Genomic DNA, 57671 nt, shown 5'->3' with positions numbered 1-57671 from the left:
ATGGCTGGTCACAGTAAATGGGCGAATATTAAACATCGCAAAGGAACTACTGATGCTCGTCGGGGCAAATTATTTACAAGACTAAGTAAGGAGATTATTGTTGCTGCACGTTTGGGTGGTGGTGACCCTTCGGGTAATCCTCGTTTGCGTATTGCTATTCAGAATGCCAAAACTGCTAATATTCCAAAAGACAATATCGAACGGGCTATTAAGAAAGGAACGGGAGCAGAGGTTGAAAACTATCAGGAAGTAACCTATGAAGGAAATTTTGGCCCTGTCGGAATTTTTATAGAAGCTACTACCGATAATACTACCCGTACAGTAGCCAACATCCGTTCGTATTATAATAAAATAGGGGGGAGCTTGGGTACTAACGGATCTCTGGCATTTATTTTTAATCGCAAAGGAGTATTCAACTTTAACCTGCCTGACACTATAAGTTTAGATGAGTTGGAATTAGAATTGATTGATGCTGGAGCCGAAGAAGTAAACATGGAAGAAAATCTGATTACAGTGATCACTTCTTTTGAAGATTACGGAACTATGCAAAAGAAGCTGGAAGATATGCATATCGAAATCTCAGAGGCTGCTTTGCAACGTATTCCCAATGTACTGGTCACACTGGACAATGAGACATTCCAGAAAGCGATGAAACTGATCGACTTGTTTGAGGATGACGACGATATCCAAAAAGTTTACCACAACATTGATATAACAGAAGAGCAAATAGAGATGATTTAAAAAAAGTAAATGCCTCAGTCTAAGACCACCTCTACTGAGGCATTTATTTTATCAGGGAGTAGGCTCGTCTTCCTCAAATTCACGGTTTACCCTGCCACTACTATAATAACAGTCTGAATAATAAGGATTGGTAAGCGAATCAATGGTTACTCCACGAGACGTTGATGCATGGGCAAATCGTCCGTTTTGCAAATAAATACCCACATGCGAGATGCCTGAGCCAAAGGTGTCAAAAAAGATGAGGTCTCCTTCATGTAATTCTTCTTTCTCGATAGGATCTACATCCTGTTCATACATCTTAAGAGCATTGCGGTTAAGGTTCAATCCATAGGCTTCCTGATATACATTGCGTACAAAGCCAGAACAATCCGTTCCGGTACGACTATCACTATTGTCTCTGTAAGGAACTCCTATCCATTCTGTAATACTCTGTGTCAATGCTTTGTTCGATTCTGGCAAGGGTGGTTGTCCTGTTAACTGAATATGTCGCTGCTGAAAATCAGAATCTGAGATCAGTACAGTAGGAATGCGTGTAACCACAATAGGCTTTTCCTGTTGCTGCTGTACATGTCGGTACATAGCCCATACAGACCATACCGTTGCCAATGCAATAATTACCCAAGGTGTAGCTCGGTGAGTAGCAATTTGTTTACGATGGGCATACAGATATTTTCCTGCGCGAGCCAGCAGAAAAGCTATTTCACAGACAATTATCCAGAAAAGTTTGGCGATTTCCTGTAATACAATCCAGAACTGATTCGCTATGCGTTGCATGTTGCAGAGTTAAAATAGTGAATCGTAAAAAGTTGTTCATAGAATAAATACAGGTTCTAAAATTTAAGGTAAAGTATTGATAGTTTATTTAAGTATGTATACGAAAAATAGACGAATAAGTTGCGTTAGTTTTATGAAGTTATATGTTCTCAACGTGTAAAAACGTAAGATACTGACTGATTCTTTCTTTTAACCGGATTGCCAGCAACTCCTCTGCGGTATGTAGTGCATCATAGATAAGCTGACCTTCCTGCTGATAGGCTTTAATCTTTTCATTATTCCAGTAATGAGGAGGGGGAGCCAGGTTAGTAATCCGGTCTGCCATCTTAACCATCCATACTTCCTTAGGCTGCTGTTGTATACGACGGAGGCTATCCTGCATTTGTTCTATTTTAGTGGGAAATTGTGTGTTTTTGGTAAGGGCCATTACTCCGTCTGCTACATCTGTACCAAATTCTTCCTTAACCTGTTCATAGGTTACAGTTGTATCTTCAATTACATCATGCAAAAGGGCACACTGGATTGCCAGATCCGCATTGTACGTTTGGGTGGTATGCTGGAGTGTCCAGAGTATTTCCATCGTAACTGCTCCAATGTGATTGATATAGTCAACACGCATACCCGGTGTACGGCCACCAAAAGTTTGGCCTGAATGGTGAAGTGTGGCAAAGTCCCATGCCTTATTATACAAATCTCTATCCCAGTTGTTCATTGGTATTTTTTAGTTTAACTAATTGGGAAGTAACTAAATATTTAGCAGGATATAAAACTAACAGTTGGTAAAATAGCAACGAACTGCCTATATTTTGGCTTCATTACAATAGTATTACTGATTTTACTATGCAGACAATTCATTGGGGCATTATTGGATGTGGAGATGTAACAGAACTTAAAAGTGGTCCTGCTTTTAATAAAGTACCTGATTCCAGACTGGTTGCCGTCATGCGGCGTGATGGGGTGAAGGCGCAGGATTATGCCAGAAGACACAACGTACCTAAGTGGTACAATGATGCCAGCAAGCTTATTCAGGACCCGGAAGTAAACGCAATTTATATTGCTACGCCGCCTGATAGCCATGAGCACTATGCGTTGGCTGCCATGGAAGCAGGTAAACCTGTCTACATAGAGAAGCCAATGACCACCACTCATGCACAAGCAGTGAATTTGGTAAAGGCTTCCCGTGATACAAATATAAAAATGGTAGTAGCCCACTATCGGAGAGCACAACCTTACTTTAAAAAAATTAAATCATTGCTGGACGAAGGAGCTATTGGTGAAGTACGTTTTGCCAGACTTTCCTTTTTTGATAAACCTTTATCCCAAGAAGCTTTACAGACAGAGAAGATTGCGTGGCGAGTTGATCCGGCTATTTCCGGTGGAGGATTATTTCATGACCTGGCTCCCCACCAACTGGATATGGCCTATTACTTCTTTGGCGATGTCTTGACTATACAGGGAATGGCTACTAATCAGTCAAAACAGTATGGTGCTGATGATATAGTGAGTGGAAGCATGCTCTTTCAATCAGGTGTACTCTTTGAGGGCTTATGGTGCTTTGCTGTAGATGAATCCGAAACAAAGGACAGCTTTGAAATAATTGGCACTGAAGGAAAGATCACTTTTTCTGTTTTTGGGAAACAGGTTATTTACCTGACTAGAAATGGAAAAGAATCAGTTTTACCTTTTGAGGCACCCATGCATGTGCAACAACCCATGATTGAAGAAGTGGTAAGCTATTTTCTGGGAAAAGGCCCGAATCCATGCACTGCTTCCGAAGGGGCAAGAATAATGGAGATGATAGATAAGATGACACAGAAATAAATAAAATAAAAAACTGCTTTTATAATTAACTGAATGAATCAACGAAATTTTGCCAAAGATATATTGTTTGGATTGGCCGTAGGTGATGCACTGGGTGTACCTGTTGAGTTCAAAGACAGAAGCTATCTGAAACAGTTTCCTGTGACGGATATGATAGGATATGGAACCCATAATCAGCCACCAGGAACCTGGTCAGATGATAGTTCGCTTACATTCTGTCTGGCAGAAAGTTTATGTAAAGGGTATGATCTCACTGACCTAAGCCGACGATTTATAACCTGGAGGGAATATAACCATTGGACACCGCATGGTCATGTATTTGATATAGGTATCGCCACATCAGATGCAATTAGTAGACTAAGAAAAGGAGTAAGTCCGGCATTAGCGGGAGGCAAAGATGAACAATCCAACGGCAATGGTTCATTGATGCGGATTCTGCCACTTGCTTTGTTTCTGATAGATAAAGACATCCAAACCCGATTTGAAAAGACTAAAGAGGTATCGACTATCACACATGCACATATTCGTTCTGTATTAGCTTGTTTTATTTATCTGGAATATGCTCTGTGCCTGATCAGGGGATTGGATAAATGGAAGGCTTTTGAACAGATGCGAGTTACCGTAAATCAGTTTCTGGATGAAAACACGGTTTGTTCAGACGATGAAAGACGGAAGTTTTACCGGGTATTGGGGCATCCATCTACAGAGTTTGGTATGGAGCCAATTCATACCTATGAAGAAGCACAGGTATATTCTTCCGGATATGTATTACATAGCCTAGAGGCAAGTTTCTGGTGTCTGCTAAACAGCAATTCATATAGGGAAACAGTATTGAAAGCAGTGAATCTGGGTAAAGACACAGACACAACAGCAGCTGTTGCAGGTGGATTAGCAGGATTAGTCTATCAGTTTGAACAGATACCTGAAAAATGGGTTAATCAACTGGCACGTGTTGGAGATATTCATGCATTGGCAGAGAAGTTTGCTCTCAAGTATGCAGATATGCTATAACGTAGATTTATGGAGTAGAATTTTTCTTTACAGAGTAAACTCTATCTTTTAAATTATCTTTCTGAAAGAGTTTTCCTGAAAGTCCTCTGATTTTATTCTTTAAGAATGCCTGTTGGTATGCCGAAGATATTTTTTATAGTTACTAGCAATCGGTTAATGGAAGAGCCTTATTCTTCAAATTATTTAACCTACCCAAAAAGTATGAGTTAATCACTAAGATTCCGGTTACAGCGGAAATTGATTACCACTATAGCCAGAACCTTAGTGATTATTTGATGTGGCTACTGGTAAGAAGTAATATTAGTCAGAATTAAATTGATTTGGAATCTGTACAAATTGTTCTCTACTTAATTGTCAGAATCTATCATATTAGATTCTTTTGAGAGACGCAATACTAACAAAAGACTCATGGTTTAAGGTACAATTGGACCATGAGTCTTTATTTATCTATGGAACAGAATAAAATTAAGTTATTGACCGCTGACAATCTGACAATAATAGAAGTAATATTTGATCCTATTTATCCATTACCTGCCTTATATACTGTAGTTGTTGCAAGAGAAGATAACGATTATGTTCTAAATGAAGCTGGGATGATAATTTTTATAGGGATTTAGACAAAACAGATAAAATGGTAAAAAGGTATTTGGGTGATATCAAAGTACGTACAGAAAGCCTGGATAACCCATCTATGTGTTTGGTCGGAGAAATGATCATCTCAATGCAACACAAACGTAAAGTAAAGAACAGTTGGTTGTTAGACACTATAAATGCAATTCTTGATTTTATTCATACGATACATGTAGATTTTCCTGAGCATCACAGAAAAAGGCTTTATAAGCTGGCAGATCATTTGACTTTCAATCTGCAGTATGAAAAAATCTTCGATGAACCTGGATATAGCAGAGAAGAATTGCTCGAAAGTCTATATTGGAGTATTGGGCTTGTATTCTCTCACTCTAAAGTAAAATGATCAAGTAAAATGAAGAATTAAATAGAAAGACTACTGACATAAGGTTGTCAGTAGGGCCCTTTTACTTTGTATCATTCAAACCAAAATGATACATTTTATGAATCTTTCTTCAGTTCGGGTTATTACCACAGATGTTAAACGCCTGGTTGATTTTTATACACAAGTCACCGGGATGACACTCACACAATATACTGACGATTTTGCTGAACTACGTACGTCTCAGGCTACACTAGCTATTGGAAGTACACGTACATTAGCCTTATTTGGAGGGAATAATATAGCAGAAGCCGCTGCTAATCGCTCAGCAATTATTGAATTCAAGGTAGATGATGTTGACGATATATATCAGCAACTAGCCGACTTTCTTGGCAACACTGTTGTACAAGTTCCAACTACAATGCCTTGGGGCAACCGTTCACTGTTGTTCAGAGATCCGGATGGCAACCTGGTGAATTTTTTTACACCTCTCACAAAAGAAGCAAAGGAAAGAGCTACTCAACAGACAACCATTGTTTGATTCTATTCTGGATAGTCTGCTTTTCATCGTAATTCGAAATAGAAACCACCTCAAAACCAAAAAAAATATGTGGATACGATCACATTCTGTCACAACACAGGAAGTAACAAAAGAACAACTCTGGCAACTCTTTGCAGATGTAGATAACTGGGCTGCATGGGATGAAGGGGTGGAATATGCAAAGCTTGAAGGTGAATTTGAGAAAGGGGCTTTTTTTACTCTCAAGCCCAAAGGAGGTCCCAAAGTAAAAATACAGCTTATTGAAACAACTAAGAACAAGTCTTTTACCGATATGACCCGATTTCCTATGGGCCGCATGTATGGTGAGCATACTTTCGAAGAAACTACGGAAGGTTTACGCATCACCACGACTATGAAGGTTTAAGGACTATTGGGATTCCTCTGGCGTAAAGTTGTAGTACAATCTATCGTGGATGCTTTACCTACTGAAATGCTTCATCAGATACAGGTAGCTAAAAAACTCTGATATGAAACAACGATATTTTATTGCAGTTGTATCAAAAGAACATACACAACGAGGTGTGAATGGAGGATTTATGCAGGTTTGTCATGGAAAGAAAGAACCTCTCAAACGTATGTCGCTCAATGATTGGCTAATTGTATATAGTCCGGCAGAAAAAATGAAAGGATCTGCAAAATGCATGGCTTTCACTGCTATCGGACAGGCTTCAGATGAACTGGTCTACACACACAAAATGAGTGAGGACTTTATCCCTTTTCGCCGTAACATAACTTTTTACAGCTGTCAGCAAACCTCTATTTTACCTCTGATTGATCAACTGGATTTTATTCAAAATAAAGTGCAATGGGGATATCCATTTCGGTTTGGTTTTCTGGAAATCCAGGAAAACGATTTTAGACTGATTGCCTCGCAAATGTTAGGAGAAAGTGATTCAAAAGAGTTTTTAAACTACTAATTCCCATTGGTATAGACTCTGCAACTATGAAAAAACATGCAAAATTGGTTCGGACATTTGTTCGAACCTAGATCTCTCCGTTGCAAAGACTGAACATGCAAATAACTATCCGTCCTCTATCTGTTGATAGAAGTTGTCTGTAAGAAAGAAATATGCTATAGCTTAATTACTCCTGCATCACATTATATACCTGTACCTTAGTTGAGATAGGTTGATACAGGGAAGGCTGCTGAGGGCGGGATACATACAAAACTGAGCTGGTGCGTGGCCATTTTTTTACTATATCCACTGGTTGTTTTGTAGAGGTACATCCTGTTTTTGAAGCAGTAGTAGATGTAATTTGGATAGTTGTTGACTGTATTTGCTTAACTGTTTTCAGCGCCTGAAACATCTCAAAGTCCATAAAGTCTTCTTGCTGCTCTTTTTCTAACTTCTTCCAGATAGCATAGGCTGTTTTAATGCGAATGCGTACCTGATCACGCTTCATTTCTTTCAACACATACTTAGCTGCATTGTCTTTGTCCTTTTTCTTTTCCAGCACAGCCAGATGATACTCATTGCGTTTGTGTTTCGCATTGACTTCTTTATACTCTTTTTCCGCTTTCTTCAACTGCTTATCACGTTCTTTGGAGGCAGGTTGGGCTTCCAGTTCTTCTTTTTGCTGTGTTGCGTATACCAGTAGTTTAGTCAGAAGAGTCTGATCCGCAAGAGATTGCGATTCATCCTTCTGAATCGCTTTAATGCGCTGTGCCATCCGGAATAGTTCATGATTCAGACGGGCTTCATAGACCATCAGTCCATAATAGTCAGATTTATATTTGCGAATAGCGGTTGTATTGGTATGATAACGAGGCATATAGAGTGTAAATATAAAGTGGTTAATTTCATAGTTTTGCTACTTTAAATATACAAAAAAAATGCATGTGTTTTTGAGTTTCAGTAAATAAAAAATATTTAATTAATATGTTGATATACAATGGATTTAGTATTTTGTTTTATATGTTTGTAGTCTGGGAGTAGATATTGGTTTTATACTAAAAATATTTGTATAGATAGAAGCCTGTTTTGTATAGTGATCGGCTACAGAACTATTTTCAGACTTCTATATTATCTATGAATCACCATCTGAGCTACGATGGGAAGTAGAGTAATGGGTAAAGTACGTTTGAAGAAGTTTTTGGGCACCCGATAGTGCTGTAATCTCTCCGGAAGATATGCTTTGCTCAATGTGGGGTATTTGTTGTTTAGTGGAAGGATTTTGATAAAAGGCTGTTTCCAGTTCTTGCCGTATAGTTTCGTGCAACCAGTTTAAGTTCTGATCCTGTCGTTTCTTATGTAAAAATCTATTTTGGTTACTAAGGTTTACATATTCCTCCAGCATTTGCCATAATTCTTTGATTCCGTCTCCTGTAAGGGCTGAACATGTATGCACAGGCGGAATCCAGCCTGACTCTGTCGGAGGCATCAGGTGTAGTGCATTCTGGTAGCTGGCACGAGCCTGACGGGCAGCCATGATATTTGATCCATCTGCTTTAGTAATCGCAATGGCATCAGCCATCTCCATGATGCCTCTTTTGATACCCTGAAGTTCATCACCCGCACCGGCCAGCATAAGCAGCAGAAAGAAGTCAACCATTCCATGAACAGTTGTTTCAGATTGCCCCACTCCAACGGTTTCAATAAAGATGACTTCATAGCCTGCGGCTTCACAAAGAAGTATCGATTGACGTGTGCTACGGGCTACACCTCCCAGTGACGAGCCGGATGGCGAAGGCCGAACATAGGCTAGGGGCTGGTTTACCAGTGTTTCCATACGGGTTTTGTCTCCCAGAATACTGCCGTATGATCGCTGACTGCTGGGGTCAATTGTCAGCACTGCCAGTTTTTTTCCTAGTGAAGTGATATGATTACCAAAGGCTTCAATAAAGGTGCTTTTGCCTACTCCTGGTACGCCTGTAATTCCTATCCGCAATGAGTTGCCTATATAGGGCAATATCCCCTGTATGACTTCTGATGCAAGAGCCTGGTCTTTTGGTAAACTGCTTTCAATCAGCGTAATGGCACGGCTCAGAATGATTCGATCTCCCTGGCGGATGCCTTGGATATATATGTCAGGAGAAAGGCGAGGAGGCATGATAAGTATAACACATGAGTTAAAAATGATGTGCCACAGGCAAAAATAGTATCTTTTTAGAATGGTGATGAATATTGTTTCAGAGAATAGCCTAACAGTTTTTAGATTTAGATCATTCTAGCAATGCTTATTGTATAGGACATTTTTGCTTACTATTCCTATCTCACTCTGCTTCCCCTGTTTGCAATGTTATCTCAGATTCCTGAATTTTGCTCTTCCACAGGTTTCTTCATTTTTTGCTTGCCCAAAAAACGAAGCAAAAAAGGGCACTTTCTGCCGAACCTCCCCCCCGCAAAGCCATGGGCTTTCCTCGCGGCAGAAAGATTGCCAACGCACAGATACGACCGTTCGCGTTTAAAGGGAACAAAACTCTCTTTGTACCAAAAAGATGATCTTGACTATTGTGCCGACTTCTATACTCAAACAGTACATGCCACAAAGAAAACAATGATCACTTCAATCGTGAGTGGTAGTGCAGGTGCGTGAGGATAAAAATTCCGCGGGCCTAGCGTTGGTCTTGCGGGGCGAAGCTTTGGAATTTTTTGCCCTTTTTTGGTTACTTTTTTGGGCAAGCAAAAAAGTGACAGGGTGATAAGAAGAAATATGTTCTGGACTACAGACCAACTTTGGATACAAGAAAGCAAAAAATGAAGAAGCCTGTAGAAGAATCGAGAACGGGACACTAAACCAAGCTAGGGAAAGACATGCAAAATGAAGAAACTGGTGAAATCGCAATCTTTAAATGGTGAACGGAAAACAATTCTATTGATAAAATAACAGTATACCCTGTTTTTCTTCATAAAAAAATGCATTTTTGAACCAACCAAACTTTGAATTTATTATTTTTTGAGATGGGCATTCGGCACGAAAAACTCTGGCAACCTTTAGAAGAATATCTGAATACATACCCACAGGCAAAGATTCTGTTGTATTTTAAGACCTCTGAAGGGGACTATAAAGGGCTGCCACTAGTATTTCGTGATGGAGAACCTCGTTTGCAGACTGAAGCAGGTGTTACTTCCGCAATGGCTTTGTCTGAACCTGCCAAAACAGAGTTTATGAAACGCTACCGCCAGGATAAACTCTTCTCTCTGGCATCTGTGTGTAAATATTATTTTGGTCCTTTGTATCGGGTAAACAGAGGAACACATATATATGATCCAATGCATGAATTGCAGGTAAGCAAGGATGAAGTACTGGATGTATTTCCCGATCTGTCTGAAAGAGCTTCCTATGGAAATTATATTCGGCTGGAGAAGTTATCTTCACTGGTAACCAGTGTTGAATTACAACGACAAACAGATAGTGTAGAAGAGAAAGAAGCTATCTATACAAAACCTGTTCAGCTATTTCCTTTAAATCAGATATTATACGGCCCTCCAGGTACTGGAAAAACTTACCAAACAATAAACTATGCTGTAGCTATTATTGAAAGCAAACCGATAGAAGTTATACAGGCAGAAGATCGTGCGGAAGTTCAGAAACGATATGAATATTATCAGGAGCAGGAACAGATTGAGTTTATCACCTTTCACCAAAGTTATTCTTATGAAGAGTTTGTGCAGGGATTACGGCCTGACACCCATCGTCATACAGATAACCTGCACTTTCGACTGACAGATGGGATATTTAAACGGATTGCTGACCGTTCAAAGGCAAACTATGAAGCTTACCGACGCACCATTAACAAGCCCAAGCTGCCTTTTGAATCTCTGCTGGATCAGATGTTGATGGAAAGTATGAACCGTGAGACCGAAGAAGTAGAGATTCCATTGCAGAATCCGGGAGGGCAGTTTCGGAGTATGATTATCTATGAGGTAGGAGATACCTATCTTTTGTATAAGCGTCGTACCACACGTAGTGACAGCGCCAAGGATGAAGTGAGGCAGTTGTATTTACACAAGTTGCGGGAGAGTTTTTATGGAAAGGAAATTCGGGAAGCCATTAACCGGCCATATTATGAAGCAGTGGTATATGCACTCCGAAAGTTTGAGAAAAGTCTCAAACATGCGAAGTCCGAAGATCGGTTAAAAAACTATGTGTTAATTATTGATGAGATAAACCGGGCAAATATTTCACGGGTATTCGGAGAGTTGATCACATTACTGGAAGAAGACAAACGTTTAGGTAAAGAACATCCCCTTATTGTAACTTTACCATCTGGTGAAAGCTTTGCTGTTTCTCCCAATTTGTATATTGTGGGTACAATGAATACAGCTGATAAGTCCATTGCCTTGCTGGATGCTGCCTTACGCCGCCGCTTCGTGTTTGTTCCTATGTACCCTCAGTATGATTTGATACCTGAGGCCGCCTCTGTATTACAATCATTGAATGAACAGATACGGGAACGTAAAGGCGTAGATTTTATGATTGGACACTCTTTCTTTATCAATAAGTCGGTAAGTGAATTTCCTGAAATCTTTAACCAGAAGATTATTCCGTTATTGTATGAGTATTTCAACACACGTCTTGAGCCTATACGGGATATACTTCAGAGAAGTGGATTGGTATTGATAGAAGAAAATTATCAGCTGAAGATAACTGGGATAGTAGGATAAAAGTCTCGTACCCATTTATATAGAAGTGCCAGGTCTCTACTGATGGATTTGGATTTTTTTAGTAGGGTATTGTTCCTGAACTGTATGTGTTTTTACTCAAAAACCTACCTGTGATATACAAATGAAATTTGGGACTTGTATCATAGAGAGAATACAGAGTAATTTTGTTAGGATGGGGTTATAGTACATTCTATACTAAGGACATGGAGTTCTTTTTGGAAGGACAATACAAGACGACACGGAAGGAGAGACGAAGACAGTTTATTAACACTGTTTCATGGGTGTGTTTTAGCATACTTCTATTTTCTGTTATTCCAGCGGTTTATGTTGGAATATGGAAAGTAGCGGTGTTGATGGCAGCCATGACTATTTGTTTTGGGGTAGGTATCTATATAAATCTGCGTGGGTATGTTACCACAGCAGGTAACTTTATTCTTTTTTCAATCAGCGTTCTGTTATTTTTATATTCACTATTACTGGGTTCACCTGCTTTTTCTTTTCTGTATTTTTTTCCGCTCATATTTGCAGTTCCCTTCTTTATTAATTACCGAAATACTTTACAGCTTGTTATCCATATTATACATCCAACAGTTTTTGTATTGATTCTTACATTCGTAGATACAGATCTTGTTACACCTATTATTCTTCCTGGAGATCAGATGGTTTTTCGGGCTATCAGTTTGGTGTTGGTTATTACTTTGTGTCAATTCTTTGTTTACGAGATAGTTGTATCAAATCTTAACAGTGAAAGGCAATTGCAAAAGTCAGAGGCACAACAACGTGTTATCAATGGCGATCTGTTACGAATCAATCAAGAGCTGGATCGGTTTGTCTATAGCATCAGCCATGATTTGAAAGCTCCGGTTGCTTCTGCGTTGGGTTTGGTTGAACTGATGAAGGATGAAGAGGATATGAATGAGATGAGAGACTACAACCAGATCATGGAGCGGAATCTGTTGCGTCTGGATGCTTTTATCGGAGATATCCTGGATTACTCGCGAAATGCTCAGTTTGAGATAAAGCAGGATATTATCATTCTGGAAGAAGAGATTAATGATGCGATTCAGCAATATCAGTTTATGGATGGTGCTACCCGGATTGATGTTTCCAATGCAATCGTTCAGCATTCAGATTTTGTAACAGACCGTTACCGATTGCGGGTTATTCTTAATAATATCATTTCCAATGCATTTCGCTACAGAAATCCACAGGAGTCTTCTCCCTGGATCAATATAACATGCAATGTCTCTTCTGATCAGGCTGTTATTAAGGTCAAGGACAATGGGATAGGTATTGCGAAAGAACATCTTCAACACATTTTTGATATGTTTTATAGGGCTAGTCATACACTACCCGGATCAGGGTTAGGTTTATATATTGCCAGAGAGTCTGCCATACGGATGGGTGGGGATATTCGTGTATCGTCTGTACCCGGACATTTTACAGAGTTTACTGTAGAGATTCCCAATGGGAAACGTGCGTAAACACAAACACCCTTGTTACTGTAGCTTTTGCTATCATACAGAAACAAGGGTGCAGGATTAGTAAGAGTAAGATAACAAACTATCTATCAGTTCAGAACATCTGCCTCAATAGAACTGGCATTGCCTTTCTGATGATATACCCGTTGAGTAGTTTTTATAAAATCTTCCTCATTGGCTTTATAGATATTTTCCACGTACTTCTGCGGGTTTCGGTCAAATACAGGGAAGCATGAACTCTGTACCTGAATCATAATACGATGTCCCTTTTTGAAGGTGTGCAATACATCCTGTAATCGGAAGTTGACTTCCGTAACCTGACCTGGAGCCAAAGGCTCTGGTTTGGAAAAGCTATTTCGGAAACGTGCCCGCATAATTTCGCTGCGTACCATTTGCTGGTAGCTGGCAAGCATTACATTTTTGTTGGGCATGTACTTATGATTGGGTTCATTGTCTGGATATACGTCAACCAGCTTTACAAAGAAGTCCGCATCTGAACCTGTTGTGCTAATCTTAAGCTTCGCCATAATTTCTCCTCCCAATGTGATATCCTGATCCAGTACATCCGTCTGGAAGACAAGCACGTCTGGACGGGAAGCTGCAAAACGCTGATCTCCGGACATGTATTTGAATGGAGTAAACCCAAACATTTCAGCCTCTTCTTCACTGGATGGAACGGGTTTCATTGGATCTGAAATATATTCTGAAAAGGATTGGCTTTCACCAGGTTCAGATGTAGCAAGTTTGCCATTGGCATGGAAATAAAAGGTTGTTTTCTTTGCCGCAGGTGAAGGATATTTATCAAACTTCTTATATTCTTTAGTACCTGTGTCAAAAAGCCATGCTTCAGGCAAATCAACCTTTCCATCTCCTTTGTCTTTCAGAAAGTGATGGAAGAACTTACCTTCGATTTCACGTTGATAAAAGGTAGCCACACTATCTCCAAAATAGATATCACCATGCAGGGTATGTCCAGTATCGCGTGACCAGCGTCCGTGACCAAATGGCCCCATTGTAATCACATTGAAGATTCCCGGATTGTTTTTTTCCAGTGTTTTATAGATAGTCAGAGGACCATACAGATCTTCTGCATCAAACCAGCCACCTACCGTTAATACAGCATGTTTTACGTTCTTGAGATGAGGTACAATACTCCGTTTTTACCAGAACTCATCATAGTTGGGATGCTCTACTGTTTCCTGCCAGAAGAAGTTGTCTGCATAATATTTGTTTCCGTTTTTCAGTGGGCCCAATTTCATATAGTAATCATATCCATCACGGGCACCAATAGGGGCAATCATTTTATCCGTAAACCAGTCTTTAGAAGTAGGAGCAGGATGCTGAATGCCAAACAGCGGGTATGTCAGAAAATATTCTTCAGTAAAGGCACCATTGTGATGAAAGTCATCAAAATAAAAGTCCGATACCGGAGCTTGTGGAGAGGATGCCTTCAGCGCCGGATGTTGAGCCAATGCCCCTGCGATGGTATAAAATCCCGGATAGGAAATCCCCCACTGACCGACGCGACCATTGTTGTATTTGACATTTTTTAATAGCCAGTCGATGGTGTCATAGGTATCCGATGCTTCATCAATGGATTTATCCTTCTTAGGATCTTTCTTTTCATGATGAGGTGTCATATTGGTCCAGGTGCCTTCACTCATATAACGTCCGCGTACATCCTGATATACAACAATGTATTTCTCGCGCATCATGACGTCAGATGGGCTGATATGACGTGAATAGGCATTAGGGCCATAAGGTGCTACTGAATAGCAGGTCCGCTGCATAATCATCGGATACTTGTTTTTATCAGATGCATCTTTGGGTACATATACAATGGTAAATAATTTGATACCATCCCGCATGGGTATCTGATATTCATACTTCTGGTAATTGTTGCGGACAAAGGCCGTATCGGCAGTCTGAGCAAAAGTGTCTGTGAAAAACAGACCTAAAAAAGCGAAAAAGAGAAATGCATACAGCTTTTTCTTCATGGATTGCAAGGTTTAGTTTGTTTGGATGTTTTAAAACAGGTTATTGATTTTACTGTAAAGTGTATAGAGGCCTTAAACTATAAGCTGGATATGGTAAATATCAGGAAAACAAAAATAGTATCTTTTTCCAACCAAAGACTTTTCAGTTGGATAAGATTTGGGAAAAGCATTTATATTTGTCCAACTTAATTTTATCGTTCACTCATTCAGAATTAAAAATATGCGACAAAAGATTGTAGCTGGAAACTGGAAAATGAATAAAACCCGTGATGAGGCGCTTGCTCTTACATCAGAAATAGTAAACATGGTTCGTGATGAAGTAAGAGGTGATGTACAGGTGGTAGTATGTGTGCCATTTGTATACCTGACATCTGTAGGGAAGCTTCTGGAAACTCAGTCTAATATCTCTCTAGGCGCTCAAAATTGCCATCAGAAAGCTTCTGGTGCATTTACAGGAGAAATTTCAGCTGCTATGTTGCAATCTGTGGGGACAAAATATGTTATTTTGGGACATAGCGAGAGAAGACAATATTTTGGAGAATCAAATGAATTGCTTAAGGATAAAGTAAATAGTGTGTTGGAAAACGGAATGAAGCCAATCTTCTGTTGTGGGGAAACGCTGGAGCAACGTGAGCAGGGAATTCATTTTGATTTAGTGTGCAGTCAATTGACAGAAAGTCTGTTTCATCTGACATCTGAGCAGTTTGCTAATGTAGTAATTGCATATGAACCTATCTGGGCAATTGGAACAGGTAAGACTGCTACTTCTGATCAGGCTCAGGAAATGCATGCCAAACTCCGTGCACATATTGCCTCAAAATATGGTGCAGCTGCAGCAGATGCTACTACTATACTATATGGTGGTAGTGCGAATCCTGGTAACGCACGCGAATTATTTGGACAGCCTGATGTAGATGGAGGCCTCATTGGAGGTGCTTCTTTAAAATCACGTGACTTCTTGGATATCATCAAGTCATTTTAATAGATCTGGTATCTGATATGGAAAATAAAAAAGGTGCTCTTTGCAAAGAGCACCTTTTTTATAGGGTGAATATCACCTGAAAAGGTTGTAACAAAATTAGTTACTGGATACCTTCTCACTTTTAGCATTTTTAAGGTTAGACAAGGTTGTTTCGGTAAAGCTGGATAGTTTGCTCATCGCATCGTCAAACTCGTTACCAAATTTATCAGAAAGGTCTTTTGCTGAATCTGCAATTTTCTTGCGGGTTTCTTTACCACTAGAAGGGGCCAGTAAAAGACCTGCAACAACTCCGGCTGCTGCCCCAATCAGGAATCCCTGAAGTACTTTTTTTGTGTTATCTTTCATAGCTTAAAAAAAATAGTAAGTTTAAACAGAGGTTAAATTAACAAAAAATGAAAACCTGATACCTAATCAGGACCATTGACTAGCTTCTACGGATTTTATTGGTAAAAGTATAAGATTTATGATAAAAAAATATTTTTTTGTCTAAAAATACATCCTTATTGCTTTCTATCATTGTTTCTGTTAATCAGCAACCGTTTATGTAATTATACTGCATAACGGCAGATGACACCAGAAGATTGCAAGCAGTGTAAAAATGTTCATTCATACATTAACTTATCCTATACGTTGTTAACTCCATCACAAATTACAGATATTGCTGCACAGTTTCAGTTTGCTACAGATGGCATTTCCTTTCGTACTCTCCATTCCGGACATATTCATGATACCTACCTGCTTGAATGTGGTTCTTCGCGGTATGTATTACAACGGGTAAATCATCTGGTTTTTAAAAGTCCGGAAACTGTGATGGAAAATATCCGGAAGGCAACTGCTTTTCAGCTAGAGTATTTCCGCTCTCAACAGATTAACGCAGTTATTCCTGAGTTGGTTATGACTCGTTCCGGAAGTTCGTTCCTAAAAGATGATTCGGGTAATTACTGGCGGGCTTTTACCTATATTCCAGACACAGTTTCTTTTGAAGAAGTACAAACACCTGAACAGGCCTATGAAGCAGCCCGTATGTTTGGCTTTTTTGTGCGGTCTTTACAAGACCTATCTGCAGAGGAATTACAGGAGACAATTCCTGCTTTTCATAACGCCTTTTCACGACGGAAGGCTTTTTTACAGGCTATTTTAACAGGTTTGCCTGATAGAATTAAAACAGCTGCTACGGAAATTACTTTCTTTGAGGCTAGAGGGCATATTGCTGATAAAATAGCATCTCTATTACATCAGAAAGATGTTCCATTACGCATTGTTCATAATGATACCAAGATCAGTAATGTGCTTATGGCTGCATCAACAGGAAAGGGAGTATGTGCCATTGACCTGGATACAGTGATGCCAGGAACCTTGTTGTACGATTTTGGTGATATGATGCGTACATTCTTAAGTCCTGCTGCTGAAGACGAAACAGATTTGGATAAGGTGCAGATACGGATGGATGTATTTGAATCTCTTGCTAAAGGGTATTGGTCTGAGGTAGGAGAGTGGATAACAAAGGCAGAAAGGGATAATCTGGTATTTGGAGGAATGCTTATGACCTATATCATGGGTATCCGTTTTCTGACAGACTTTCTGCAAGGAGATGTGTATTATAAAATCTATCGTCCTACACACAATCTGGACCGAAGTCGTACACAAATGCGTTTGTTGTCCTTAATGGAAATCCATAGAGGAGAGATGGAGGCCATTATTTCTGGGCTTTAACACGAGTTATCCTGAATTTTGGATGTGAATAAAACTCAGGCCTATGTTTTTGAAAGTGTAGGCTTGGGTTAATTTTTGAGAATCACTCTCTCTTCCTTTTCTCTTGCTTGTATCCAAGCTTGTTTATAGTCCAGGACATATCTCTTCCTACCACATGCTACTTTCTTTGTCACGCCACAGCGTGATAACCAAAGAAAAGGCACTTTTTCCCGATCCTTCAGCCCGCAGGCCAAAGGCCAACCTCGCGGTAAAAAGAATGCCAACACACCTACACGACCACACACGATTGGAGTTATCTTTACTCTCTTGCTAATGTTTGTTATTACTTTCTCAACAACATTCTTCTTCAAAATTTGGGATAATTCATATTGCAGAGCTTTAAAAACAAAAGGTGCAGTTATCAAACTGCACCTTTTGTTTTTAGTATCAGAACTCTGTATTTGTTGTGTTTGTAGTCGGATTAGGTGTTGGTAACTTACCTTCACTGATAATCTTGAATTCTGTTCGCCGGTTAAATTCTCTTCCTTCTTTCTCATCGTCGTTAGAGGCCATTGGTTGGGTTTCTCCATATCCTTGTGCAGTTAAACGACTTGCATCCACACGACGGCTAATCAGGTAATTCACTACAGCAACAGCTCTTCTATGAGACAACTGCTGATTATAATCATTTGAGCCTACATTGTCTGTATGCCCTGCAATTTCTACCCGATACGATGGATTTTCCTTCAATAACCGGGCAAGTTTGTTTAACTCTTTATAAGAATCTATTTTGAAAGATGTTTTGTTAAAGTCAAAATAGATATTGTGAAGAACCGTTACAAATCCCACTTTCAGCTTCTGTAGTTTTACATCCCGTCTGATTAACTGTTCCATCTCTGACATGCCCGGAACAGTTACCTCGAGGTTTTCAAACATGTATCCATTTTGTTCAACAGATACTATATAATCCTGAGGAGAGCTGTTTTGGAATGTACACTGGTAGATACCGTTTGCTACTTTTTTGATTCCGACAACTACACCATCTTCTTTGCCTTTTACAATAATACTTCCTACATCAAGTGATTTCTTTCCGTCTGCCAGAACCCGGATCTGAAGTTTAACCACCTGCATTTCTTTGGCTTCAATAGGCACATCTTTTGAGATATCCTTGACAACCTGATTCGTATCTTTCTTAATCGGTTTATTTTTCAGTTGTTCATAGGTACGACGATCTTCAGGAAGGAGCACCTTATAGATATCTTTTTCTCCCATACCATCATCTTTTACAGATGCATAGTACCCATATTTGCTGTCCCCTGATTTTACGAAATAGATGTCATTATCTGGCGTACTGATAGGGTAGCCTATGTTAACAGGTTCTTTCCATTTTTTTGATACACTATCAAATTCTGAAACAAACACATCATATCCTCCCATACCTTCATGGGCATTCGAACTGAAATACAATGTTTTGCCATCATAATCGATAAACGGACCGTCTTCATTATTGGGAGTATTGACCGGTGCTCCCATGTTTTCAGGTTTACCCCAGCGTCCTTTTTTATCTTTTTTACACATCCAGATATCAATACCTCCTAATCCCCCGGGTCTGTCACTTGTAAAAAACATAGTAGATCCGTCGGCAGAGATAGAGATAGAGTTTTCGTTATATTTTGAATTAACCTGCTGGTCAATCGGATGAGGGTCTGTCCATGTGCTATCTTCATTCATTTCAGATACATAGATATCTCCACCGTTTTCATCTTTGTATAGATACAGGGTTTTACCATCCGGAGACAAACCAATACTTGCATCGTGGTATTCGGTATTGATAGGGGAGCCAATATTTTTAGCAGGTTGCCATTTTCCATCTTTGAAATAGGAAATATAGATATCTTCATAAAACTGAAGATCTGTATCCACGTTTCCAATACCTGTTGACCCATCCCGACGGGATGTGAACACCATCATCGTTTCATCTTTATTTACAGCAACGCCATATTCAGGATGGATAGAGTTTACTCCATCACCTGCATTGGTACTTTGATATGCATTAGGCTCTGCGGTAAACTTACGGGCGTTTTCGCATTCTTTGATCCGCTTTTCGGTTTTAGCCAGTGAGTTTTTCGCTTCTGTTGTCTTTAACCCTCCCGCTTTCAAGTCAGTAGTATATTTCTGATAATAGTCGATCGCCTCATCAAATTTGAAACCCAGGTGATACGATTCTGCAATCAGGAAAAGTATGTCTTTACTAACTTTAGGGTCAAGTTCATACGCCTTCTGAAGATATTTGCTGGCACGACCCTTGTCAATTGTTTCCAGAATACATTTCCCTGCCATAAAGTTGGCGCGAACATTGTTTGGATTTGCTTTCAACGCTAGTTCATAGGTTTCCAATGCCAGCATCTTACCACCAATGTTGTAGGCCGCGTCACCTTCTGCTACCAGATCTGCATCGGTCGTTTGAGCAATCAAGTGCCCGCTTGCCAGATACAATCCAATCCATAAAAGGTATGTATAAAGCTTTTTCATAAACTTAACTTGTGTTTCATTTCCTAGCTGGAAGTCTTACTATCTGAATTATATCAAGAGATATAGTGAAATAAAGCATAAATGATTATCACCGGGTTTTGCTTACTTACCAATGATTTCAAATTCTGTTCTACGATTTAGCTGACGTCCTTCGTCTGTGTCATTGGCAGCTATAGGACGTTCTTTTCCATAACCTGCAGAACGCATCCGCTCTGCTGGAATACCTTTACTAATCAGATAGTCAACAACGGCCTTTGCACGCTTTCCAGAAAGTGTTTTATTGTATTCAGCACTTCCTTTGTTGTCTGTATGTCCGGAAATCTCGATTTTCAGTTTGGGCATCTCCTGCATAATTTCCAGCAGATTTTCCAACTCGGCAGTAGATTCTTTGCGTAATGTTGCCTTGTCAAAGTCAAAGAAGATGTTACGTAATACAATTTTAGACCCCACATTTATTTTCTTCAGCTCCACAACCAGGTCAAATTGCTGGAAACCTTTCGCTTCCGGAATGTCAAAGTTTTCAGAGTGAAACAGATATCCTTCTTTTTGAACGGAGAAATTATAGTTTTTTCCAGATGGCATAAATGTGCTGAATGCACCTTCGGTATCTGTCTTATGTTCTTCCAGTTGCGTTGCTGTTATATTGTCTACCAGAACTACATCTGCTATTAAAGGTTCTTTGGTTTCTGCATCAATTACTTTTCCTTTCACAATAGTTGCATTGGAATTGATCTCGATAGGCTCCTGCATTTTCATTTCTACCGTTTTCACAGTAGGTGCAGCTGCTTTAACCTGTATGGTTTTTATCTGGGATGCAACTTCTACTGTTTTACGAGGAGGCATTGAGATGATATAGATATCTTTTTCTCCAACACCTCCCTCTTTTGCAGAGGCATAGTATCCATGTTTATTATCTGCCGAGAGTACAAAGTAGATGTCTTCATTAGCTGTATTGATTGGATAACCCAGGTTTTCAGGTGCAGTCCAGGTGCCATCTTCATTGTGCTCGCTTCTATAAATATCATAGCCTCCCATACCTGCCAATCCGCGTGAGCTGAAATATAATGTAGTTCCATCTGCATGGATAAAGGGTGCGTCTTCATCATAGGGTGTATTGATAGAAGGCCCCAGGTTCACAGCTTCTCCCCATTTTCCTTCAGGTGTTTTGTGGCTCATATAAATATCAAGTCCGCCTGACCCACCAGGACGATTACTGGAGAAATAAATGGTTTGACCATCAGATGTCATGGAGATAGATGTCTCATAGTATTTTGTATTGACATTATCTCCTAAGCTTTGTGGTTTAGACCAAATATTGTTGATGGCATCAAAGTCTGAATAATACAAATCTCCACCTTGCTTATCTTTGTATATGAATAATTGCTTTCCATCTGACGACAAGGCTACACAGGCATCGTGCTGGTCTGTGTTAATTTCTTTTAGGTTACGTGGTGTTGACCATTTTCCATTTGCTTTATAGGAAATATACATGTCTTCATAAAACTGGTTATCTTCCGGAGATAGTTCTTCACCTGTAGATCCTTCTCTCCGTGATGTAAATACCAGTACTGTTTCGTCTGCCGAGATTACAGGAGCAAAATCTGCGTATTTTGAGTTAATGACAGAACCAATATTATTAATTGTCGCTTTTGCAGGGTCTTTCATATAACGGATACCGTTATTACACTCAAACATCTTTCTATTGATATAAGAGGCCACTGGATCATCCTTTTCCATTGTATTCAGAAATGCCTGGTACTGTTTGAGTGCTTCTGAAAACTGGTGATTATATTGATAGGCTTCACCCAGAAAAACCAATAGTTGCTTATGTATATCTGGTTTTATCTGCTGCGTTTTTTTCAGATAAGGCAAAGATTTCTCTTTGTATGCTGTTTCCAGGTAACAAAGGCCTGTATTAAAGTTTGCCTTCGGATTTTCCGGATCAAGCTTTAAACCTGCCAGGTATAGTTCCAGTGCCTGGCTATACATTTTCTCCTCAAAGTATCCTTCTGCCTCCTTAAAAAGTTTTTTTGCTGACTGGGCCTGTGCAGTCAGAGCTATGAGTAAAACCCAACAAAAAAATGCTATCTTTTTCATAAACAAACAGATGCTATATGTGACGGTTACCTGATGAAATACATTCAGCACCAAACAAATGTATAGAATTACCAGACAAGAGCATTCTGTAATAAGTCTCTACTCAGAAGAGAGAATGTAAGTTTGCCGAAATAACTAACGCAAAAGGGAAGGGATTTTTCTAATTTTACAGAAAATTACCAGTTGAATGGTTTACTGGTGAAAAAGACACATTTACATTCACAACTGGCGGTAAATAAAGGGTACAAGTAATCTCTTTGTAGTTTGTGAAAGCCGATACTGTGAATGTATACAAAACAGCAATCAGATTCAGATATGAAAATTCAGACAGCAGTTTTTAAACAGAGTAATACCGATTATAAAAAGTGTCCGGCTCCAACTATGCCGGAGTATGCTTTTATTGGAAGATCTAATGTAGGTAAATCCTCTTTGATCAATATGATTACAGGTAAACCTACATTGGCCAAAACATCTCAAACACCCGGAAAAACACAGTTGATTAACCATTTTTCTATCAATGATCAATGGTATCTTGTGGATTTGCCAGGGTATGGATATGCCAAAGCAAGCCAAAAAGAGCGGGAGAAGTGGGATAAAATGATAAAGGAATATTTAAAGAACCGAACAAACCTCCATTGTATATTTGTATTAATAGATTCCCGCCATTCTGCCCAGAAGATAGATATGGAGTTCATGCAATGGTTAGGAGAAAATGAATTGCCATTTGCCATTATTTTCACAAAGACAGACAAACAATCCAAAACCAGGACACAGGCACTACTAAATGAATATGCCACCAAAATGCTTGATTACTGGGAAGAAATGCCAGTTTCTTTCTCTACTTCTTCCTTAACAAAAACAGGGAAAGATGAGATCTTAAAATTTATTGATGAATTGAATCAGGATTGGCAACCTGTACCTCAAGACTAACGTATAGCACAAGTGTTTTATGAGTAGGTAGGTTTACTAAATACAAATTGCTGTGAATGTGTGTACTAACAACGAGACTTTTGTAGGATTTCGGGTATTCACAATGCAAAAATCAGTGGAATGGGCTTACTTCTAAGGCTTGTAATAATTTGAGGCATTTTTGCTACCAGAATACAATCACAAAAATCATAGAAAGTGTATTTACGTATGTCAAAGAAGATACTTATGGTAATTTCTTTGTTTTAACTTCTCTTAAAGTTTTACCTGTTTTTTGAATTATTTTTTATGAAAATGAAAATCAAGGTTTTAGCATTATTTCTAATTGTATTTGGAGTAATGAGTCTGACTGTTCAGGCTCAAAGCAAACGTCTTATTCCTGTTGCTGAATATTATGAAGGAGGTCAGGAAAAACTTCTTGCTGATATACAGCAAATGATTCAGTATCCGCCAACTGCAAAGCGGAATCGTATTCAGGGCGAATGCCAAGTAAATTTTGTATTGGAAGCAGATGGTAAAACCTCTTCATTTAAACTAGTAAAAGAGATTGGTGGAGGATGTGGTGCAGAAGCTATGCGTATTGCCGGATTGCTTAAATTTAAAGCTCCCGGATATCGTATGGATGTAGGTGTACCTATAAAGTTTGTATTGCCTAAGCCAGGAAATTAACATCACTTGTAAATAAACTCTGCAGCAAATTAATCTTTGAAGCAAAATGACAAAAAGGCAAGCTATTGAAGCTTGCTTTTCGTTTAGTGGGTATTGTTGAGAGTAATTAAGGCACAAGAGGAAAACCCTACAAGTAAAATCCAGAGAATACATAACAGATAGACTTTGGCAAGGTTATTATCCTTTTTTAGAAAAGCTATCAGCATAAGAAGAAAGTTGATAAAACATTGGATGGTTATGCACCCTGCTATTCCTACCAACGCATACATCATTTTATAGGAGCATAATGCACAATAAGTGAGCAGTATAAGAATATTGGGAATCAATATTTTCTTTAATATTACTGTCATGGCTAGTTGAAATAGCTATACCATACTTTTATCTTCTCTTTCTTTTCGCAATTCTTCGAGATATTTTGCCTTGTCATCGCGATAAAACAGATTCATTGTTTCAAATGGAACAATCTTACCATCTTTGTTGACTATGTGGACACATGATTTTTTAATAGACCGAACATCAAAGTTATAAGCATCAATGAACTGCATGATAATGATGCGGAATAAGTTTTGGTAGGTTAGTCCGGGAGCCTGTACAGAGGGGAGGCAGCACAGCAAAGAGTTTAATTCATCTGTAGCACATTCAACAGATTTAGCTGTACTGAATAGATTTACCATATGGTCTTTGAGACGATCATCCTGTTCATAGACAATCGTATTTTTGGAATTATTAAGCAGGTCGTCTGGATTAATAAACCGTGTAAGTGGAAACACCTGGCCTTCTAGTTTTAGGGCATAGCCCATTACCAGAGCATCCGGATTGCAGGGGACAGGTAGTAAGTCGTTTTCCTGAAAGATAGGAGTCTGATTGAGAATATCCTGACGGACTTCGGTCAGTGTATACCGGTCTTTTGCAGGATTGAAGTTTTCGAGTCGGCCTGCCACCTGAGTAGGTTGGAAGGTAACACCCCGCACACATGGTTGTTGCAATGCATATTCAATGATACTCCCAATCTCATCTGTGTTTAATCCTTTCTGCAAAGTCACCACCAATGTTGTAGATACATTGTATTTGTTGAGGTTCTCCAATGCTTTTTTACGTACATCCCGTAAATCTTTTCCCCGCATTTGTTCCAATACTTCCTTCCGAAAAGAATCAAACTGTAGGTAAATCTCAAAATCAGGCATGTAAGATGCTAATTTTTCTACAAAAGATTCATCTTGTGCAATCCGGATACCATTGGTATTCACCATCAGGTGTTTGATAGGCTTTTGTTTGGCAAGATCCAGTATTTCAAAGAACTGAGGATGTACAGTTGGTTCACCACCACTAAGTTGAATTACATCCGGTTCCCCTTCATTGGCCACTATAATATCCATCATGTGGTTAATTTCTTCCAGTGTACGGTGTCTGCCATGAGTAGGAGAAGATTCCGCATAACAGGTTGGACAGGTAAGGTTACATCTGTCTGTTACTTCTATGAGGGTAAGACATGAATGTTGCTCGTGATCTGTGCACAAACCACAGTCATAAGGACATCCATAATGAGTTGCCATATTAAATTTGAGAGGCATCTCACTGGCCTTGTTGTAGTTTCGTATATTTTTATAATAAGGTATATCTGTTGCTATCAGAACTTTCTCCCGTCCATGTTCAGGGCAGTTTTTCAACATAAAAACTTTATCATCCTCAAACACAATTTTGGCCTCAATACGGCGCAGACAGGTAGAACAAAGACTTAGTGTAAAATCGTAATAGGTGTAGGGACGTTGTTTTGACATACTATTTATAGTTGTTTTCTTACAAGATAACAGATAAGACAAGGTAGAAAAAATCTTTAGTTTATATGTGTTTATTTAAATTGATTCCGATTTTTTATACATTTGAGCTAATGTCAGTATATTTTCTATGTAGTAAAGATGTTTTACTTACATGTACTAAAGGCTGATCAAAGATCAGAAAGATTTACATGTAAAAAGCATTTCGTATTAAATCTAGCTATTCACTCTTAAAAACACTCAATTACAACATTATGCAAAAGCATAGCTTTATCTATCGATTATTTACACTTTTATTAATTACCACATTTTTGGTTAGTTGTGGAAAAAAGGATGAAGTTGAACCATCACCTGAAGAAAAAGAATTTGCTGCAGTACAAACGACAGTAGATCTGATTAACCAATTAGGAGGTATCAATGCAATGGCTGTTGATTTTTCTCAACAAGCAGGAGCTACAAATGGAAAGATTTCTAAAGGCCGCATGGCTGAGATTGTGAATGCCAGAATTGCATCCATTAAAGAAACACAATGTGGTAATATAAGCTTTGTACCTAGTGAATCTGAAGACCAAATGATTATTGTCATAGATTTTGGTAATGGCGTAACATGTGATGGAGTCTCTTTTAAAGGAAAGATTGAATACACAATCAATTTAGATTTTTCAGGAGAATCTTTTGAGTATGGAGGTAAACTAAACTTCATAGGATACGAAGTAGATGGTAACGGTCTTTCTGGAGAGTATACATTCTCAGCTATTCTCAAATCCCTTACAGAAACTACTGCCTTATATGAATATACCACCAAATTGGTTAATGGCGTCATAACAGATAAAGATGGCAAAAAAATACAGTGTAATAGTGAGTACCTAATAACTTTAAGTGCTAAATACACTACTGCTGGTCAGATTTCTAGTTCTTCTGTAAGTGCTACAGGTGCTATTTCAGGTACAGATGCTTCTGGAAAAGCTTTCTCTGCAACAGTAACCAAGCCATTAGTTTCTTCTTCTTCATGTCAATATGTAGTAAGTGGTACCTATCTGATTAAATCAGCGGCTCATTCTGATGCTACCTACGATTTTGGTAATGGTGATTGCGATAATAAGGCTACCCTTACTGTTAACGGAATTTCTAAAACAGTTACCATCGAGTAATAGAACGGTTACTTGTTGGGAATATAAACCACCGGAGCCCCAGCCCTTCGGTGGTTTTCTGTTTTTTATTGTTCTTTATCTGGGATGATTTCTTTTCTGGCAAGTAGTAAACTGGCAGGATAGAGAAATACCTTATAATAATAAATCAAACCTCCTATACATGCCAGTTGTATCGTTGATAAGCCAAAGTTAAATCGATACACAGGCTTAATAAACTCAATAAAGAAGCGAAAAAGAAGGTAAGATGCTAACAAGATTTTAAATCGACTGCCATTGGTCAATACATACTGTTGCTCAAGAAGGAAGATACATGTTCCTACTACTGATAGGAACATGATTTCATACAAAGCAGCCGGATGACGAGGGATGCCATCTCCCAGATTCATACACCAGGGTAATGAACAGGGACTACCATGTGTGCCATCGGTCGTCCCTGCCAGAAAGCAACCAATACGTCCCAGAATCATTCCCAGTATAATAGGATAAACCATCAGATCTCCTGATGAAGTAGTGACACCCAATTGTTTTTTTGTTAGTTCAACTCCAATTAATCCTCCCAGTAGCCCTCCTACAATAGTTTTGCTTTGCAAGTAAACCATCCAGTTTCCAGAGGCCTGTATGAATATATTCGGGTTTTCAAGAATACCTACTACTCGGGAACCAATTAGCCCTCCTGCAGCGGCTCCAATAAATATCCAGAGACGATCTGAATTGCTGATAGGATCATGTGTATGACGACGTAGCCATAAGTAATACCGAAAACCAATTGAATAAGATAATATCTCAAATACCAAATGAGAATTGATGGTAAATCCGGCTATGTGAAAGTTAACAGGAAAGGTCACAGGTAATGATGTTTGAATAGATACGTGGAAAGATAGTTAAGCTTCGAATAGTCAAAACTGAAAAAGAAGTTTTAAGTTTGAAGATACCAATGAAGATGACCTATCGCTACAAGTACATGAAATTTTCAAAAAATACAAACCCTGATGACTTCAAACACCATGAAGAGAAATGCATTTATTGGAATCACCTTGTCTCTGCTAAGTTTTTATAATGCTGGAGCACAAACTATTTCTACAACAGATATAAAAAAGCACATTACTATTCTCGCCAGTGATAAGATGGAAGGACGAGGGTCTGGCAAAAAAGGTGGCGAGTTAGCTGCTGACTATATTGCTGGTCAGTTCAAGGTATTAAAACTGGTACCTAAAGGAGATGCGAAGGGTTATTTCCAATATTTTGATGTAAAGAATTCCAGCACACATGGCGCTGTAGACACAACTAACCGGACTACGAAGAATGTAATAGGTTATCTGGATAATGGTGCAAGAGAGACAATTGTTATAGGAGCTCATTATGATCATTTGGGAATGGGGCATGATGGAGGCTCACTGGATATATCTCCTCTGGGAAAAATTCATAATGGAGCAGATGACAATGCTAGTGGAGTAGCTGGTGTATTGGAGCTAGCGAAGTATTACAGTCAGAATAAAGAAAAAGAGAAGGTTAACCTCTTGTTTATATGTTTTTCTGGTGAAGAAATGGGATTGCTGGGGTCAAAATATTTTACAGATCATCCCATTGTTGATCTTTCAAAAATAGACTGTATGCTGAATATGGATATGGTAGGCAGACTTCCTGAGAACAAGACACTCATTGTAAGTGGAGTAGGGACTAGTCCATCATGGGGAAATATACTACGTAAATACGAGTCAGATAAGTTGAAAGCCTCATTCGATTCTTCCGGAATAGGAGCTTCTGATCATACATCTTTTTACCTGAAGAATATTCCGGTATTACATTTTTTTACAGGATCTCATAGCGATTATCATAAACCTGGTGATGATGCAGATAAGATTAATTACGTAGGAGAGCAGATTGTTTTACAGTATATCATTCAGGTTATTTCAGATATAGCTGTACTGCCTCATCTGGCTTTTACTCCTACTAAAACCAACAGCAATCAAAGTGCTTCTGTTTCTATGAAGGTGACTATGGGAATTATGCCAAGTTATGCTTCAGACGGCAATGGTCTAAAAGTAGACGCAGTCTCTGAGAATAAACCCGCTAAAAAAGCAGGTGTGTTGACAGGAGATGTGATTGTGGCTATTGATGAGCATAAGGTTACTGATATCCATACCTATATGGAAGCCCTAAACTTTTATGAAAAAGGTGCATCCGCTCAGGTTAAGATCCGCAGAGGAGCTGAAACCGTTACACTTACAGTACAATTCTAATAGAAACAAAAAGAGGCAGGTTTTTGGCCTGCCTCTTTCACTATATCAGATACACTGAATTAGTTTAAAAACTCATAGATCCCTGCTACTCCTTGTCCACCACCTACACAGGCTGTAACCATACCATACTTCTGATTCTGGCGACGCATTTCATTAAATAACTGAATAGACAATCTGGCACCAGTTGAACCCAAAGCATGGCCTAATGCAATAGCACCTCCATTAGGGTTTACGATATCAGGATTGATACCAAGTGTTTTGATTACTGCCAGTGCCTGAGCCGCAAATGCTTCATTCAGTTCAATCTGTTGAATATCTTCTAACTTCATACCTGCCTGTTTTAGTGCCTGTGGTATCGCTGCAACCGGACCAATACCCATGATGCGTGGTTCCACACCCATAGCAGCATAGGTAACCATACGGGCAATCGGTTTCAGATTCAACTCGTTTACCATTCGTTCAGACATAACCAGTACAAAGCCTGCTCCATCAGATGTTTGAGAAGAGTTACCTGCTGTTACACTTCCGCCTGCTGCAAATACAGGTTTTAGCTTTCCTAAAGCATCCATACTTGTATCTGCCCGTGGACCTTCATCTGTATCTACTACATATTCGCGGGTTTTCTTTTTGCCACTATCTGCATCAAAATAAGTTTCCTTTACAGTGATAGGAACAATCTGGTCCTTGAAATATCCACTCTTGATCGCATTAAGCGCTTTTTGATGAGATTTGAACGCAAATTCATCCTGCTCCTGACGAGTGATGTGGTACTGGTCTGCAACCTGCTCGGCAGTGAGTCCCATACCCAGGTAGTAATCAGGATGAGGGAGTGTTAATTCATAATTAGGTGCTAGTTTCCAGCCTGTAGTAGGTACCAGCGACATAGATTCTGTTCCTCCGGCAATCATACAATCCGCCATCCCTGCATGAATTTTAGCAGAAGCAATAGCAATAGCTTCTACTCCTGACCCACAGTAACGATTGATAACCATACCTGGAACGCTGATAGGCATAGAAAGCAATGAAATCATACGTCCCATCTGCATGCCTTGTTCCGCTTCGGGTACTGCATTACCTACTATAATATCATCCACACGTGCAGGGTCTAATGCTGGCACAGAGGCTACCAGTTTTTTTATTACTTCTGCTGCCAGATCATCTGGACGGGTAAACCGAAACCCTCCACGAGGCGCTTTACCTACAGCAGTTCTATATCCGGCTACTATATATGCATTCATATTGTCAGATTTTTTAAATGAAAGTATTCTGTAATGAAAACGAAATAGTGACTGAAATCATTCAGGTAATTAGTTTCTGAGAGGTTTGCCTCCATTCAGTAGACTTTGGATTCTCTCAAGGGTCTTACGTTCACCACATAATGACAAGAAAGCTTCTCTTTCCAGATCCAGCAAGTATTGTTCTGTCACCACCTGTGGATAGGATAGATCCCCACCACACATTACGTAAGCTAGCTTCTCTGCAATTTTCTGATCGTGTTCACTGATATATTTTCCATAACGCATAGCAGCTATACCTGCTTTAAATAACGCTATACCTGTACGTCCCTGTACCTTTATATCTTTGCGTTGTTTGGCTTGTGTATATCCGGCATCTGCCAGTTCCAGTACAGATTCTTTTGCATCAGCAATCAAGCGACTACGATTTAAGGTTACTTTATCACCACGACGAAGATATTTCATGTCGAATGCTTCATAGGCTGAAGTAGATACTTTTGCCATTGCCACATTCATAAAGGCATTCTGGAGTGAGTTCAGTTCAATGTCTCCTGCTTCATAGGCATCTGATAGGCGAAGAGCCATTTCTTTACAACCACCACCACCTGGAATCAGACCCACACCCACTTCTACCAGACCGATATAACTTTCAGCAGCAGCTTGTACACGATCTGCATGCAGAGTCATCTCACATCCACCTCCCAGTGTAAGTCCTGCCGGAGCTACAACAACCGGAATCGCAGAATAACGTACCCGCATCATCGTGTTTTGAAACTGACGAATCATAAGGTCCACTTCATCATATTCCTGTTCAACAGCAAACATAAACAGCATACCCAGATTGGCTCCTGCTGAGAAGTTTTCACCTTCATTGGCAATTACCAGACCTCTGAAATCCTTCTCTGCAATCGAAATTGCCTTGTTGATACCTTCAATAACTTCTGGGCCTAAGGTATTCATTTTAGTATGAGCTTCCAGATTCAACACACCATCACCGATATCAAACAGTGTAGCCCCTTTGTTTTCCCAAACTACTTTATTGCCTCTTAAGGTATCCAGTAGAATAAATTCTTCTGTTCCAGGTACTGCTTTATATCCTTTAGCCTGTAGATCATAGTATTTTCGGATACCACCTTCTACTTTATAGAAAGTATCATGGCCATTGGCTAGCATTTCATATACCCAGGCTGCAGGTTTCTTACCTGCTGCTTCCATTTTGGTTACAGTTGTCTGAACTCCCAGTGCATCCCACGTTTCGAATGGACCAATCTGCCAGCCAAAACCTGCACAAATAGCCTGATCTATACGATACAGTTCGTCTGATATTTCAGGGATACGATGAGTGACATAACTGAAAAGATCATAGGTAGTAGCACGCATAAAGTCACCTTCTTTTCCTTTGGCGTTGATCAGAATCTGAAGGCGTTTTTTCAGGTCATCTACTCCTTTCGTTAGTTCGAATACAGACAGGCGTGCTTTTTGTTGTGGGCGGTATTCCAGTGTTTTCAGATCAAGAGAAAGGATTTCGGACTGACCTGCTGCATTTTTGATCTTTTTATAAAATCCTTGTCCTGTTTTATCTCCCAGCCATTTGTTCTCACTCAGTTTTTGAACAATAGCAGGAAGCTTGAATGTCTCTTTGGATTCATCGTTTGGAAGGTTGTTATATAAGCCATTGGCAACATTGACAGTAGTATCCAAACCTACAACATCTGACAAGCGAAAAGTACCAGATTTAGGCTTTCCTGAAATATCACCTGTCAGTTTATCTACCTCCTCAATAGTTAATCCAAACTCTTCAGTTGCTTTGATCACACTCATCATAGCATAAACACCCACGCGATTGGCGATAAATGCAGGAGTATCTTTGCATAATACGGTTGTTTTGCCTAGATACCGATCACCATACTGCATCACAAAGTCAATGACTTCCGGATTTGTTTTAGGTCCAGGAATTACTTCCAGTAGACGTAAATAGCGTGGAGGATTGAAGAAGTGAGTACCACAGAAATGTTTCTGGAAATCTTCACTTCGACCTTCAGACATCAGGTGAATAGGGATACCTGATGTGTTAGAAGTAATTAAGGTGCCAGGCTTTCTATATTTTTCAACTTGTTCATAAATAAGTTTTTTGATGTCTAGTCTTTCAACAACAACCTCTATCACCCAATCTGCAGTGGCAATATCTTTCATATTGTCTTCAAAGTTTCCCAGTACAATACGGTTAGCAAATGAAGTATTGTATAAAGGAGCAGGACTAGCTTTGATGGCAGCCTGAAACAGATCATTGACAATTCTGTTTCGTACGTTTTTATTATCCAGTGTTAAACCTTTTGCTTTTTCGGCATCATTCAGGTCTTTCGGTACCATATCCAGCAACAGTACATCTACACCAATGTTTGCAAAATGACAAGCAATGCGTGAACCCATAATACCTGCACCCAGTACTGTTACCCGTCTGATTGGGCGATTTTGGTGTGTTTTCTGTCCTGTAGTCTGTATTTTCTCGGCAACTAATGTTTCCATAATTCAGAAAAGGAATTAAGAATGAAAAAGATATATAATAGATTAGTGATGAAGAGTATTTCTAAGATTACTCTGGAAGATCGGTTTCCATCAATTCAGATGATTGTAAGGTGCGTCGTTGTTCTACCATTTTGGTAATTTGCTGAACTACTTCAAAAAAAATATCCAGCTTCTCAGAAGGAACATTATTCCGGATCATGAAGTTAAATTCGCGTACTGTACGACGAGCAATTTCACGTTTCTCTTTACCGCTTTCTGTCAGAAAAACATTCACAAAGCGTTTGTCTCTTGCGTTTGTTTCACGATAGATCAGACCATCTTCTTCCAGCGTTCGTAACATACGGGTAAGACTGCGACTCTCTAATCCGACCAATGGGCCTATGTGAGTAGCGGGTGTTCCTCTTTCTGCGTCAATATTAAGCAATACATGCCCAATAGCCATTGTGAAATCATGTTGTGCTGCTTCACTGTTATACATACGTGAAATGGCATGCCAACAAGCTTTTATTTGATAATCAACGGTTTCTTCGCGTTTCATAAATTGATAATGGCAATTGGAAATCTTTCAATAAAAACCAGATTTGGGAACAGAAGCTTTGAGCTATATAAAAGGCCGAGAAATATTTCTCCTGGTTGATCCCTTTAGTATATCTCAGTTTCTTTAAATTACTTCCTTCAAAAATAATAAAATATTGTTATGCATGCATACTAATTTAATTATTTTTTTCATATTTTTTATAGAATAAAGGAAAAACAAATAAAAGATATTTTTAATTCTCTAAGTAGCCTACTAAGAAATTATACAATCAATCACAATACTGATTCCGAAAAAAATCAGACTGCTCGTATTAATGATTTGTGGTTTATATAGAGAGAAAATAGTAGAGATATAGCAACGAAGCTTGTTTGGAGGAGACAGTCAGTAGCTATAAGACAAGGAACAGACAAAGCTAAGCTACATTTTTAGTTCTTACAGAATTTCAATAAGATCCTCCAAACTTGGCAATTTATTATTCACTCTGTTTATATTTAGAGGTATAAACGGAGTGTTTTAAGTGAGACTTGAGATTTTAAGGGGGCTACAGAATCTATGGTATGGATATTCTATAAGTAAAGTATTCTAACTAATCTTTTCACAATACATCTTACTAGCTAGCGATCATTTTATTTTTGCTGACAGAGCTTGAATTTGTTTATCACTTGTATGGTAAACTAGCAATTTATCATAAGCATCTACATATACAGCAGCAATGGTATTACTAGTATGAATCGGTCCTTTTCCTATTACAGTTCCATTCAATGTATAAAGTGTTGTATTTTTAGCAACAGGATTGGTTATTGCTACCAGACGTAAGCCAGCTCCAAAATTGTAATATTGGATTTGGATGTTATCAGAGATATTGCCTGTTGTTTCAAACAGAGATTGTCCCTCTTTATCAAGAATAGCGATAGTACGATTGTCAATTCTGGCAATTACCCAATCTTTCTGTCTGGGTTCTATACACATACGAAACACATTATTACCTGAGGTGTGATATAATTGTTTACGATTAGTGATCTTACCTGTCAGATCAGTATGGATAATTTCCCCTTCTTTGGTGACAATAATAATAGTAGTTTCTTCAGGAGATAGTCCTGTTTCTACTAAGAATCTGCTTTCTGTACGAGCTTTCAAATCTACCGGAAACCCAGTATAGACTTGTCCGCGACGGTTAAGTAGAGTGAGTTTTCCGTTTGCTTGCAGAACAACAAAATAATCTTTGTCATGAATGCGAATGTGTTGAGGTGCACATTCCAGGCGATAACCTGTATGAAGTGGGTTCCAGCCTTCAAGTATAGCCCCCGACTTATCATACATATATAGATTACCTAACATATCAGATACCAGAAATCTATACTCCAGATTTCCATCATAATCAATCAGAGATAATGTATGTAGCCCTGTGGGTGCTGGTACTTTTACTGGGAAGGGAGAAACTGGTGCACCATTGCGATCTACTATAAACAGTTGATGATAGGTTGTGAATAAATATTGCAGCTTATTGTTTTTCAGATAGTCGATCTGATAAATTTCAGATTGTATTGGGCTCTCCATCCATTTGCGCCATAAGATCTGACCCGATTGGTTGACAAGATATAGCCTGTTTGCTGCATCTTGTAATAATACTTCCCGGCTACGGTCTATGTGACTACGTACCAGTACTGGTGGCATTTTAAGCAACGTATCAGCTGTGGCTTTCCAGGAGACAAAAAATGTATTGGCGACTGATGATGCAATAGGCTTACTCCGATAATGTGCTGTTATTTCTGTTTCAAAAGTGTTCTTGTGCTCACTATGAAACTGTATTGTCAGATGTTCGAAATCTTTCAATGAACTGCTGTACTGTTGCATAATTTGCTGCCAGTGAGGAGCTGCCTTTTGATAAAACAAGGACCATGCATGACTTACATCTATTTGAATGGTGAAATGAGCCGATTGTTCACTTTTGAATAAATTACGTTTGATAGCTGACTGGCTCCATACATCTCCCGTCTCGCGTATATCTAGTAAATTTTTAAGGCTTTGTACAGAATTGCCAAATACAACATATTGATTAATAATGGTATAGAAGCATTGAGAGAATCCATTAACTTCATTGCCAAATACACTTGAGGGAAATTCTGGTTTATAGATTTGATGAATAGTCGCTCCTTTATATTTTTCCTGATAAGGGGGGTGTCCATTTCCTTCATCGTATTGTATACTAACCTCTTTAAGCTGTTTAGCAGCATTAGAGACATCGTTAGTTCGTACACAAAGGAGACGATCTGGTTGATTTCCTGTTGTTGTCTCTACAATGGCTAAGGCCATTTCATTTGCTATCCAGGAAAAGTATTTGGGATGAGCAGATGAATGATATAGGGAATCGTATTGGTAGTGTTTTTTGAAATAGGCTTGCGGCTTGCTAAATGTCCAATGATAGAGGATTGCTGTTTGATTGGGAATCATGGACAAGCAGGACACAGGTTGTGCCTCCTGACCCTCAAACATACTCAGATAATTGATCTTATTATTCTGAGAACTAAGGTGTGTATTGCCTTTTAAATTGATACTATTTTTTTCCTGAGCCAATTCCAGATTTGTAAACAAACCCAATGTAGAGAGGATACCCGCATCAGATGAACTGTTGGTAAACAGCTGTGCTAATCTTGGTGTAGCCGATAGATTAACATAAACCTGTAAAGGCCCTTTAGATACGGTAGCAGACTTGTTCCAGGTATTCCATTGTGTGTCCCGGCTTACAGTTCCTTCATTGAGTTTACGAATAACATCTTCTACAAGGAAAGAAGTGTAGCTACCAATTAATAAGTCGTCCGTAAAAATAAAAGAAAAAGATTGTCTGGAGGAGCGATCTGTAATATCTGTAATCTTATGATCCCCAAAAATTCTTGTATCTGTCCGGAACTCTGTGTTTGCGCGAAACTGCTGTATTAGCTTCTGTGTACTTGTTTTTTCGCGTTCACTCAGAGGAATGTAAAAAACGTAATCGAAATCGTTACGGGTTGTTACATGTAACGACATCAGAATTTTCTTGTTGAGAAGAATTTCTTTGCTTTCCGGATACTTTTGCAGAGAATTCAGGCGAGAAAGGAGTGTCTGAAAATAAGGTAAAGATTGTATTGGTTTCCAAGTCTCTTCTTTTTCCCAGTTTGAAACCACATTCAGGGGATTATCCGCTTCAACAACCAGCAGAGAATGTATAGGAACTGCAGTCCATGCAGGAGAAAGTTGGCGATTAAGCCACCATTGGTAGGTACCAAATCCAACAATTCCTGCAATGATAATGCCTGCAATGGCAAGAAAGTATTTTCTAGTCAAGAATGGTTTGTTTTAAATACAGACAGACTAAGAGTGTATTAAAGAAGAGACTATTACACAGCTACTGGAGCTTTTATGCCAGGATGTGGATTGTAATTCTCAACGATAATATCTTCATAATTAAATGCAAAGATATCTTTCATATCTGGATTTATCTTTATTGTGGGCAAAGGTCGGATCTCTCGGGATAATTGCAGCTCTACCTGCTCCATATGATTCATGTACAGATGGGTATCACCTCCAGTCCAGATAAAGTCGCCTACCTGCAAATTACAAACCTGAGCAATCATATGGGTAAGCAATGCATAGGAAGCAATATTAAAAGGAACGCCAAGGAACACATCCGCACTTCGCTGATACAGTTGGCAGGATAACCTACCATTGGCTACATAAAACTGAAAAAGAGCATGACATGGCATTAAAGCCATCTGGCTGATCTCGCCAACATTCCATGCACTTACAATGAGGCGTCTTGAATCAGGATTCTTTTTAATCTGAGCTATTACATCAGAGATCTGATCAATTACTTTCCCATCTGCTGCTTCCCAGCTACGCCATTGTTTTCCATATACAGGTCCTAACTCTCCATTCGCATCAGCCCATTCATCCCATATGCTAACTCCGTTATCTTTGAGGTATTTGATATTGGTCTCACCTTTCAGAAACCATAATAATTCATAGATTACAGACTTCATATGAACTTTCTTTGTCGTTACCAGAGGAAAACCTTCATTCAGATTAAACCGCATCTGATAACCAAACACACTAAGCGTACCTGTTCCAGTACGATCCTCTTTCCGGGCGCCATTCTCCAGAATATGGCGCATCAAATCATGATATTGTTGCATAAGCAGAAAATAAGCTATCTGACAACGAAGGTAGACGAAAGAGAGATTTTTTACAAGAGAAAAGAAAATGTCTCCCTCAAAACAGGAAGATTAAAATCTACCGGAAAGAAAGTTTTAGATACTGTAAGAGAAATGTAGTATTGTTTCTTAGAGCATATCTGAGAATAGATCTCAATTGCGCAAAAGGTAGAGAAGTTTCTGATTTCTGCTGACGTTCTTTCAATTGCCGGGCGACGTTTTTAGATTTACTTTGATAGATCATATCTGAAATCAGTTTTTGATGGTGTAAAAGGTCCAGAATCCGTAAATTTTCAATAATGAATGTTTGGTCTTTATGGGATGCTACCGTTACCTTTTGTGCATGTAAACGAAAGTAGTTGAGTTCTTCATCCACATAGACTAGATCTGACAGAGAGAGCATTTGACACCAGAACAACCAATCTCCTGACAATCGAAAAGTTTGGTAGTCAGAGTTTATTTTATCAACCAGATTTTTTCTAAAAACAACAGCACTGGCATTGGGAATTATATTCGCACCAGAGAAATGGTTAGCTATACTAGATTTTCCTGAATGAATGCTCTTAGGCTCTAGTGTCTTGTACAAGTTGCGGCAAGAAGTTATAATTTTGCCCTGAGCATCGACCTGCCAGGACTGACTGTAAACAATTCCCACTTGTGGTTGGACTTTCAGAATATCAGTTAACTTTTCCAGAAAAACAGGATCTGCATAATCATCACTTTCTGCTATCCAGATATACTCTCCTTTAGCCAAGTTCAGCCCTTTTGCCCATTGTTTAAAAGGACTACCACTATTTTGTGTATTAAATAGTGTTTGAATGCGTTTATCAGTACGTGCATAGTTAGATATTACATCTCGGCTGTTGTCAGTGGAGCAATCATCTAATATGATAATTTCTATATCCTGAAATGTTTGATTTTGTACACTCTCAATACGTTGAGGTAGATACAATGCATGATTATAATTGGGAATAATGACAGATACGACAGGCATATTATTTTCAAGATTTTGAGTACCTCGCTACAGCATCTTCAAGTAGTTGATATATTTTCTTTCCTGCTACAGTAACATCATAGTGTTCAACCTGTGTTGCCGCGATTTCTCCCATCTTAGATAAGCTTTCCAGATCATCTCTTAGTGTAGAGATCCATTGTGCCATTGCATAAATATCAAGATAGGATACTGCATGTCCACCACCATTGGCTACAAACTCAGGAATGCCACCAGCTTGATCGAAACATACAATAGGCTTTTTAAGAGCTGCTGCTTCCAGTACAACTAAGGGAAATGGGTCTTCACGGGAGGTGAGTGCAAACACATCAAAAATTTGAAAATAGTCTTGAGGATTTTCTTTCTTACCTGTAAATATCACTTGTTTATTCAGGCCTGTACGTTTTAATTCATAATCAATTTTTAGCTTCTCTGTAGCATCTACATGGCCGATCCAGACAAAATACGTATTGTTCAATTCATTCTTTAGACGAAGGTAATCAGCTACCATTAAAAATAAGTCTGCTCCTTTACGCCATTCTACCAATCCAGAGCCACCTACAACAAATGCATTCTCAGGGATACCCAATTCTTTCTTGACATCAGATGTTTTTTTCGATGGCTTACGGATTTTGCTTGTATCAATCCATTCATAAACAACATGCTGGGGTTTATGAAGACTTATATGTTTGTTTTCAATAAGATTTTGTTTTACGGCCTCTGATGCGGTTATATAGTGAGTAATAAAAGGTTCTGCCTTACTGAATTTATCAAGTCTGCAGTATGTTTGCAATACTATCTCCAGTTCATGGATATGACAGAAGATAGGACAGTGTAACAAGGAGGCAATCTCAGGCAAAATTCTGGCGGCTAGTGCTGTATTTATATATACAGCCTCCCATTTATGAGTTCGTAAAGCTTCCAGAATATATTTATGTTTACTACTTCCTGAAAGTTTGTTTTGGATTTTTGAAACTAACTGTGTATAGGTATTTGTCTGTGAACTTTCTTCTTTATTCCAGATATATACGTTGCCAACTGCTCTGAAATCTGGTTCCAGTTCTCCTGTTCGATATAGGATAATTGTAATCTCAAACAGATTTTGTTGTCTAAACCATTGGAGGAGATTAAGCAAGACAAGAACAGCCCCTGTGCGAGAGGCTTCATGACTAATCACTAATAAATGCTTTTTCAATGTTTAAATTTTAATGGGCAGATGCTTTATGAAAAAGATTTTTGATCCTTTTAGATAAGCTATATATAGGGTTGATAGATTTTCCTGTAAGAAATTGACTCCATAAATACCAGAGATCACTATCAAACTTTCCAAAAGACAAACATACAAGCAAGTATTTAAAAATTACCTGTTTATCAAATTTGTTCTTCAACATTAATTTAATAAACTGTTTGTTTGTACGAAGCTCTGTAGAAGAAAGTTCCTGTGATTGAATACTGGTTAAGTGAACAGGTAGTTTATCTTTCCATTTTTTTGTGAAGATTAATGCTTCCCGTATCCATTTAGTATCAAAGTTTCCAACAGATAAATGTTCAATACTAACTCCAAACAAGACACAGACTTTATACCCTGCTGTAAAAACCTGTATAGAATAATCAAGATCATATAAATGAAAATGGCGAAATGTTGTTTGATCAAAAGGAATCTTTTGCCATACATCTTTACGTGTACACAGCCAACATCCATCTAAGGTTACAACTTCTGCGGTATTTTTTCCTTCTGGATTAATCAATGAGGTACGTGATTCTCCATCAGGAAACTTCTGGATAAAATTGAGTCGGGTAAGATTTAAGTCTGTCGCAAGGGACCAGCCGGACGGGGCTTTCGTTTTGGCAATGGAACCCATTATACCCAATAACCCTGTCTGAGTATCTTGCAGTGCCTCCACTACTTTTACTCCCCAGTTCTGAGAGTAAAAACGCAGATCTTCATGCATAAAACATAAATAATCGTACTTGCTTTGTGAGGCACCTAGATTATATGCTTCACATATACCATATTTAGCAGAAGAGTTTTCAATAGCAATGATTTCATAAGGCACTCCTATTGTTTGCTCTACTTGTTTCTGAGTAGCTTGGAGATCTGACTGGCTTTTAGAGCAAACAATTATTGAAATCATAGAAAACCCGGAATGATAAAATTTAATTTGTAATTAGCTTGAATACAAGACGGAACATTTTTGTGCGAAGTAACCAACACCTTTTTAGCAAACGGCGCCAAGCATGAGGGTCTTGTTTTATAAACTGTTGTATGACTTTTTTGCTGGCTTGATAAGTAAGTCCTTGTTGCAGAATCATATCAATCCATGTTTTAACAAAATGGTGCATAGCCCGATCTTGTATATCTACTGGAATGTTAATTTGTGTACGTAAGTATTCCATTACTCGTAGTCGTTCAAGTAAACTAATCCCATTTCGAGCCGTTGCACTACGGACATTACGTTGGTGGGTTCGAAAATAGTTAAGAGGCTCAGCTACAAATGCAACATCGCCCTGTAAAAATAAAGAAGACCATAATTTCCAATCACCAATCACACGATAGGTCTCATCTGCTCCACCTGCTTTATGGTAAGCATTTTTTTTAAAGACAACAGCACTTGCATTAGGAACAATATTTTTGATAAACATATATGAGGTGGCTAACATGCTGCCAGACATCACAAAATCAGATTTCCATAAAGTCATATTAAGTTCATGATAATGAAAATCCCAATTACGCAAACGTACATTTTTTGAGTCTATTTCCCAGGAATGAGAATAGGCTGCTACTCGATTACTATCTGCCTCCAACAAGTTTACCATTCTTTCCAGAAAGTTTAGTTCATTGAAATCATCAGATTCTGCAATCCATATATATTCTCCTTTAGCTTCTTTGATGCCTTTATTCCATTGTTTGAATGTACTACCGCTATTTTCTACATTATATATTATTTTGCTCACCTTAGGATGATTCCGATAATGTTCTATAACCTCATGGCTTTTATCGGTAGATTTGTCATCCATTAATATAATTTCATAATCCTGAAAAGATTGGTTAATGACAGAGTCAATACGCTTTGTAAGATAGGATTCATGATTAAAATTAGGTATAACAACGGTTACTTTGGGGCTCATTCGAATAAATTTTACCTTCTTATAGCTTAATCAAGAAGATTGAAACAGTTTTTTTATATTTTTAAGTTGATAATACTTAAAGAATTTTAAGACAGTTATAAATGAACTTTTATTAGAGGATACTACATTATAAAAAATCCAAGTATTATCTTTTAATGAGATATTGGTTTCATTATTTATTTGAAACCAATATCTGATAAAAGTATTCACCATTGTTTTTAGAGTCTTTTTATTAAAGGTATGATCATGAGAGAGATTTCTTATAGTTTTAATAATAGATAGTATTTCAGGCTTTGTATTTTGACTAAGCACTTCATTATTATCTAATAATGTATTTCTATGAAAGTTTAGAGGAGGCTCTGATATATATACAATGTCGCTTACAGATAAAATCTTTATCCATAATACATAGTCGATATTATCCTGTATTTTACTCTCTAACCATCCAACGCGATTATATATATCTTTCCTGAATAATATGGTTTTGGGACTTTGCATATTATTCTTTTGAAGCATATATTTATTAATGAATTTGGCTCCTGAGTGAAAATTATTTGCTAAAGGTTCTGTCGAACTGCTTGTTGATATCTTAACAGGTAAATTGTTGTTATAATAATCAATAGGATAAGACTCGCAACAAAGAACTCCTGCAGATGCATGTATAGATAGATGTGTGAGCATTCTTTCCAGAAAGGAAGACAACCAATAATTATTGACATTTGCAATCCAGATGATATCTCCTTTAGAAATATTGATACCCTCATCCCATTGATTACGTAAGTTTGTAGATGAAGTAGTTAGTTTGTGAACTCTATTATCTTTTTCAAGATAATAATTTATAATTTCTGATATATTTTTATTGTTGGATTCTTTGTTGGCTATCAAGATCAGTTCTAGTCTGGAATAACTTTGCTGAAGTATACTTTCTATGCATTCAGTTAGATATTCTGTATTTTTATCAAGTGGAAGTATGATAGATACTTTAGGAGGAGTCCAGGAGTGAAAGAATGTATCTTTATCAGTATTAAAAGCCTCGTCTCCTTTCTTGCCACTAAAGCCTTCTTCATTATATAGTGCAATAATATTATGAAAGAAGGTAGAGCGAATGTTCGGATTTTGAATCCATCTTATATTGAATTCATAGTCTGCAAGTACTTTGTAGTTTGTATTAAATAAGCCAATCGTATCAAAAATCTCTTTCCTGGCAAAAATTGCCTGGTGACAAATATTCTGCCAATAAAGCTTTGCAACAGTAAATGCTCCATTATAGCGTATTCCACTAACCTTAAAAATAACATCACCATAAATAACATCCCATAGAGAAGTATCTACAGAAGAGAATAAATCATTAATAGTCGTCTTGGTATAAAGGATGTCATCACTACCTAAAAAATAGATCCATTCCCCTGTACTCATACCAACTCCTTTATTCATCGCATCATAGATTCCCTCATCTGGTTCAGAAATCCAGCGGATTATGGGATATTTTGCTGCATATTCTTTAATGATATTGATGGTAGTATCTGTAGAGTTTCCATCAATAAGTATGTATTCAATGTTTTTATAGGACTGATTTACAACACTCAAAATTGTTTCTTCGAGTGTTGCTGCCGCATTGTAAGTAGGTGTAATAATGGTTAATTTGGGGAGCATACTATTTTCTAATATTCTCAATTTATAAAATGCTAGCCTGTAAATCTATCCAATGTCAGATCATAGTTTATCATTTGAGGGCAATCAACAGAAGCATACTTTCTGAACCGATTTTGGACAAAAGGAATGTTAGCCAGGTATTTTCTGTAAAATTGAAGCCTCTTTAAGGTTGGAAGTAGATTAAGAGAGACAATCTCTTGCTGAATGATATTTTCAGCTTCAGAAAGGTATTCCTGATAAGAATCTCTGGAAAGCTGTCCCTGTTGTCTCACTCTAAAGCCACCAATGAGTGCATTCGTAACATACAGTGTTTCATGTCTGAAAAAACGCATCCAAAGCTCAAAATCACCAGCATATTTATAAGTCGTGCAAATCTGTTGACCAGCTTTTTCCCAAAGCTCTCTTCGCCAATAGGTTGATTCTTGCTGGATGAATTGCCCATCTGATAAAAACTCCTTCAAATAAAAAGAGTATTTAGAAAACTTATGTGGTCTGCTATAGACAATACGACCCCTATCGTCAAATACACTTGGATAACCTTGTATCCATTTTACTTTGGGAACGTTAGAAAAAATATCAGCCAATACAAAAAGAGAATTCTGATGAAGCAAATCATCAGAATTCAGCCATCCCATAATCTCTCCGGTAGACTTTTTAAAACCTTTATTTAGTGCATCGTAGAGTCCATTATCTTTTTCACTTTCCCAGTAGGTTAGGTGTTTTTCATATTTACGAATTATATCAATAGAACCATCTGTACTTCCTCCATCAATAATGATATATTCGAGATTTGGATATTCTTGTTTAACAATAGATAGTATCGTTTTTTCAAGATATTTTGCTTGATTGAACGAAGGCGTTACTATAGTAATCTTTGGAAATGTCAAGGTCTTAATTTATTTGTAAGTGTTTTTAGTGAAAACTTTGGACGTCTTTGGTATAAAAAAAGCATCACATTGCCAAAACGCATGATCTTTCTCACGACGCATGGTATCAACTATGTCAATTAACCGGAATCCTTTTTCGTCTAAATACTGACACATTTCCCAAAATAATAAAGAGTTTTGTGCAATTTGGAATCCATAACATTCTACCACAATTACTTCAGTTTGTTTCAGTGTATCAGATGCTCCCTCAAAGATAGGTACTTCATAGCCATGTGTATCCAGTTTTAATAAATACGGCCCTGGTAATTGCAATCGAGCTATTTCATCATCTACAGTTGTTACATCAATAGTTCTACATTCTTCTTCTGTGCGATTATGAGCAACACCGCTACCATCTAGATCTTCTGCAACGTAAAAGCTAACAGTTGTTTTTTCTTTTCCAGCTCCACTGTGTACAATGGAGATATTAGTATGTCTTGAGGCTAATGCTGATAATTCTTCCTTTCTTTCTTCTAACGGCTCAAAAAGAATATAGTTACTTTTAGGCCATACTTGCATAGCCTGGTGTGTCCAGGTTCCTTGTGCCGCTCCAATATCAATCACAGTATTGGGAAAGAACTCTCTTTGGCTACATCGTTGCAGACCACTTAACATAGTGTCTGGGGATGGAGGAATAACCGTTGTTATTGCTTGTTTTGGTAATCCATTAGAAATATTCTTTATTTTTCTAATTTCGAAACCAAAAGAACGTGCGATTTTTTTTGTGATTTTCTTAATCATCTTTTTTTTGTCGCAAAAGAGGTGAGTGTAGGTCTATGGATTGTTTTAATTGTTCCTGCCAGAATTCAGGATCATGTTTTTCCCATGCATGGCAGCCAAAAGGAAGCTGGTTGTTATTTAATCTATATAATTTATGAGGACTTTTCTCAAAAGCAAATCGTATAGCATCAGCCTCTTTACCTACTTTATAAAATGGATAGAATACCCCCGCAAAAAATGACCAAAAAATATCCTCTTGTCCGTGTTTGTTTAGCCATTGTTGTATAGACTTTCTAAAAATTAAACAAATCAAATAAAACTTAAGGTTATGTCGAAGTGAGAGCCCTCCATTTCCAACAAGATTTATTTTTTTTATTTTTTTTGCATACAACCATGTTATTTTTTTAGGTAGCCATGCGTATACAGTATCCATATAAGGCCAGTCATCTGCAGGCCAAGGTGCTCCGATATAATCAATGCCAGAATTACACCAATCGGTTAACTCATCTCTAAATACCAGAGCATCCAATTGATAAATCAGAATATATTTGTAGTTTAAAAATCGTTTATAAAATGCTGCTGATAGCAATAATTTATTATATCCACTGATATTGGCAAAATAGTTGTCTTGGAATCTTTCAAGCCGGACTTGCACTCCATTAGTAGAGCAAAATTCTAAATACCAGTGTACATTCAGATTCTCAGGCGCTACAAAAATAATTTGATACTTAGTAAGTATTTCTAAACAAGTTTGTAGTGACAAAACCTCATTTGGATCTGGTTTGGGTTTATAAATTGGAATAACAACTGCAACCAGTTCTTTTTTTTTGAAAAAACTACTAATAGCTAACATCAGATTCTGTATCCAAATATATCTAATTGTAAATCCATACCCAACATTAATTCTCTCTGAACATAAGGCCTAGGTCGTGTGTATGCCTCATGAATATGATACCTAAATCCATTTTCAGATAAAATGGAGAGTATTTTATCTAATTTTTGTGATTCAGTAATGTGTGAATGGTATTCAATAAAAATATTTTCTACATTTTGTAATACATCTTTACAATCCATTAATACTTCATATTCTGCTCCCTCAATATCTACCTTTAAAAAATCTACCTTTTTATCAATAAGTAGGTCTTTTAACCTTCTGGACTTAACTTTGACTAAACGGGTTTCATCTCCAGGTTTAGGGATACGACCCGAAAACCCTCCTTCAACCTGAAATTCAATAAATCCATTTTCTGTCCAGATCGCTTCCTGGTATACCTGTATTGTATTAAACCCAAAACTATTTATATTCTGCTGCAATATACTACAGATAATATTGTCAGGCTCAAATGCAATTATATATGCATCTGGATAAAGTTTTTTGAAATATGTTACACTTAGGCCAATATTAGCACCACAATCTATAATAAATGGTTGATTAGAAGATGCCTTAAATTCATATATGCCTTTTTCGAAAATTTCTGACCTTCCACCCAAAAAAGTAGGAGCATCAGCAAGTTTAAATTTACTCCCTTGAAAGTCAGTAGTGGTTGGAATATAACGAGGTAGTATCCGCAACCTTTCTTCCTCTGTCATAACTTCTTTGTTAATATGGACCTTTTTAACAGGAGGAGTTACTGACTGTGGCGGTTTGTGTAAGAAGGATTTAACTTTTCTATAAAGTTTCCGTTTCACACTTATTTTGGGTTGCGGCTTTATTTGTGGTTGTGGAAACTGTAAAAGGTATTGATACTCTGCGACTCTTTCTGCAATAGCATCATTTGCCTGAACTGAAATGTTATTTACCGTTATAGAATCGGCAATTATCATATCTTTATACTGACTTGAAATATCACAGTTCTCACCACTACCATCATGACCTATGTTTCTAATAAGAGATATTTTAGGATGCAGGCATAATCCATTATTTAGAAAAATACTTGTATGCCATTTTACAGCCCATGTTCTTATCTGACCGTTTACGTTCTGTATGAGTTGTTGATAAAAAGCATTCCCTTGACCTGCATTAAAGGTAAAATAATCGATTGGACCTTTATCTGATAATTGTATAAGTAAACTTCTTGCATCTGAATTAAAGCTTTTCCATGCTCTTTTCCATGTTGCCCAGCCCCAGCATGAATTTGCATTATAGAAGAAAGTTTCTGATAATCCATCTGTTTGGATAGGAAACATAAATCCTGATACATGCATAACCTCTTCAGTATTTTCATATAGATTTAATGCATCATTCATATATTGGAGAAAGCCTTTTGATGTTACAATATCATCTTCTAATACAATAACTTTTCCAAAACGATTAACAACATCAGTAACACCCTGAATGATTGATTCTGCTAAGCCTTTATTAATATCAGCCTCAATGATATGTATTTCCTTACACCACTGTTGTTCTCTGATTACATTTCTTGTTTCTTTAATCTTTTCAAGAGCTTCTGGTGAAGCATCTTTCTTTGGGCCATCAGCGTAGATATATAATACAGATTGATCTGCTAAATCATTTTTAGATAGTGCTTCTAATGTTTGACTTGTATGCCAAGGCCGATTATAGACAAAAAGTACGATAGGGGCTAACACAATACTTAACTAATTACTTTTGAAGATTTTTTTTAATGTTTTAACCAATTTTGCAAGTATTCGCGCTTTTAGAAAATGAATACTTTCCTCACCATAAATCTTACTCTCTAAGAGAAGAAAGTTATTTAAATTACCTTTTGCAAAATTTCGCTTTAATTTACCATCAGTAAAGCAATAATTACAGGACTCTAATAAAAAGATGTATTTCTCATCTTCCTTAAAGTATTGGTAATTAAATTCATCATCTTCTCTACGTTTTTTACTATCACTTATTTTATGGGAATAATCATGATTTTGATGTATAACCTTAGTAGAGAAACTTAGATCTATTGTCTTAAGATGTCTTTTTCGTGCATTATAGATCATCCATAAATCCCATCCGGGACGACCAACTAATAGTGGAGGGATATTATCTGAATTATATTGATGAATTGGAAAAACAAAAAAATCACTACCATAAGGAGGATGGACTTTTATGTTACTTTTATAGTCATCGAAGAATTGAGCTTCCCAATTCTTATCAAATTTTAATTCTTTATTTACATCAACGTCTAAACGTTGACCTATTATAAGATAGTTTTTATGTGTTTTTTTATGTATAGTCTGAATATCATAAAAAAAAGAAGAAGTAAGTATAATATCCGCATTTAAAAAGCAAAGCATATTATATGAAGCATATTTGCTTGCCTCTATAAACATTTCACTTACCAAAGGTACTCCTGATTGAGAAGTTTTTATATTAGGAATATGTTTTAGCTGATAGTCTTTTATTACTTCATTGAGCCCTTCGCTTTCTCCAAAAACAAGAACTTCTATTGCATATGGTGCTTTTAACCAACTTCTAATCGCATTTAGTTGATTTACTTTATTTGAACCTATAAAGTCTTTAGTTGTTGTAAAGATAGTAAGCATTACAGTTTTACAAATTTCTGATTCGTGTAAATACAATCCCATTCCAACATTCTTCCATTTTCTCTAAGTGATGGAATAATGGTATATAAACGAAACCCTTTTTTTCTTAAAAAGTCATCAATTTCATAATATTGCGCACCGCCAGTATAATAGTTATGATTACTAACTTCTACAAGTATTATATATGTCTCTTCCAAGCATCTATAGGCCCCTTTGAGTGCTTCTAATTCATAACCTTGAACATCTAACTTGAGTATACCAATCCTTTGACCTATAGATATTTCTGTATCTAGGGTAGATACAGTTATAGTTTCCTTCCTTGTTAAATTAATATTTTGTGTAATAAAGTTATTATCTTCTCCAGGATTAAGAGCATAAAGAGAAGAAGCGGTAATGCGATTTGCAACATTAATTTCTAGTTCAGTATTAGAACTTCCAATTGCTTTGTTTCTTGGAATAATATTTTTGTAGAACTCAGATTTATTCTTAAGCTGTTCATAACTATTTTTAATGGGTTCAAAGGAATATATTGTATGTTCAGGTAACGTTTTAGCAAATAACTCACTTACATAGCCTGTAGCAGCGCCAATATCTACTATTAAGAGATCAGCTTGATTGCCTGTTGTTCTCTTTAATATTTCAACGCTTTTATCAATATGATTATACCCAGGGTTTAAAGGAGATGGATAATTCTCCATTCTTGTATGTATTTCTTCTTTGAACTCCTGTAATACCAAGTCAAGAAGATTCGAATCTTTTTTTATAGTATCAAGTACAAAAGATGCAGTATCACTTTTTAAAATATTCTTAACAATAAGTGGATTCTTGTAAATTATAGGGCTTAACAGATAAAGAATCTTCTTATTTATGTGTTTTTTTATTTTATTAATCACATTCTTAAAGAGTTATTAGAAATAATTTTAGATAGATTGATGTAAGATATCAAGGCATATGTTTTAGAGCAATCAAATGATGGTCTTTAAACAAAGCGGGATTACCTGTAAATTTTCCTTGTAATATATTCTTAATTGTATTTAAGAAACTACTATTATTGTGAAGTGCTTCGTGACTTTGTGATGCATATGTTTTTAAATATGTGCTTATAGAAAAATTATCTAATTGTGAATAATATTTTCTCGAAGCAAAAAGTACATGTTCCGGATAATTTGTATACCACCACTTATTCTTGGCTAATTTAGCATTAATACTACCAATATTACCAGTAAAGATAATTAGGAGCCCCTCTTTCTTAAGCTTCTTTTTACAAAAATTAATGAGCGAGTTAGGTTGATATAAGTGCTCAAACAAATCAAATGCTGTTATTACATCAAATACTTCATCAATATTTGTAAAATCACTATAACATTTATAACCTTTATCTAGAACAACTTCCCTACTATCTTTGCTTAATTCTATTCCATAAGGAATACACTTCTTATCTTTAACGAAATCTAAAAACTCCCCAGTATTACATCCAATATCCATTACTTTCATTCCGTTTTTAAGAAAAGTATTGAAAAAAGAGGAAACCTCTTTAGGCTTATCATCCTCAAATTTTGTTCCACTCCACCTTAAAGTACCATTACCTGTTGAATACAAAGTTTCAGCGTCAGTTTGAGTAATTGCATTTTGAGTAAATCCGGAGTAACAATTTTTACAAGTCCACAATTGAGGGATGTTATCAAAATTTATGATATGTGTAGAGAATTTTACATTATATCGATAATTAAGTGCGCCCACAAGATAGATTTCTGAAGAAGAACATAGTGGACATCTAGATAAAAAATGATTATTATTAATCTGCGTCATTTAATTAAGTGAAATATGTCTTTATTTCTCTATATTTTTTTATTTTTCCAGGGTTGCCAACGATAATTGCATTAGGTTCGACATCCTTTAAAACAACTGCTCCTGCACCAATTACTGCACCGTTTCCTATCGTGACTCCTGGCATAATAATCGCCCCTGACCCTATCCATACATCCTCACCTATAATTATACCTTTATTAATTCTTCTCTTTCGTATGGGACTAATAGTGTGATCATGTGTTGATGTACTTATAACTGTATGGGCTGCAATTAAAGTGTTCTTTCCTATTGTTAGTCCACCATAAGCCCACATTTGTACAAAGGGAGCTATTGAGACATTTTCATGAATTGACACTTCTTCTTTCGGTTCAATAATAACAGGAGGATATATGATTACTGTCTCATGAATATACTTGAAACTTGAACGATATTTTTGCTTTTCATAGTTGTCAATTATTCGCTTGACCTTCTCATATATAGAAAAAAAATACTTTCTTAGCTTTCTTTTTAAGGGTTTAACCATAATGATGATTCTAATTGATTCATATTTACCTCAAAATCTTCAACATAGAAACCTTGTGAAGATTTAGGTTCTACAACTAATCCAAATTGTTTTGTAAATCCTATAATGATTTGGCGGAAATTTTCGAGAGTTTCAATAGGTTGATTCTCAGAACCAATATAGGAGATAATGTCATATTCACCAGGAATTAATTTTAATGAAGGTACATGAAAAGTTACTTTAAAGGTGCCTGGATTTACATTGTATTCTTTACCAATCCAAGGTGTATAAAGACTCATTGCCCTTACTTCAAGTGAATTATTAAAACAGACTGCAAAACCGACATTCCGAAAGCTTTCTTGTGCTTCATATGTTACATCAATAAATACTTCTCCAAAGGTAGATAACATACTTAAAGTATTTCCATCTACATCTCGAAAATGAAGATCAAGTACTTTTATACCTCCTTTCCCGCTTTTAATAACTTCTTTCCGACTCTGAACTTTTTGGCGATAAACATCTGCAACTTCATTTATCTCTCCACTTTTTATCAAAGTACCTTTACTTAAAAGAATGCCGCTATTACATAACTTTGTCACAGCAGACATCGTATGACTAACAAAGATGATAGTTCTTCCCTGTTTATGTGCAACATCATCCATTTTACCCAAACACTTTCGCTGAAAATCTGCATCTCCTACTGCTAGTACTTCGTCTAAAATCAAAATCTCCGATTCTAGATGAGCTGCTACAGCAAATGCTAAACGGACATACATTCCAGAAGAATACCGCTTTACAGGAGTATCTATAAACCTCTCTATCCCAGAAAAATCTACAATTTCATCAAATTTTTTTGTGATTTCTCCTTTTGTCATACCCAAAATAGCACCATTCAGATACACGTTTTCCCGACCACTCAGATCTGGATTAAATCCTGTTCCTACTTCTAATAAGCTAGCAATACGACCTTTGACTTTAATACTTCCTGTAGTTGGTAACGTAATACGAGAAAGTATCTTAAGTAAGGTAGATTTCCCTGCCCCATTCTTTCCGATAATTCCGATTGCTTCTCCTTGCTTGATTTCAAAATTGATATCCTTCAGTGCCCAAAACTCATCACCTTGTAATTGAGAAGCTTCAACAACTTTTGAAAAAGGATCATCTTTTCCTCTCTTTAATGCCCACCAACGTTGAAAATCTCCCTTTAAAGAGTTTGTGCCAGTTTTACCTAAATGGTATTTTTTAGAAACATTTTCTACTTTGACAACTACAGACATTGATATAAGGAACTAAAATGAATAATACTTCTATACCAGATCCATGGCAACTTTCTCTGCTTTATTGAATACTAATGCTCCCAATACCATTACAATTATCATTATAACAATACTATAGATTAATCCTATCACAGACACAGAATAGTTTCCTCCTAGCCAAACATACCGAAAACATTCTACTATGTTGGTCATAGGATTGAGCTCAATAACCCAACGGTATTTTTCAGGTATTTTAGATAATGGATAGATAATGGGTGTTGCAAACATCATTAATCGCATACTCACAGATACTAGCTTACTTAGATCTCTATATTTATTTGTTACAGATGCTAGCAACATTCCTAGTCCCAAGCCTATAAGAGTAGTTAATAAGGTTATAAGAGGAGTGAATATAATGAGCCAAGAGATACGAACATTAGCTCCAGCTATCAAGTAAATAATAACCAAAACAATGAATAATAATAATTGCATGCTAAAGGCAATCAGTGAATTAACTGCAACATTGACAGGAACAATGAGACGAGGAAAATAAACTTTACCAAAAATACCAGCATTCGCATTAAAAGTGCTTGATGTACTTAATAATGTATTAGAAAATAAAGTCCACAGAGAAATACCTGGAAGGTAGAATAAAATACGAGGCATTTCATTGGTTGACATATTAAATACAAATCCAAAGATAAATGCGTATGTAAGTGTGGTAGCTAAAGGGTCTGCTAGATGCCACAAAGGACCCAAAATAGTTTGCTTATAAGCAGCTACAAAATCACGTCTGACAAATTGAGCAAGCAAATCTCGATACCTCCACAACTCTTTCAGATCAATATCTAACAACCGTGGTTTGGCTTTGATTTCAATATCCCAATGATCTGATTCATTAGAATGATTGGTTGTGATAACATTCTGCGACATATATTCAATAGGAATCTATCATGATTTGAACGACAAAAAAGAAAAAAAGTTACTACTTCCCAAGTGATGCTAGATATAGTACAATAAATTGGTATATTTATTATACTGCACTATTATAGCTCTTAAACCAACTCCGGATCTTCATCTGTATTACACCAAAGATTGCTTCCCTAAATATCTTGATTGACATTTTGGATTGCCCTTTAGCTCGATCTGTAAAAATAATGGGCACCTCCTTGATTTTAAAACCATACTTCCATGTAGAAAATTTCATTTCTATCTGGAAGGCATACCCTACAAAGCGGATTTTATTTAAATTAATGGTTTCAAGCACCTTCCGGTGATAACATTTAAATCCAGCTGTAGCGTCTCGAATAGGCATTCCAGTAATAAACTGAACATATTTACCTGCACAATAAGACATCAGCACACGACTCATTGGCCAGTTTACAACATTAACACCTGTAATGTAGCGTGAGCCTATGGCAAGATCATATCTTTCGTCCTTACAAGCCTGATAAAGTCTTACCAGATCCTGTGGATTATGGGAAAAGTCTGCATCCATCTCAAAAATATACTGGTATCCATGCTGCAATGCATACCCAAAGCCATGAATATAGGCAGTGCCCAGCCCTAGTTTGCCCTGTCTTTGTTCCAATAATAACCGACCTGGAAATTCTTTTTGAAGCTCCTGTACCTTCTTTGCCGTTCCATCCGGAGATCCATCATCTATAATTAGAATATGAAATAAAACAGGGAGAACAAATACTGCCCTGATAATCTCTTCAATATTTTCAATCTCGTTGTAGGTTGGGATAACAACAATGCACTCTTTCACTGAGAACAAAGAATCAATAGTTATAAGATAGCCAAGCTGCAAATCTAGTTTTTTTCCAGAATAACGCCTACTTTCTTTATAAAAAACAATATATACAAAAAGGTGAAAGTGCGATAGAAAGGGGTATGGACAGATAATTCGTTAAATAGATGATGCTCAAAGTAAACAAATAAGCTGCCATATGCCGAAAATAAATGCCTGTATTCTTTCTGTATTTCATACATCAAGCGTCAGCAGGCATACTTTTAGTTATTGTGTATATATACCTTATATCTGTTACCTGAAAAAGATTTAATTGCTTCTAGGGGATTTTTAAAATACAATAATAAATTGTATTTGTTCTATAATATTTGGCAGAATTACAGGAGTTTATTTAGGATTTCTTTATGATAATTAGTTTGAAACAAAAAGGTGAAATATCTTACATTTACTATTCTAAAGATAATTAAGTAAGTATCTTTGAGATACTTTTTCGAAAGCCTAGGAAACTGTCATATAAATGATGATAGTATGATACTGTAAAAATTGTATAAAAGGCATATTCAAACCAACCAAAAGCTAGGGAAAATGCATCTTATTTACTATCCACAGAAGAATACATTTGTTCTTTTTAACGATTTTACCTTTGCTGGTATTCCAGAAGAAAAAAAGTTCTGGCATTTTTTGCGGCGAATGCCCAAAAATCTTGTAGAGATTCTTCAGGAGATAGGATTTAAGGTAGTTAGACCTATGGAAGGTACTAAGTTTTTTGATGAAAAAAAAGGATTGTTTCGTACAACTGTCTACCTAAATGTCTATGATGAAGAGCGGCAGTTGCATATATCTGGTACAGGGAAAACCTGGCTCGATGCATTAAATGATCTGGTAACAAAGCTAAATGCTTCTGCTAATGCAGTTCATGCTTCCTGAATGAAATGCATATTTACAAACTAGCAGATAGGGTAATGCTCACTTGTTTAGCAGTAGCAATAAGTTGTACAGTTTTACCACAAACAAGGGCATGGTTTTCAGGTTCGTGTCCAACAGGAAAACCAACGCATACCGGATAGGTATACTCTTTTACTGCATCCCATATAATCTCATTAACATCTTTCCCAAAAGGTTTTTCATTGTCTTTGATTGCTGTAAAGTGTCCAACAATTAATCCGGCCAGATTTCGTAATTTACCTGCTCGTTTTAGTTGTATCATCATACGATCAATGTGGTAGAGATACTCATCTATATCCTCCAGAAACAGAATTTTTCCAGTTGTATCTACATCTGATGAAGTTCCAATACAACTAACAAGTAAAGATAAATTTCCTCCAATAAGTTGACCGTTAGCAGTTCCTTTTCGTTTGATTGTAAGAGAGGAATAGTTCAATGTGGGAGCTGTCTCCAGACCCAATGCAACTTTGAGAGATTTAATGGATTGTTCTGAATCACGTGTAAAAAGCAATGGCATAGTAGCATGGACACTTTGTATACCGAGAGTATGTATATGCAAATGCAATGCGGTAATATCACTATAGCCTATAACCCATTTGGGATATTGCTGAAATCGTGTAAAGTCCAGATTGTCAATAATCCTTGTTGTACCATAGCCTCCCCGTACACAAAAAATCGCCTCGATTTCCGGGGCATCCAGCATTCTTTGCAAATCCTTTGTACGTTGTCTGTCAGTGCCAGCAAACTGAAAGTGCTCGGCAAAAGCATATTTTCCAATGACAATGTTTAGTCCCCAGCTTTTAAGTATATCAATGGCCGGCAACACACTTTCACGAGATACTGTTTTGGCTGGAGAAACCAGCGCAACTTTACTCCCTTTTTGTAGATAAGGTGGTTGAATCATAGGAAAATTATCTGTCCTTATGTGGTATTACAAGGTACAAGTCTAAAATGTTTTTTTGATTACCAAATTGTTTATCTTCTTTCATCCTTACTGCCCTACTATCTTTCCAGAGGAGCCATTGACATAAGATTGTGCAAAAAACGTAAAATTTCAGTTGCACGGAAAGGGTTTTTGCCGTAATTTTCAGATTTTGCGACGCATTTGCCCTAACCAATTATGAACGTTTCGACTTCCGAACCTTTTCAAATTGTCTACTCTATCTATCAACACGAATATTTAGGCTATTTATTCGAAAGTTTTGTCGTACAGCTAAATGAAAAAGGAACCCTTACTCTTAAATGTCAGAATATTTCTTCGAAAAATGCAGATGAGTTTTCGGCAGGACTCGACGAAACCGATTTTCAACTGATTGAATGGACGGATTCTCTTCAACAGGATGTTATCTACCGAAAATTTAATAATAAAAAGATCAGCATTACCGATTTCTTTCTTAAAACCTATGATTCTAAGAAAGGTGATAAAGATTTGCAACAGGCTATTGAAGGATATGTAGACACACAAAAGTCAAAGATTCTGGAGCGACTGACAGAAAAACAGGTGTTTATTATGGGTAGTGATGGCAATCCGACCTGGAAACAACTGGAGTTACTTTCTGAAAAAGCAACAGTACTGTTTCACTTTCGCCGGAATGAAACGGAGACTGTATATTTTCCTACCATCAAATATGCAGGTGAGAAAGTGAACTTTCAGTTTCAGAATGCTTTCATTGTATGTGACGAACCCGCATGGATGGTACTCAATGACAAACTGTATAGTTTTGCGAAAGAGGTAGATGGTAAAAAACTTCGCCCTTTTTTGAATCGAAGCAATATTATTATTCCCAAAAGTGTAGAGGAAACCTATTATCAAAAGTTTGTGGCACCTCTTATTGCTTCTTTTGACGTCTATGCAAAAGGGTTTGAGATTCAATCTGAAGGCTATGCTCCTAAGCCTTTGCTATTGCTTACTGAATTTCATACAGCCAAACAAACCGCTCTTTCGCTTTTTGATGAAGGAAGTAATGTGGCAGTGGCAGAGGAAGATGATGGCGAAAGCCAGATTTTGTTTGATCTATCATTCCGGTATGGACATTCTACGTTTAAAGCTTCAGAAACAGGTGCTCCAGTGAGTGTAAGTCTGGAAAAAAGCAATGGTTCATATATTTTTCACAGAATTCGTAGAAAGCCTCAACTGGAAACAGAGAACATTGAATTTCTAAAGAGAACAGGACTGGAATTAAAACATGGCCGGGTGTTGTTGCCTAAAGCCGAAGCCTTTACCTGGTTGCATGAATATAGTGAATTGATAAAAGAATCTGGTTTTGAACTGCAGCAGAGCTCTAACAATGGCAAAAAATACTTTATAGGAAATAGTAGTATCAACGTACAGATCAACGAAAATCGTGACTGGTTTGATATCTATGCTACTGTACGGTTTGGGGAGTACGAGATGCCATTTATAAAGCTTCGGAATCTGATTCTACGTAAAAAGCGGGAGTTTACACTACCCAATGGCGAAATTGCAGTGATTCCGGAAGTATGGCTTACTCAGTATTCGGAGTTGATTGCTTTTTCAGAGAATCATGATGGAGGTGATACCGTAAGTATCCGTAAACATCATCTGGCTTTGGTGGCCGAATTGAACCGTGAAAATCTTGCTCAGGTAACCATCAGCAATAAGCTGGAACAGTTACGAACGTTTGAACATCTGGAAGACCAACCCATGCCTCAAGGGTTTGTAGGAGAGCTTCGTCCTTATCAGAAAGCCGGGTATAACTGGATGCACTTCCTGAAAAAATATGGATTTGGCGGGTGTCTGGCAGATGATATGGGGTTGGGGAAAACCAGTCAGGCATTGGCAATGTTGCAATCTCAGAAGGAGAGTAACCCTGATCAGCCTTCATTGGTTATTGTACCTACTTCGCTGGTTTACAACTGGGAACTGGAAGCCAAGAAGTTTACGCCTGATCTGAGAGTGTTTACTTACATTGGTACACAACGTGATAAAAATGTAGAGCAATTCAATAACTATGATGTGATTATTACTT

At 37.4% G+C, this 57671-nt stretch carries 49 protein-coding genes and 2 pseudogenes (1 of these 51 only partly in view); 18 read left to right on the top strand and 33 right to left on the bottom strand.

Annotated elements, in window-relative coordinates; genetic code table 11:
* Positions 1-741, top strand: coding sequence for a YebC/PmpR family DNA-binding transcriptional regulator (locus QNI22_RS16180; RefSeq protein WP_314512153.1), 741 nt, complete (start codon positions 1-3; stop codon positions 739-741).
* Positions 742-792: 51 nt separating this feature from the next.
* Here QNI22_RS16180 and QNI22_RS16175 read toward each other — a convergent pair whose 3' ends face one another.
* Entirely contained in the window at positions 793-1515 is a 723-nt protein-coding gene (locus QNI22_RS16175; protein ID WP_314512151.1) for a C40 family peptidase, read from the bottom strand.
* Positions 1516-1654: 139 nt separating this feature from the next.
* Positions 1655-2227: an HD domain-containing protein gene (locus QNI22_RS16170; protein ID WP_314512150.1), complete on the bottom strand. Its 573-nt coding sequence runs from the start codon at positions 2225-2227 to the stop codon at positions 1655-1657.
* Between the two features lie 128 nt (positions 2228-2355).
* On the opposite strand from QNI22_RS16170, the gene QNI22_RS16165 reads away from it, so the two are divergent.
* From QNI22_RS16165 to QNI22_RS16135, 7 genes are all read left to right on the top strand, one after another.
* Positions 2356-3336, top strand: a complete 981-nt coding sequence (locus QNI22_RS16165) for a Gfo/Idh/MocA family protein (RefSeq protein ID WP_314512146.1) — start codon at positions 2356-2358, stop codon at positions 3334-3336.
* 33 nt (positions 3337-3369) lie between these two features.
* Positions 3370-4347, top strand: coding sequence for an ADP-ribosylglycohydrolase family protein (locus QNI22_RS16160; RefSeq protein ID WP_314512145.1), 978 nt, complete (start codon positions 3370-3372; stop codon positions 4345-4347).
* A 449-nt stretch (positions 4348-4796) separates the two neighbouring features.
* On the top strand, positions 4797-4964 hold the full coding sequence (locus QNI22_RS16155; protein ID WP_314512142.1) for a hypothetical protein: 168 nt from the start codon (positions 4797-4799) through the stop codon (positions 4962-4964).
* A gap of 14 nt (positions 4965-4978) precedes the next feature.
* Positions 4979-5320, top strand: coding sequence for a hypothetical protein (locus QNI22_RS16150; RefSeq protein WP_314512140.1), 342 nt, complete (start codon positions 4979-4981; stop codon positions 5318-5320).
* Positions 5321-5417: 97 nt separating this feature from the next.
* Positions 5418-5837 carry a VOC family protein gene (locus QNI22_RS16145; protein WP_314512138.1) on the top strand — a complete coding sequence of 140 codons (420 nt, stop codon included), beginning with the start codon at positions 5418-5420 and terminating at the stop codon, positions 5835-5837.
* Between the two features lie 67 nt (positions 5838-5904).
* Positions 5905-6222, top strand: a complete 318-nt coding sequence (locus tag QNI22_RS16140; protein WP_314512137.1) for an SRPBCC family protein — start codon at positions 5905-5907, stop codon at positions 6220-6222.
* A gap of 103 nt (positions 6223-6325) precedes the next feature.
* Positions 6326-6775, top strand: a complete 450-nt coding sequence (locus QNI22_RS16135) for an EVE domain-containing protein (protein ID WP_314512135.1) — start codon at positions 6326-6328, stop codon at positions 6773-6775.
* 166 nt (positions 6776-6941) lie between these two features.
* On the opposite strand, the gene QNI22_RS16130 is transcribed toward QNI22_RS16135, so the two are convergent.
* Both QNI22_RS16130 and meaB read right to left on the bottom strand, forming a co-directional pair.
* Positions 6942-7631 carry a hypothetical protein gene (locus QNI22_RS16130; protein WP_314512133.1) on the bottom strand — a complete coding sequence of 230 codons (690 nt, stop codon included), beginning with the start codon at positions 7629-7631 and terminating at the stop codon, positions 6942-6944.
* A gap of 255 nt (positions 7632-7886) precedes the next feature.
* Positions 7887-8909 (bottom strand): methylmalonyl Co-A mutase-associated GTPase MeaB, encoded by a 1023-nt coding sequence (meaB, locus tag QNI22_RS16125; protein WP_314512131.1) that lies wholly within the window; start codon positions 8907-8909, stop codon positions 7887-7889.
* Between the two features lie 830 nt (positions 8910-9739).
* On the opposite strand from meaB, the gene QNI22_RS16120 reads away from it, so the two are divergent.
* Both QNI22_RS16120 and QNI22_RS16115 read left to right on the top strand, forming a co-directional pair.
* On the top strand, positions 9740-11467 hold the full coding sequence (locus tag QNI22_RS16120; RefSeq protein WP_314512130.1) for an McrB family protein: 1728 nt from the start codon (positions 9740-9742) through the stop codon (positions 11465-11467).
* A 203-nt stretch (positions 11468-11670) separates the two neighbouring features.
* The gene (locus tag QNI22_RS16115; protein ID WP_314512129.1) at positions 11671-12951 is read left to right on the top strand and encodes a sensor histidine kinase; all 1281 of its coding nucleotides are present in this window, start codon (positions 11671-11673) and stop codon (positions 12949-12951) included.
* Positions 12952-13037: 86 nt separating this feature from the next.
* Here the strand turns inward: QNI22_RS16115 and QNI22_RS40300 are convergent.
* A pseudogene (locus QNI22_RS40300) lies at positions 13038-14945 on the bottom strand (CocE/NonD family hydrolase).
* 220 nt (positions 14946-15165) lie between these two features.
* Between QNI22_RS40300 and tpiA the strand changes: the two are divergent.
* The gene (gene tpiA / locus QNI22_RS16100; RefSeq protein ID WP_314512125.1) at positions 15166-15927 is read left to right on the top strand and encodes a triose-phosphate isomerase; all 762 of its coding nucleotides are present in this window, start codon (positions 15166-15168) and stop codon (positions 15925-15927) included.
* A gap of 96 nt (positions 15928-16023) precedes the next feature.
* Here the strand turns inward: tpiA and QNI22_RS16095 are convergent, their stop codons facing one another.
* Positions 16024-16272 (bottom strand): YtxH domain-containing protein, encoded by a 249-nt coding sequence (locus QNI22_RS16095; RefSeq protein WP_314512123.1) that lies wholly within the window; start codon positions 16270-16272, stop codon positions 16024-16026.
* A gap of 222 nt (positions 16273-16494) precedes the next feature.
* On the opposite strand from QNI22_RS16095, the gene QNI22_RS16090 reads away from it, so the two are divergent.
* Positions 16495-17640, top strand: a complete 1146-nt coding sequence (locus QNI22_RS16090) for a phosphotransferase enzyme family protein (protein ID WP_314512121.1) — start codon at positions 16495-16497, stop codon at positions 17638-17640.
* 68 nt (positions 17641-17708) lie between these two features.
* On the opposite strand, the gene QNI22_RS16085 is transcribed toward QNI22_RS16090, so the two are convergent.
* From QNI22_RS16085 to QNI22_RS16075, 3 genes are all read right to left on the bottom strand, one after another.
* Positions 17709-18044, bottom strand: coding sequence for a hypothetical protein (locus tag QNI22_RS16085; protein ID WP_314512120.1), 336 nt, complete (start codon positions 18042-18044; stop codon positions 17709-17711).
* A 22-nt stretch (positions 18045-18066) separates the two neighbouring features.
* On the bottom strand, positions 18067-20151 hold the full coding sequence (locus tag QNI22_RS16080) for an OmpA family protein (protein ID WP_314512119.1): 2085 nt from the start codon (positions 20149-20151) through the stop codon (positions 18067-18069).
* Positions 20152-20253: 102 nt separating this feature from the next.
* A complete protein-coding gene (locus tag QNI22_RS16075; RefSeq protein WP_314512118.1) occupies positions 20254-22248 on the bottom strand; it encodes an OmpA family protein in 1995 nt (664 codons plus the stop codon).
* A gap of 315 nt (positions 22249-22563) precedes the next feature.
* Here QNI22_RS16075 and yihA point away from each other — a divergent pair, with 315 nt between their 5' ends.
* Together yihA and QNI22_RS16065 are read left to right on the top strand one after the other, a co-directional pair.
* Positions 22564-23178, top strand: coding sequence for a ribosome biogenesis GTP-binding protein YihA/YsxC (gene yihA / locus QNI22_RS16070; protein ID WP_314512116.1), 615 nt, complete (start codon positions 22564-22566; stop codon positions 23176-23178).
* Between the two features lie 291 nt (positions 23179-23469).
* Complete coding sequence (locus QNI22_RS16065) at positions 23470-23844, top strand: TonB family protein (protein WP_314512115.1); 375 nt, start codon at positions 23470-23472, stop codon at positions 23842-23844.
* Positions 23845-24209: 365 nt separating this feature from the next.
* Here QNI22_RS16065 and QNI22_RS16060 read toward each other — a convergent pair whose 3' ends face one another.
* Positions 24210-25622 (bottom strand): radical SAM protein, encoded by a 1413-nt coding sequence (locus QNI22_RS16060; protein ID WP_314512113.1) that lies wholly within the window; start codon positions 25620-25622, stop codon positions 24210-24212.
* Between the two features lie 251 nt (positions 25623-25873).
* Between QNI22_RS16060 and QNI22_RS16055 the strand changes: the two genes are divergently transcribed.
* Positions 25874-26770: a hypothetical protein gene (locus QNI22_RS16055; protein ID WP_314512111.1), complete on the top strand. Its 897-nt coding sequence runs from the start codon at positions 25874-25876 to the stop codon at positions 26768-26770.
* 65 nt (positions 26771-26835) lie between these two features.
* Here QNI22_RS16055 and QNI22_RS16050 read toward each other — a convergent pair whose 3' ends face one another.
* The gene (locus QNI22_RS16050) at positions 26836-27615 is read right to left on the bottom strand and encodes a prolipoprotein diacylglyceryl transferase (RefSeq protein WP_314512109.1); all 780 of its coding nucleotides are present in this window, start codon (positions 27613-27615) and stop codon (positions 26836-26838) included.
* Positions 27616-27774: 159 nt separating this feature from the next.
* On the opposite strand from QNI22_RS16050, the gene QNI22_RS16045 reads away from it, so the two are divergent.
* Positions 27775-29010 (top strand): M20/M25/M40 family metallo-hydrolase, encoded by a 1236-nt coding sequence (locus tag QNI22_RS16045; RefSeq protein WP_314512107.1) that lies wholly within the window; start codon positions 27775-27777, stop codon positions 29008-29010.
* A 59-nt stretch (positions 29011-29069) separates the two neighbouring features.
* Here the strand turns inward: QNI22_RS16045 and QNI22_RS16040 are convergent, their stop codons facing one another.
* The 21 genes and pseudogenes from QNI22_RS16040 to QNI22_RS15940 form a co-directional block, all read right to left on the bottom strand.
* Positions 29070-30248: an acetyl-CoA C-acyltransferase gene (locus tag QNI22_RS16040; RefSeq protein ID WP_314512105.1), complete on the bottom strand. Its 1179-nt coding sequence runs from the start codon at positions 30246-30248 to the stop codon at positions 29070-29072.
* Between the two features lie 69 nt (positions 30249-30317).
* The gene (locus tag QNI22_RS16035) at positions 30318-32771 is read right to left on the bottom strand and encodes a 3-hydroxyacyl-CoA dehydrogenase/enoyl-CoA hydratase family protein (protein ID WP_314512104.1); all 2454 of its coding nucleotides are present in this window, start codon (positions 32769-32771) and stop codon (positions 30318-30320) included.
* Between the two features lie 67 nt (positions 32772-32838).
* Positions 32839-33309: a MarR family winged helix-turn-helix transcriptional regulator gene (locus QNI22_RS16030; RefSeq protein WP_314512102.1), complete on the bottom strand. Its 471-nt coding sequence runs from the start codon at positions 33307-33309 to the stop codon at positions 32839-32841.
* Positions 33310-33930: 621 nt separating this feature from the next.
* On the bottom strand, positions 33931-36630 hold the full coding sequence (locus QNI22_RS16025) for a hypothetical protein (RefSeq protein WP_314512100.1): 2700 nt from the start codon (positions 36628-36630) through the stop codon (positions 33931-33933).
* Positions 36631-36683: 53 nt separating this feature from the next.
* A complete protein-coding gene (locus QNI22_RS16020) occupies positions 36684-37478 on the bottom strand; it encodes a thymidylate synthase (RefSeq protein ID WP_314512099.1) in 795 nt (264 codons plus the stop codon).
* 97 nt (positions 37479-37575) lie between these two features.
* Positions 37576-38490: a glycosyltransferase family 2 protein gene (locus tag QNI22_RS16015; protein ID WP_314512097.1), complete on the bottom strand. Its 915-nt coding sequence runs from the start codon at positions 38488-38490 to the stop codon at positions 37576-37578.
* A 7-nt stretch (positions 38491-38497) separates the two neighbouring features.
* The gene (locus QNI22_RS16010; RefSeq protein ID WP_314512095.1) at positions 38498-39682 is read right to left on the bottom strand and encodes a glycosyltransferase family 4 protein; all 1185 of its coding nucleotides are present in this window, start codon (positions 39680-39682) and stop codon (positions 38498-38500) included.
* A gap of 10 nt (positions 39683-39692) precedes the next feature.
* Positions 39693-40622: a glycosyltransferase gene (locus QNI22_RS16005; RefSeq protein ID WP_314512094.1), complete on the bottom strand. Its 930-nt coding sequence runs from the start codon at positions 40620-40622 to the stop codon at positions 39693-39695.
* A gap of 22 nt (positions 40623-40644) precedes the next feature.
* Positions 40645-41616, bottom strand: coding sequence for a glycosyltransferase family 2 protein (locus QNI22_RS16000; protein WP_314512093.1), 972 nt, complete (start codon positions 41614-41616; stop codon positions 40645-40647).
* A 30-nt stretch (positions 41617-41646) separates the two neighbouring features.
* Entirely contained in the window at positions 41647-43269 is a 1623-nt protein-coding gene (locus QNI22_RS15995; RefSeq protein ID WP_314512092.1) for a glycosyltransferase, read from the bottom strand.
* Between the two features lie 32 nt (positions 43270-43301).
* The gene (locus QNI22_RS15990) at positions 43302-44156 is read right to left on the bottom strand and encodes a glycosyltransferase family 2 protein (RefSeq protein WP_314512090.1); all 855 of its coding nucleotides are present in this window, start codon (positions 44154-44156) and stop codon (positions 43302-43304) included.
* Positions 44157-44165: 9 nt separating this feature from the next.
* A complete protein-coding gene (locus QNI22_RS15985; protein ID WP_314512089.1) occupies positions 44166-44936 on the bottom strand; it encodes an FkbM family methyltransferase in 771 nt (256 codons plus the stop codon).
* Positions 44929-45768, bottom strand: a complete 840-nt coding sequence (locus QNI22_RS15980; protein WP_314512087.1) for a DUF5672 family protein — start codon at positions 45766-45768, stop codon at positions 44929-44931. The genes QNI22_RS15985 and QNI22_RS15980 overlap by 8 nt, the downstream gene beginning before the upstream one ends.
* Entirely contained in the window at positions 45768-47504 is a 1737-nt protein-coding gene (locus QNI22_RS15975; protein WP_314512085.1) for an FkbM family methyltransferase, read from the bottom strand. The genes QNI22_RS15980 and QNI22_RS15975 overlap by 1 nt, the downstream gene beginning before the upstream one ends.
* A 9-nt stretch (positions 47505-47513) precedes the next feature.
* A complete protein-coding gene (locus QNI22_RS15970; RefSeq protein ID WP_314512083.1) occupies positions 47514-48416 on the bottom strand; it encodes a hypothetical protein in 903 nt (300 codons plus the stop codon).
* Entirely contained in the window at positions 48416-49309 is an 894-nt protein-coding gene (locus tag QNI22_RS15965; RefSeq protein ID WP_314512082.1) for an FkbM family methyltransferase, read from the bottom strand. The genes QNI22_RS15970 and QNI22_RS15965 overlap by 1 nt, the downstream gene beginning before the upstream one ends.
* A 49-nt stretch (positions 49310-49358) precedes the next feature.
* On the bottom strand, positions 49359-50156 hold the full coding sequence (locus QNI22_RS15960) for a class I SAM-dependent methyltransferase (protein WP_314512081.1): 798 nt from the start codon (positions 50154-50156) through the stop codon (positions 49359-49361).
* Positions 50157-50253: 97 nt separating this feature from the next.
* Positions 50254-50412: pseudogene (locus QNI22_RS40295) on the bottom strand (DapH/DapD/GlmU-related protein); the annotation flags it as partial.
* A gap of 320 nt (positions 50413-50732) precedes the next feature.
* Positions 50733-52004 carry an ABC transporter ATP-binding protein gene (locus QNI22_RS15950; RefSeq protein WP_314512077.1) on the bottom strand — a complete coding sequence of 424 codons (1272 nt, stop codon included), beginning with the start codon at positions 52002-52004 and terminating at the stop codon, positions 50733-50735.
* Positions 52005-52034: 30 nt separating this feature from the next.
* The gene (locus tag QNI22_RS15945) at positions 52035-52916 is read right to left on the bottom strand and encodes an ABC transporter permease (RefSeq protein ID WP_314512076.1); all 882 of its coding nucleotides are present in this window, start codon (positions 52914-52916) and stop codon (positions 52035-52037) included.
* A 100-nt stretch (positions 52917-53016) separates the two neighbouring features.
* Complete coding sequence (locus QNI22_RS15940; RefSeq protein WP_314512074.1) at positions 53017-53754, bottom strand: polyprenol monophosphomannose synthase; 738 nt, start codon at positions 53752-53754, stop codon at positions 53017-53019.
* Between the two features lie 567 nt (positions 53755-54321).
* On the opposite strand from QNI22_RS15940, the gene QNI22_RS15935 reads away from it, so the two are divergent.
* Complete coding sequence (locus tag QNI22_RS15935; RefSeq protein WP_314512072.1) at positions 54322-54663, top strand: hypothetical protein; 342 nt, start codon at positions 54322-54324, stop codon at positions 54661-54663.
* 13 nt (positions 54664-54676) lie between these two features.
* Here the strand turns inward: QNI22_RS15935 and QNI22_RS15930 are convergent, their stop codons facing one another.
* On the bottom strand, positions 54677-55585 hold the full coding sequence (locus tag QNI22_RS15930) for a S66 peptidase family protein (protein WP_314512071.1): 909 nt from the start codon (positions 55583-55585) through the stop codon (positions 54677-54679).
* A gap of 216 nt (positions 55586-55801) precedes the next feature.
* Here QNI22_RS15930 and QNI22_RS15925 point away from each other — a divergent pair, with 216 nt between their 5' ends.
* Positions 55802-57671: the 5' portion of a DEAD/DEAH box helicase gene (locus QNI22_RS15925; RefSeq protein WP_314512070.1), read on the top strand. The gene runs 1079 nt beyond the window's last position; the window shows 1870 of its 2949 coding nt (coding positions 1-1870); its start codon is at positions 55802-55804; the stop codon falls past the right edge of the window.

The organism is Xanthocytophaga agilis, assembly GCF_030068605.1.
Taxonomy (GTDB): domain Bacteria; phylum Bacteroidota; class Bacteroidia; order Cytophagales; family 172606-1; genus Xanthocytophaga; species Xanthocytophaga agilis.
The sequence above is the reverse complement of the archived record's forward strand: the minus strand, read 5'-3'. Positions and strand labels throughout refer to the sequence as shown.

What these genes read in the sequence shown, in the direction of transcription:
- QNI22_RS16180 (WP_314512153.1), top strand. Translation starts at nt 1, where the DNA reads ATGGCTGGTCACAGTAAATGGGCGAATATTAAACATCGCAAAGGAACT.
- QNI22_RS16175 (WP_314512151.1), bottom strand. Translation starts at nt 1,515, where the DNA reads ATGCAACGCATAGCGAATCAGTTCTGGATTGTATTACAGGAAATCGCC.
- QNI22_RS16170 (WP_314512150.1), bottom strand. Translation starts at nt 2,227, where the DNA reads ATGAACAACTGGGATAGAGATTTGTATAATAAGGCATGGGACTTTGCC.
- QNI22_RS16165 (WP_314512146.1), top strand. Translation starts at nt 2,356, where the DNA reads ATGCAGACAATTCATTGGGGCATTATTGGATGTGGAGATGTAACAGAA.
- QNI22_RS16160 (WP_314512145.1), top strand. Translation starts at nt 3,370, where the DNA reads ATGAATCAACGAAATTTTGCCAAAGATATATTGTTTGGATTGGCCGTA.
- QNI22_RS16155 (WP_314512142.1), top strand. Translation starts at nt 4,797, where the DNA reads ATGGAACAGAATAAAATTAAGTTATTGACCGCTGACAATCTGACAATA.
- QNI22_RS16150 (WP_314512140.1), top strand. Translation starts at nt 4,979, where the DNA reads ATGGTAAAAAGGTATTTGGGTGATATCAAAGTACGTACAGAAAGCCTG.
- QNI22_RS16145 (WP_314512138.1), top strand. Translation starts at nt 5,418, where the DNA reads ATGAATCTTTCTTCAGTTCGGGTTATTACCACAGATGTTAAACGCCTG.
- QNI22_RS16140 (WP_314512137.1), top strand. Translation starts at nt 5,905, where the DNA reads ATGTGGATACGATCACATTCTGTCACAACACAGGAAGTAACAAAAGAA.
- QNI22_RS16135 (WP_314512135.1), top strand. Translation starts at nt 6,326, where the DNA reads ATGAAACAACGATATTTTATTGCAGTTGTATCAAAAGAACATACACAA.
- QNI22_RS16130 (WP_314512133.1), bottom strand. Translation starts at nt 7,631, where the DNA reads ATGCCTCGTTATCATACCAATACAACCGCTATTCGCAAATATAAATCT.
- meaB (WP_314512131.1), bottom strand. Translation starts at nt 8,909, where the DNA reads ATGCCTCCTCGCCTTTCTCCTGACATATATATCCAAGGCATCCGCCAG.
- QNI22_RS16115 (WP_314512129.1), top strand. Translation starts at nt 11,671, where the DNA reads ATGGAGTTCTTTTTGGAAGGACAATACAAGACGACACGGAAGGAGAGA.
- tpiA (WP_314512125.1), top strand. Translation starts at nt 15,166, where the DNA reads ATGCGACAAAAGATTGTAGCTGGAAACTGGAAAATGAATAAAACCCGT.
- QNI22_RS16095 (WP_314512123.1), bottom strand. Translation starts at nt 16,272, where the DNA reads ATGAAAGATAACACAAAAAAAGTACTTCAGGGATTCCTGATTGGGGCA.
- QNI22_RS16090 (WP_314512121.1), top strand. Translation starts at nt 16,495, where the DNA reads ATGACACCAGAAGATTGCAAGCAGTGTAAAAATGTTCATTCATACATT.
- QNI22_RS16080 (WP_314512119.1), bottom strand. Translation starts at nt 20,151, where the DNA reads ATGAAAAAGCTTTATACATACCTTTTATGGATTGGATTGTATCTGGCA.
- QNI22_RS16075 (WP_314512118.1), bottom strand. Translation starts at nt 22,248, where the DNA reads ATGAAAAAGATAGCATTTTTTTGTTGGGTTTTACTCATAGCTCTGACT.
- yihA (WP_314512116.1), top strand. Translation starts at nt 22,564, where the DNA reads ATGAAAATTCAGACAGCAGTTTTTAAACAGAGTAATACCGATTATAAA.
- QNI22_RS16065 (WP_314512115.1), top strand. Translation starts at nt 23,470, where the DNA reads ATGAAAATCAAGGTTTTAGCATTATTTCTAATTGTATTTGGAGTAATG.
- QNI22_RS16060 (WP_314512113.1), bottom strand. Translation starts at nt 25,622, where the DNA reads ATGTCAAAACAACGTCCCTACACCTATTACGATTTTACACTAAGTCTT.
- QNI22_RS16055 (WP_314512111.1), top strand. Translation starts at nt 25,874, where the DNA reads ATGCAAAAGCATAGCTTTATCTATCGATTATTTACACTTTTATTAATT.
- QNI22_RS16045 (WP_314512107.1), top strand. Translation starts at nt 27,775, where the DNA reads ATGAAGAGAAATGCATTTATTGGAATCACCTTGTCTCTGCTAAGTTTT.
- QNI22_RS16040 (WP_314512105.1), bottom strand. Translation starts at nt 30,248, where the DNA reads ATGAATGCATATATAGTAGCCGGATATAGAACTGCTGTAGGTAAAGCG.
- QNI22_RS16035 (WP_314512104.1), bottom strand. Translation starts at nt 32,771, where the DNA reads ATGGAAACATTAGTTGCCGAGAAAATACAGACTACAGGACAGAAAACA.
- QNI22_RS16030 (WP_314512102.1), bottom strand. Translation starts at nt 33,309, where the DNA reads ATGAAACGCGAAGAAACCGTTGATTATCAAATAAAAGCTTGTTGGCAT.
- QNI22_RS16020 (WP_314512099.1), bottom strand. Translation starts at nt 37,478, where the DNA reads ATGCAACAATATCATGATTTGATGCGCCATATTCTGGAGAATGGCGCC.
- QNI22_RS16015 (WP_314512097.1), bottom strand. Translation starts at nt 38,490, where the DNA reads ATGCCTGTCGTATCTGTCATTATTCCCAATTATAATCATGCATTGTAT.
- QNI22_RS16005 (WP_314512094.1), bottom strand. Translation starts at nt 40,622, where the DNA reads ATGATTTCAATAATTGTTTGCTCTAAAAGCCAGTCAGATCTCCAAGCT.
- QNI22_RS16000 (WP_314512093.1), bottom strand. Translation starts at nt 41,616, where the DNA reads ATGAGCCCCAAAGTAACCGTTGTTATACCTAATTTTAATCATGAATCC.
- QNI22_RS15995 (WP_314512092.1), bottom strand. Translation starts at nt 43,269, where the DNA reads ATGCTCCCCAAATTAACCATTATTACACCTACTTACAATGCGGCAGCA.
- QNI22_RS15985 (WP_314512089.1), bottom strand. Translation starts at nt 44,936, where the DNA reads ATGATTAAGAAAATCACAAAAAAAATCGCACGTTCTTTTGGTTTCGAA.
- QNI22_RS15980 (WP_314512087.1), bottom strand. Translation starts at nt 45,768, where the DNA reads ATGTTAGCTATTAGTAGTTTTTTCAAAAAAAAAGAACTGGTTGCAGTT.
- QNI22_RS15970 (WP_314512083.1), bottom strand. Translation starts at nt 48,416, where the DNA reads ATGCTTACTATCTTTACAACAACTAAAGACTTTATAGGTTCAAATAAA.
- QNI22_RS15950 (WP_314512077.1), bottom strand. Translation starts at nt 52,004, where the DNA reads ATGTCTGTAGTTGTCAAAGTAGAAAATGTTTCTAAAAAATACCATTTA.
- QNI22_RS15945 (WP_314512076.1), bottom strand. Translation starts at nt 52,916, where the DNA reads ATGTCGCAGAATGTTATCACAACCAATCATTCTAATGAATCAGATCAT.
- QNI22_RS15935 (WP_314512072.1), top strand. Translation starts at nt 54,322, where the DNA reads ATGCATCTTATTTACTATCCACAGAAGAATACATTTGTTCTTTTTAAC.
- QNI22_RS15930 (WP_314512071.1), bottom strand. Translation starts at nt 55,585, where the DNA reads ATGATTCAACCACCTTATCTACAAAAAGGGAGTAAAGTTGCGCTGGTT.